Source organism: Erythrobacter oryzae (genome assembly GCF_030271515.1).
Classification (GTDB): domain Bacteria; phylum Pseudomonadota; class Alphaproteobacteria; order Sphingomonadales; family Sphingomonadaceae; genus Erythrobacter; species Erythrobacter oryzae.
On record NZ_JASCXI010000002.1, the window covers coordinates 221355 to 277953 of the forward strand.

Annotated in this window: 50 protein-coding genes, 1 tRNA gene and 2 riboswitches (2 of these 53 only partly in view); of the genes, 37 read left to right on the forward strand and 14 right to left on the reverse strand. The window is 68.5% G+C overall.

Translation table 11 applies throughout. The features are described from left to right. The 5 genes from PFX90_RS05845 to PFX90_RS05865 all read left to right on the forward strand — a co-directional run. Positions 1-364: the 3' portion of a glycosyltransferase family 2 protein gene (locus PFX90_RS05845; protein WP_285711442.1), read on the forward strand. It extends 680 nt beyond the left edge of the window; only the last 364 of its 1044 coding nucleotides appear in the window; its start codon lies off the left edge, out of view; its stop codon occupies positions 362-364. Next, complete coding sequence (locus PFX90_RS05850) at positions 351-1040, forward strand: class I SAM-dependent methyltransferase (protein WP_285711443.1); 690 nt, start codon at positions 351-353, stop codon at positions 1038-1040. The genes PFX90_RS05845 and PFX90_RS05850 overlap by 14 nt, the downstream gene beginning before the upstream one ends. 14 nt (positions 1041-1054) lie before the next feature. Next, positions 1055-1438, forward strand: coding sequence for a GtrA family protein (locus tag PFX90_RS05855; protein ID WP_285711444.1), 384 nt, complete (start codon positions 1055-1057; stop codon positions 1436-1438). Further along, positions 1435-3042 carry a hypothetical protein gene (locus PFX90_RS05860; RefSeq protein WP_285711445.1) on the forward strand — a complete coding sequence of 536 codons (1608 nt, stop codon included), beginning with the start codon at positions 1435-1437 and terminating at the stop codon, positions 3040-3042. Before PFX90_RS05855 ends, PFX90_RS05860 begins: the two co-directional genes overlap by 4 nt. Positions 3043-3110: 68 nt before the next feature. Next, on the forward strand, positions 3111-3899 hold the full coding sequence (locus PFX90_RS05865) for an SDR family oxidoreductase (protein ID WP_285711446.1): 789 nt from the start codon (positions 3111-3113) through the stop codon (positions 3897-3899). Here the strand turns inward: PFX90_RS05865 and PFX90_RS05870 are convergent. Continuing rightward, positions 3896-5617 carry an N-acyl-D-amino-acid deacylase family protein gene (locus tag PFX90_RS05870; RefSeq protein WP_285711447.1) on the reverse strand — a complete coding sequence of 574 codons (1722 nt, stop codon included), beginning with the start codon at positions 5615-5617 and terminating at the stop codon, positions 3896-3898. The genes PFX90_RS05865 and PFX90_RS05870 overlap by 4 nt on opposite strands. Positions 5618-5620: 3 nt before the next feature. Next, complete coding sequence (locus PFX90_RS05875; protein WP_285711448.1) at positions 5621-6028, reverse strand: MAPEG family protein; 408 nt, start codon at positions 6026-6028, stop codon at positions 5621-5623. A gap of 104 nt (positions 6029-6132) precedes the next feature. Between PFX90_RS05875 and PFX90_RS05880 the strand changes: the two genes are divergently transcribed. Next, on the forward strand, positions 6133-7029 hold the full coding sequence (locus PFX90_RS05880; RefSeq protein WP_285711449.1) for an NAD(P)H-binding protein: 897 nt from the start codon (positions 6133-6135) through the stop codon (positions 7027-7029). Here PFX90_RS05880 and PFX90_RS05885 read toward each other — a convergent pair. Both PFX90_RS05885 and PFX90_RS05890 read right to left on the reverse strand, forming a co-directional pair. Continuing rightward, a complete protein-coding gene (locus tag PFX90_RS05885) occupies positions 7026-8927 on the reverse strand; it encodes a beta-galactosidase (RefSeq protein ID WP_285711450.1) in 1902 nt (633 codons plus the stop codon). The two genes, PFX90_RS05880 and PFX90_RS05885, sit on opposite strands and share 4 nt — an antisense overlap. Continuing rightward, complete coding sequence (locus PFX90_RS05890; protein ID WP_285711451.1) at positions 8924-11047, reverse strand: alpha-galactosidase; 2124 nt, start codon at positions 11045-11047, stop codon at positions 8924-8926. Before PFX90_RS05890 ends, PFX90_RS05885 begins: the two co-directional genes overlap by 4 nt. A 109-nt stretch (positions 11048-11156) precedes the next feature. Here PFX90_RS05890 and PFX90_RS05895 point away from each other — a divergent pair, with 109 nt between their 5' ends. The 8 genes from PFX90_RS05895 (at position 11157) to PFX90_RS05930 (ending at position 21807) form a co-directional block, all read left to right on the forward strand. Then, positions 11157-12650: a sodium:solute symporter family transporter gene (locus tag PFX90_RS05895; RefSeq protein WP_285711452.1), complete on the forward strand. Its 1494-nt coding sequence runs from the start codon at positions 11157-11159 to the stop codon at positions 12648-12650. After that, positions 12647-13681 (forward strand): UDP-glucose--hexose-1-phosphate uridylyltransferase, encoded by a 1035-nt coding sequence (locus tag PFX90_RS05900; RefSeq protein ID WP_285711453.1) that lies wholly within the window; start codon positions 12647-12649, stop codon positions 13679-13681. The genes PFX90_RS05895 and PFX90_RS05900 overlap by 4 nt, the downstream gene beginning before the upstream one ends. Before the next feature lie 19 nt (positions 13682-13700). Further along, on the forward strand, positions 13701-14885 hold the full coding sequence (gene galK / locus PFX90_RS05905) for a galactokinase (protein ID WP_285711454.1): 1185 nt from the start codon (positions 13701-13703) through the stop codon (positions 14883-14885). A gap of 82 nt (positions 14886-14967) precedes the next feature. Continuing rightward, the gene (locus tag PFX90_RS05910) at positions 14968-15951 is read left to right on the forward strand and encodes an ArsR/SmtB family transcription factor (protein WP_285712042.1); all 984 of its coding nucleotides are present in this window, start codon (positions 14968-14970) and stop codon (positions 15949-15951) included. Beyond that, a complete protein-coding gene (gene metF / locus PFX90_RS05915; protein WP_285711455.1) occupies positions 15948-16880 on the forward strand; it encodes a methylenetetrahydrofolate reductase [NAD(P)H] in 933 nt (310 codons plus the stop codon). Before PFX90_RS05910 ends, metF begins: the two co-directional genes overlap by 4 nt. Beyond that, complete coding sequence (locus tag PFX90_RS05920) at positions 16877-17920, forward strand: homocysteine S-methyltransferase family protein (protein ID WP_285711456.1); 1044 nt, start codon at positions 16877-16879, stop codon at positions 17918-17920. Before metF ends, PFX90_RS05920 begins: the two co-directional genes overlap by 4 nt. 22 nt (positions 17921-17942) lie before the next feature. Beyond that, positions 17943-20558: a methionine synthase gene (gene metH, locus PFX90_RS05925; protein ID WP_285711457.1), complete on the forward strand. Its 2616-nt coding sequence runs from the start codon at positions 17943-17945 to the stop codon at positions 20556-20558. A 31-nt stretch (positions 20559-20589) separates the two neighbouring features. Next, complete coding sequence (locus tag PFX90_RS05930) at positions 20590-21807, forward strand: serine hydrolase domain-containing protein (protein ID WP_285711458.1); 1218 nt, start codon at positions 20590-20592, stop codon at positions 21805-21807. 350 nt (positions 21808-22157) lie between these two features. Here PFX90_RS05930 and PFX90_RS05935 read toward each other — a convergent pair whose 3' ends face one another. Beyond that, positions 22158-23357, reverse strand: a complete 1200-nt coding sequence (locus PFX90_RS05935) for a cation:proton antiporter (protein ID WP_285711459.1) — start codon at positions 23355-23357, stop codon at positions 22158-22160. Between the two features lie 140 nt (positions 23358-23497). Beyond that, positions 23498-23599: riboswitch (glycine riboswitch) on the forward strand. Continuing rightward, a riboswitch (glycine riboswitch) is annotated at positions 23600-23705 on the forward strand. A gap of 54 nt (positions 23706-23759) precedes the next feature. On the opposite strand from PFX90_RS05935, the gene gcvT reads away from it, so the two are divergent. The 5 genes from gcvT to gcvPB are packed head-to-tail and all read left to right on the forward strand — an operon-like array spanning position 23760 to position 29022. Next, on the forward strand, positions 23760-24899 hold the full coding sequence (gene gcvT, locus PFX90_RS05940; RefSeq protein ID WP_285711460.1) for a glycine cleavage system aminomethyltransferase GcvT: 1140 nt from the start codon (positions 23760-23762) through the stop codon (positions 24897-24899). Between the two features lie 3 nt (positions 24900-24902). Next, a complete protein-coding gene (gcvH, locus tag PFX90_RS05945; protein ID WP_285711461.1) occupies positions 24903-25274 on the forward strand; it encodes a glycine cleavage system protein GcvH in 372 nt (123 codons plus the stop codon). Continuing rightward, the gene (locus PFX90_RS05950) at positions 25271-26059 is read left to right on the forward strand and encodes a hypothetical protein (protein WP_285711462.1); all 789 of its coding nucleotides are present in this window, start codon (positions 25271-25273) and stop codon (positions 26057-26059) included. Before gcvH ends, PFX90_RS05950 begins: the two co-directional genes overlap by 4 nt. Before the next feature lie 33 nt (positions 26060-26092). After that, on the forward strand, positions 26093-27466 hold the full coding sequence (gene gcvPA / locus PFX90_RS05955) for an aminomethyl-transferring glycine dehydrogenase subunit GcvPA (RefSeq protein ID WP_285711463.1): 1374 nt from the start codon (positions 26093-26095) through the stop codon (positions 27464-27466). Beyond that, entirely contained in the window at positions 27466-29022 is a 1557-nt protein-coding gene (gene gcvPB / locus PFX90_RS05960) for an aminomethyl-transferring glycine dehydrogenase subunit GcvPB (protein WP_285711464.1), read from the forward strand. Before gcvPA ends, gcvPB begins: the two co-directional genes overlap by 1 nt. Positions 29023-29321: 299 nt before the next feature. Here gcvPB and PFX90_RS05965 read toward each other — a convergent pair whose 3' ends face one another. From PFX90_RS05965 to PFX90_RS05980, 4 genes are all read right to left on the reverse strand, one after another. Further along, positions 29322-30629, reverse strand: coding sequence for a lipopolysaccharide biosynthesis protein (locus PFX90_RS05965; RefSeq protein ID WP_285711465.1), 1308 nt, complete (start codon positions 30627-30629; stop codon positions 29322-29324). A 118-nt stretch (positions 30630-30747) separates the two neighbouring features. Continuing rightward, positions 30748-31227, reverse strand: coding sequence for a hypothetical protein (locus tag PFX90_RS05970; RefSeq protein ID WP_285711466.1), 480 nt, complete (start codon positions 31225-31227; stop codon positions 30748-30750). Continuing rightward, the gene (locus PFX90_RS05975) at positions 31224-32168 is read right to left on the reverse strand and encodes a polysaccharide deacetylase family protein (protein WP_285711467.1); all 945 of its coding nucleotides are present in this window, start codon (positions 32166-32168) and stop codon (positions 31224-31226) included. The genes PFX90_RS05970 and PFX90_RS05975 overlap by 4 nt, the downstream gene beginning before the upstream one ends. Then, positions 32168-33661 (reverse strand): CoA-acylating methylmalonate-semialdehyde dehydrogenase, encoded by a 1494-nt coding sequence (locus PFX90_RS05980; RefSeq protein WP_285711468.1) that lies wholly within the window; start codon positions 33659-33661, stop codon positions 32168-32170. The genes PFX90_RS05975 and PFX90_RS05980 overlap by 1 nt, the downstream gene beginning before the upstream one ends. 141 nt (positions 33662-33802) lie before the next feature. Between PFX90_RS05980 and PFX90_RS05985 the strand changes: the two genes are divergently transcribed. Beyond that, positions 33803-34768, forward strand: a complete 966-nt coding sequence (locus PFX90_RS05985) for an SMP-30/gluconolactonase/LRE family protein (protein ID WP_285711469.1) — start codon at positions 33803-33805, stop codon at positions 34766-34768. Here PFX90_RS05985 and PFX90_RS05990 read toward each other — a convergent pair. Further along, positions 34765-36117, reverse strand: coding sequence for a M24 family metallopeptidase (locus PFX90_RS05990; protein ID WP_285711470.1), 1353 nt, complete (start codon positions 36115-36117; stop codon positions 34765-34767). The two genes, PFX90_RS05985 and PFX90_RS05990, sit on opposite strands and share 4 nt — an antisense overlap. A gap of 46 nt (positions 36118-36163) precedes the next feature. Further along, a complete protein-coding gene (locus PFX90_RS05995) occupies positions 36164-36958 on the reverse strand; it encodes a citryl-CoA lyase (protein WP_285711471.1) in 795 nt (264 codons plus the stop codon). A gap of 93 nt (positions 36959-37051) precedes the next feature. Between PFX90_RS05995 and PFX90_RS06000 the strand changes: the two genes are divergently transcribed. From PFX90_RS06000 to PFX90_RS06035, 8 genes are all read left to right on the forward strand, one after another. After that, a complete protein-coding gene (locus tag PFX90_RS06000; RefSeq protein WP_285711472.1) occupies positions 37052-38212 on the forward strand; it encodes a CaiB/BaiF CoA transferase family protein in 1161 nt (386 codons plus the stop codon). Further along, positions 38193-39017, forward strand: coding sequence for an IclR family transcriptional regulator domain-containing protein (locus PFX90_RS06005; RefSeq protein ID WP_285711473.1), 825 nt, complete (start codon positions 38193-38195; stop codon positions 39015-39017). The genes PFX90_RS06000 and PFX90_RS06005 overlap by 20 nt, the downstream gene beginning before the upstream one ends. A gap of 254 nt (positions 39018-39271) precedes the next feature. Next, positions 39272-41494: a TonB-dependent receptor gene (locus tag PFX90_RS06010; protein ID WP_285711474.1), complete on the forward strand. Its 2223-nt coding sequence runs from the start codon at positions 39272-39274 to the stop codon at positions 41492-41494. Between the two features lie 12 nt (positions 41495-41506). Further along, positions 41507-42109, forward strand: a complete 603-nt coding sequence (gene wrbA, locus PFX90_RS06015) for an NAD(P)H:quinone oxidoreductase (protein WP_285711475.1) — start codon at positions 41507-41509, stop codon at positions 42107-42109. Between the two features lie 21 nt (positions 42110-42130). Continuing rightward, positions 42131-42679 carry a VOC family protein gene (locus PFX90_RS06020; protein WP_285711476.1) on the forward strand — a complete coding sequence of 183 codons (549 nt, stop codon included), beginning with the start codon at positions 42131-42133 and terminating at the stop codon, positions 42677-42679. A 24-nt stretch (positions 42680-42703) separates the two neighbouring features. Beyond that, complete coding sequence (locus PFX90_RS06025; protein ID WP_285711477.1) at positions 42704-43525, forward strand: alpha/beta fold hydrolase; 822 nt, start codon at positions 42704-42706, stop codon at positions 43523-43525. Continuing rightward, positions 43522-44649 (forward strand): cobalamin-independent methionine synthase II family protein, encoded by a 1128-nt coding sequence (locus tag PFX90_RS06030; RefSeq protein ID WP_285711478.1) that lies wholly within the window; start codon positions 43522-43524, stop codon positions 44647-44649. The genes PFX90_RS06025 and PFX90_RS06030 overlap by 4 nt, the downstream gene beginning before the upstream one ends. Before the next feature lie 46 nt (positions 44650-44695). Continuing rightward, a complete protein-coding gene (locus PFX90_RS06035; protein WP_285711479.1) occupies positions 44696-45676 on the forward strand; it encodes a zinc transporter ZntB in 981 nt (326 codons plus the stop codon). A gap of 9 nt (positions 45677-45685) precedes the next feature. Here the strand turns inward: PFX90_RS06035 and PFX90_RS06040 are convergent, their stop codons facing one another. Next, a complete protein-coding gene (locus PFX90_RS06040) occupies positions 45686-46138 on the reverse strand; it encodes an ester cyclase (RefSeq protein ID WP_285711480.1) in 453 nt (150 codons plus the stop codon). A 172-nt stretch (positions 46139-46310) separates the two neighbouring features. Here PFX90_RS06040 and PFX90_RS06045 point away from each other — a divergent pair. After that, positions 46311-46384: transfer RNA gene (locus tag PFX90_RS06045), tRNA-Gly, on the forward strand. Between the two features lie 148 nt (positions 46385-46532). Here the strand turns inward: PFX90_RS06045 and PFX90_RS06050 are convergent. Continuing rightward, positions 46533-47933 (reverse strand): mannitol dehydrogenase family protein, encoded by a 1401-nt coding sequence (locus PFX90_RS06050; RefSeq protein ID WP_285711481.1) that lies wholly within the window; start codon positions 47931-47933, stop codon positions 46533-46535. After that, entirely contained in the window at positions 47930-49348 is a 1419-nt protein-coding gene (gene uxaC, locus PFX90_RS06055; protein WP_285712043.1) for a glucuronate isomerase, read from the reverse strand. The genes PFX90_RS06050 and uxaC overlap by 4 nt, the downstream gene beginning before the upstream one ends. A 131-nt stretch (positions 49349-49479) precedes the next feature. On the opposite strand from uxaC, the gene manD reads away from it, so the two are divergent. From manD to PFX90_RS06095, 8 genes are all read left to right on the forward strand, one after another. After that, a complete protein-coding gene (gene manD, locus PFX90_RS06060; RefSeq protein ID WP_285711482.1) occupies positions 49480-50688 on the forward strand; it encodes a D-mannonate dehydratase ManD in 1209 nt (402 codons plus the stop codon). A gap of 157 nt (positions 50689-50845) precedes the next feature. Further along, entirely contained in the window at positions 50846-51895 is a 1050-nt protein-coding gene (locus tag PFX90_RS06065; RefSeq protein ID WP_285711483.1) for a fatty acid desaturase, read from the forward strand. A 55-nt stretch (positions 51896-51950) separates the two neighbouring features. After that, a complete protein-coding gene (locus tag PFX90_RS06070) occupies positions 51951-53807 on the forward strand; it encodes an ABC-F family ATP-binding cassette domain-containing protein (protein ID WP_285711484.1) in 1857 nt (618 codons plus the stop codon). 238 nt (positions 53808-54045) lie between these two features. Beyond that, entirely contained in the window at positions 54046-55104 is a 1059-nt protein-coding gene (locus PFX90_RS06075) for a BLUF domain-containing protein (protein WP_285711485.1), read from the forward strand. A gap of 232 nt (positions 55105-55336) precedes the next feature. Then, the gene (locus PFX90_RS06080) at positions 55337-55489 is read left to right on the forward strand and encodes a hypothetical protein (RefSeq protein ID WP_285711486.1); all 153 of its coding nucleotides are present in this window, start codon (positions 55337-55339) and stop codon (positions 55487-55489) included. A gap of 53 nt (positions 55490-55542) precedes the next feature. Further along, positions 55543-55740: a hypothetical protein gene (locus PFX90_RS06085; RefSeq protein ID WP_285711487.1), complete on the forward strand. Its 198-nt coding sequence runs from the start codon at positions 55543-55545 to the stop codon at positions 55738-55740. Between the two features lie 27 nt (positions 55741-55767). Then, positions 55768-56097 carry a DUF6481 family protein gene (locus PFX90_RS06090; RefSeq protein WP_285711488.1) on the forward strand — a complete coding sequence of 110 codons (330 nt, stop codon included), beginning with the start codon at positions 55768-55770 and terminating at the stop codon, positions 56095-56097. Positions 56098-56167: 70 nt separating this feature from the next. Further along, positions 56168-56599 carry the start of a UxaA family hydrolase gene (locus PFX90_RS06095; RefSeq protein WP_285711489.1) on the forward strand. It continues 1068 nt past the right edge of the window, so 432 of the gene's 1500 nt are visible here — the first part of the coding sequence; its start codon is at positions 56168-56170; its stop codon lies beyond the right edge, outside the window.

Here is a 56599-nt window from a genome sequence, read left to right on the forward strand (position 1 = left end):
TGCGGTGACCAGCTTCTCGGTCGTCCCGCTGCGCTTCGCCTCGCATCTGGGGATGCTGTTCGGCATTGCGGGCCTCGTCTCGCTGGTCGGCATCCTGTGGTCGTGGCTCGCGGGCGGGACGGTGCAGGGCTGGGCGAGCCTCGCCGCGCTGACGCTCATCATGGGCTCGGTGCAGCTGCTGGTGCTCGGCGTCTTCGGCGAATATCTCGGCCGCATGTACATGGAGGGCAAGAGCCGTCCGCTGTTCATCATTTCCGAAGTGCGCCGCCATCCGATCGCCGCCAACGAGGAGCCCGTCGAAGTGGCCGCCGAGGGCGGCACGATCGACACCAAGCGCAGCGAGGGCATCCGTGTCGCAGGCTGAATTCGACGCCTATGTTGACGAATACGACGCCCAGCACGCCCAGTCGGTCAAGCTGAGCGGGGAAGACCCGGAATTTTTCGCCGAATACAAGGCGAAGGAGGCCGCGCGCGCGATGGCCGCAGCGGGTATCGCGCCGCAGCGGATCATGGATTTCGGCGCCGGGCGTGGCAATTGCATCGCCCACTTGCAGCGCGAATTTCCGGACGCGGCGCTGACTGCGCTCGACGTCTCGGCGCGCTCGCTCACGCATTGCGCCGCGCGCGCGATCCGTCCGCTCGAGACGGTGTGCTACGATGGGCAGACCCTGCCGTTCGAGGACGGAAGCTTCGACCTCGTCTTCACAGCCTGCGTGTTCCACCACATCCCGGCCGAGGATCACATCCGCCTCCTTTCCGAAATCCGCCGGGTGCTGACCCCCAAGGGGCGGTTCATGCTGTTCGAGCACAACCCGTGGAACCCGCTCACCCGCCATGCGGTGGCGACGTGCCCGTTCGATGTGAATGCGGTGCTGATCAGCGCTCCCGAGATGCGCCGCCGGTTCCGCGCGGCGGGGTTCACCGACGTCGACCTCAAGTGGACGCTGTTCTTCCCGGCCTTCGCCGCTCCGCTGCGCCCGCTCGAGGCGGGGCTCGGCTGGCTGCCGCTGGGCGCGCAATACCGCCTTCTCGCGCGCTGAGGGGCCCTGACACCATGCTTGCCCGCCTGCTGCGTTTCGGGCTGACCGGCCTTGCCAATTCGGCTGTGGGCTGGGCGGTGATCTTCGGCGGATTGTGGGCGGGCCTTAGCGGGCTGGCCGCCAATGCGGCGGGCTACGGCGTCGGGCTGATGCTGTCATTCACCTTGAACCGCCGTTTCGTCTTCGGCGTGACGGGCAAGGTCCGGGCACCCGAGGTGCTGCGCTTCCTTGCCGCCTTCGCCATCGCCTACGGGGTCAACGTGGCGGTGCTGCTGGCCGCGCAAGGCGTGCTCGGGCGGGACAGCGCGCTGGCGCAGCTTCCCGCCATCGGGGCCTATATCGTGATCTTCTTCCTCCTTTCGCAATTCGTCGTGTTCCGGCAGGCCCCGTCCGAATGAGCCCCGCCAAGCCCCTGCCGATCGAGCCGCTGGGCGGCGCGCGCAAGCCGCTGTCCGGCCTGCTCGACAGCTGGTGGGCAATCGCGCTCGTCTGCCTGATCGCGCTCGCGCCGCTGCTGGTGGTGGAGGGGATCGCCCCGCTGACCGACCTCTACGGCCACCTCGGGCGCCATGCCGTCCAGACCGGGCTGTCCGAGCGGCCGGGCCTGCAACCCTATTTCACCTACGAATGGCAGCTGCTGGGCAACCTCGGCGGCGACATCCTCGTCGAGCTGTTCTACCCGCTGTTCGGGGTCGAGGGCGCGGTGCGGGCGACCGTGATGGTGACGCAGGCCCTCGGCGCGCTGGGCCTCGTGCTGGTGAGCCGCGAGGTGCACGGCCGCGTCACGCCCTTCGCGCTCGCGGCGATCCCGCTGATCTACGGCTTTCCCTTCAACTATGGCTTCATCAACTACACCCTGAGCATGGCGCTGGCGCTGCTGGCCTATGTGCTGTGGCTGCGCCTGCGCCGAGCCGAGCGCGAGGGGCTGGCGGCGGTCTGGCTGGGCGTGGCAGGCGTGGCGATCTGGGTCGCGCATACCTATGGCTGGGCCTTCCTCGGGCTGCTGGCGGGATCGACCATGCTGGCCGAGGTGTGGGCGGCACGCGCGCCGCTGCACCGTGCCGTCATCCGCATCCTCGCCGCTTGCTGGCCGCTGCTGCTGCCGATCGTGCCGATGGTGATCTGGCGCGCGGGCAGTTCGGGCGCGGCGGTTTCGGGCTGGGCGCTGGGGTTCAAATATGTCTGGCTGCTCTCGCCGCTGCGCACCTATTGGCGCGATTTCGACATGGCCTCGCTCGCTGCGCTGGTGATGCTGCTCGGCTGGGCGGTGGCCTCGCGCGCGGTGAAGTTCGACCGCGGCGTCGGGATCGCGGCGCTGCTGTGCCTCGTGTTCTTCATGGCCCTGCCGTTCCGGGTTTTCGGATCGGCCTTCGCCGACATGCGGCTGCTGCCCTATGCGCTGGCGCTGGCGCTGGTGGCGATCGGGGCGGGCGAGCAGAGCGCGAGAGCAGCGCGCGCGCTGCTGATCGCAGGCGCGCTGGCGCTCGCCTTCTTCGGGGTGCGCATGGCGAGCACGACCCTCGCCTTCGCGCGCCTCGATGCGCAGGTGCAGGCCGCGCTCCCGGCGCTCGAGAAGATGCCCAAGGGCGCGCGGGTCGCGTTCTTCTCGGTCAAGCCTTGCCGCACGCGCTGGGCGCTGGCCCCGCTCGATCACCTCTCGGGCGCGGCGATGGCGCGGCGCGACGCCTTCGTGAACGACCAGTGGCAGGCTCCGGGGGTGAACCCGCTGAAGGTGCGCTACCCCGCGGCCGAGCCCTTCGTGCGCGATCCCTCGCATCTCGTCGTGCGCGAGGAGTGCAAGGAGACCCGCACGCGCCTGCGGCTCTCGACCGCGCTCGCCCGCCTGCCGCGCGGGGCCTTCACCCACATTTGGATCGTCGGCCAATACGACCCCAAGCTGAAGACGCCCGAGGGCTTCGTCCCCGTGCCCGATGCGGGGAGCGGGCTGCTGTTCGCGGCGACCGACCCCGCGCCCCCGCCGCCGCCCCTGCCGCAGCGCTGAGCGCCAGCAAGTTCGCCAGTTTACCCCGCCCCGGCGCGCGCGCACCACGGGCGCGAGGAGACGAGGCGATGGATCTGGGAATTCGGGGGCGGCGCGCGCTCGTCAACGGCGGCAGCGCAGGGATGGGCCGCGGCGCGGCGCTGGCACTGGCGCGCGAGGGCTGCGAGGTGTTCATCTCGGCGAGGGGCGCCGAGCGGCTCGAGGCGACCTGCCGCGCCATCGCTGCCGAGACCGGCGTGCGGGTGCATCCCGTCATCGCCGACCACGCGAGCGAGGAAGGCCGCAAGACGATCCTTGCCGCGATCCCCGATCCCGACATTCTCGTCGCCACCTGCGCCCCGCCGCCCTTCACCGGCGACTTCCGCACCGTGTCGCGCGAGGATTTCGAGAAGGCGGTGGCAACCGCGTTGCTGAGCCCGATCGACTACATCAAGGCAGTCAGCGGCCCGATGGTCGAACGGCGCTGGGGCCGGATCGTCAATATCTCGACCGGCGCGGCCAAGTATCCCGCGGCGATGCGCGTGCTCTCGGGCCCGCCGCGCGCGGCGCTGGCGAATTACTGCCACGCGATCTCCAAGGAGCTCGCCGCGCACAATGTCACGATCAACTCGGTGCTGCCGGGGATGCATCACACGCCGGGGGCCGAGGAAGCGCTCGCCCCGCGCGCGGCGGCGAACGGGCGCAGCTATGCCGAGGAGGCCGAGGCCTTCGTCAAGGCGGTGCGCATCCCCGCCGGGCGCTTCGGCGACGCCGAGGATCTGGGCGCGCTGGTGGCGATGTTCTGCTCAGCGCAGGCGAGCTACGTCACGGGGCAGTCGCTGGTGGTCGACGGCGGGATCGGGACGTCGACCTTCTAGGCGGCGGCGCGATATCCGCTCCCGCGCACCAGCTGGCCGGGACGCGCGCCGGTGCTCTCGTCGAAGCGGCGGATTACCTCGCCCGCGACGATGGTCGCCTCGTAGCCGGTCGCGCGCTGGTGCAACCGGCGGCCGCCGGCGGGCAGATCGCGCACCACTTCGGGCAGGTGCAGGGTGAGGCCGTCGAGGTCGATGACGTTGAGGTCGGCGCGCCCGCCCAAAGCGAGCGTCCCCCGGTCGGCGAAGCCCACCGCGCGCGCGGCCTTCTGGCCCAGCATGTGCACCGCCTCGGCGAGGCCCAGCTTCAGCGGCCCGTCCTTCTGGACGAATTCGGTCAGCAGATAGGTCGAATAGCTCGCATCGCAGATCGCCCCGTAATGCGCCCCGCCATCGCCGAGGCCGGGGACGCAATGCGGGTGGCGCAGCATCTCGTGCGCGCTGGCGAGGCTGGCGTTCTCGTAATTGCCGAGCGCGGCGAGGAACAGGCCCCGCCCCTCGGTGGCGAGCAGGCGGTCATAGGCGACCTCCTGCGGAGTGCAGCCGCGCGCCTCGGCCTGGCCTGCCATGCTCATGTGCGCAGGCGGGGCGTAGTCGGGCGGGTTGTCGAGCGGAAACAGCCAGCGCCAGTTGCGGGCGAGCTCGTTGAAGGGGTGGCCGGGGGTGAAGTCCTCGGAGATCAGCGCGGCGCGCAGGGCGGGGTCGCGCATTGCCGCCACCTGTTCCGGGATGGAGAGGTGCGCGATCTTGGCCCATGACGGGCACAGCACGAAGGGATGCACCGTCAGCTCGAGCCCCGCGATCAGCCCGATCGGGCGCGGCATCACCTGCGCGTTCGCCACGCCGCCGCTGGCATTGGTGCGCTCGAGCATTTCGAGCACCCGCCGCCAGCGCGGGGGCGCGTCATTGCCCGAGGCGAGGGTGAAGGTTGCAGGACGGCCGCTCGCCGCGATCATCCGCTCGATCACCGGATATTCCCTGTCCCACCCCACAAAGGCGTCGAGCACCACCTGGAACGTCCCCGCGCCCGCATCCGCCATGCCGCGCCCGATGGCTTCGAGTTCGGCGATGTCGGTATCGAAGGTCGGGATCGCCTCCCCGTCGGCGGTCTTGTGGATGGAGAGCCGCGAGGTCGCAAAGCCGAGCGCGCCCGCGCGCATCGCCTCGGCGGTGAGGCGGCGCATCAGGGCGAGGTCATCCTCGGTCGCCACCTCGCGCGCCGCGCCGCGTGCGCCCATCGCGTAGACCCGCAAGGGCGAGTGCGGGAGATAGGCCGCCACATCAATATCGCGCCGCCCCGCCGCCACCTTGTCGAGATACTCCGGAAAGGTCTCCCAGTCCCAGTCGAGCCCCTCGGTCATCACCACGCCGGGGATGTCCTCGACCCCTTCCATGACGTTGATGAGCATATCGTGATCGCTCTTGCGGCAGGGCGCGAAGCCGACGCCGCAATTGCCCATGACGGCTGTGGTGACGCCGTGCGAGGAGGAGGGGGAGAGTTCCTCGGCCCAGATGCACTGGCCGTCATAATGGGTGTGGACGTCGATGAAGCCGGGGGTGACGATCTTGCCGCGTGCGTCGATTTCGTCCGCCCCGCGCCCGAGGCGCTTGCCAATGGCGGCAACCCGCCCCCCGCTGATGGCGACGTCGCCCTCGATCGGATCGCCGCCCGTCCCGTCGGCGATGGTGCCGCCGCGGATCACCAGATCATAGTCTGCCATGGCTCAGGCCTCTCCTCCCGCCAGTTTCACGATCCCGCCGATGAGCGAGCCGAGCACGAAGATATAGATCGGCGGCATCGAGATGTAGAGCGGGATCAGCCGCTTTTCGGGCGCCTTGTGATAGCCCAGCGCGTAGAGCACCCGCATCGGCGGCCAGACGATCCCGATGGCGGCGGCCCAGAGCGGGCTCACGGCATAGGCGAAGAGCCACATGCCGGGCAGGAACAGCACCAGATGCTCGAGCGTGTTGTGATGCGCGCGGACGTGGCGGACATATTCCTCCGGCCCCTCGTGCGAGGGCGCGGGCACCTTGAACTTGACCCGCGCGAGCCCCGCTTTCAGCAGCGTGAAGTAATAGGCGAGCAGCGCAAGCGCGCTGACGATCACGACATAGATATACGGGTCGGTCATTGTCCTGCGCCTCTCCCCGAGCGCTCGGGCAGAGGCTGGCGGGGGGAGGGGCGGGCGGCAACTCGCACTTTTGCGCTTGGGGACGGGGCGGGTTAGGAGGGGGCATGACCGAGCTTGCCGACCGTCCGCGCCGCATCGCCCTTGCCGGGGCTTCGGGCACGATCGGGGCGGCGGTGCTCAAGCGGCTGGTGGCGGAGGGGCACGACGTGACCGTCGTGCCGCGCGGCACGCTGGCGGAGGCGGCCGCATTGGCGGCGCTGTGCGCCGCCTCGCGGCCGCAGGTGGTGATAAGCTGCATCGCCTCGCGCACGGGCGCGCCGAGGGATGCCGAGGCGGTCGACTACGCCGCCAACGCCCGGCTGCTGGCGGCGGCGCGGGACGCTGGGGCTGAGCAGCTCATTCTGCTCTCGGCAATCTGCGTGCAGAAGCCCTTGCTCGCCTTCCAGCACGCCAAGCTGCGGTTCGAGGCGGAGCTGGCGGCGAGCGGGATCGGTTACACCATCATCCGGCCCACCGCCTTCTTCAAGTCGCTCTCGGGGCAGGTTGCGCGGGTGAAGGCGGGCAAGCCCTTCCTGATCTTCGGCGACGGCAACCTCACCCGCTGCAAGCCGATCAGCGACGATGACCTCGCGCGGTTCATCGCGGGGTGCATCGGCAACCCCGAGGCGCTCGGCAAGGTGCTCCCCATCGGCGGACCCGGCCCGGCATTATCCTTGCGCGATGCGGGCGAGCTGCTGTTCGCGGCGGCAAGCAAGGCGCCGCGCTTCCGCTCGGTCTCGCCCGCCATGTTCACCTTCGCCGGCAAGCTGCTGAGCCTCGGCGCGCCCCTTTCGGGGTGGTTCGCCGAGAAGGCCGAATATGCCCGCATCGCGCATTACTACGCGACCGAGAGCATGCTGGTGCTCGACCCGGCGAGCGGCGAATATTCCGCCGAACTCACCCCCGAATTCGGGAGCGAGACGCTGGAGAGCCACTATCGGCGATTGCTGGCAGAAGCCTAGCGCGGGGCGATGTGCCAGCTGGCGGGGGCGAGCGTCTCGCCGAGGTGGGGGACGAGCACCGGCCCGGCAGCATAGTTGAAGGTGAAGGCGTGGCTGGCGCTGCGGCGCACACGGATGCCTTCGGGCAGGTCGAGAAGCGCCACCCCCGCTTCCTTCGCCATACGCTCGACCAGCAGACGCAGCAGCGCGCGGTCGGGCCAGATCGCGCAGTAGCGGACGTGGCCGTGGCGATAGACCACCCCGCGCCCTGCACTGTCCGAGAATTCGGGGGCGAGGTCCGACGCCACATCCTCGCGCCAGCGGGTGACGGCGAAGCCATCTGCGGGCTCGGCAATGCCATCGCGCAGGGACTCGACGCGGGTCACGGTGAGGGGGATCGCTGCCTTGAGGTCGCCCGGAGCGAGGCCTTCGGGAATGCAGAAGCTCTCGGTCTTGCTGCCTGATCGCGGGCCGAGGAGCACGGGGCAATCGAGCGCCGCCAGTTTCTCGGCAAAGCCTTCGGGCACGATCGGCAGGGTCGGCACCAGCACCATGCGGTAGCCCGACAGGTCGGCGTTCGGCGACACGATATCGACGTCCAGCCCGCGCTGGCGGAGCGCCGCGTAGGTCTCGAACACCAGCTCGAGATAGCGGAACGAGCGGCCCTGCGGCTGGATGCCGACGACCCATGCCGCCTCGTAGGAGAACACCAGCGCAACGGGCGCCTTCGCGGTCGTTTGCGGGCCGATCTCACCCAAGACCGCCGCTGCCGCGCGCGCCTCGCCTGCGGCTTCGGCGTCGGTGCTGTCGGGGCGCAGCAGGCCGGCGTGCATCTGCTCCTGCGCGAAGGGCGCCTGCCGCCAGCGGAAGTAGCTCGTCAGCTCCGCCCCGTGCGCACAGGCTTCGAGCGTCCACAGGGCGACCATCCCCGGCAGCGGCGCAGGGTTGAAGTGCGCCCAGTTCACCGGGCCCGGCTGTTGCTCCATCACCCCCCAGCGTCCGCCTGAACACCCGCGATAGAGATCATGGTGGAAGGCGGCGATATCGGGGTGGCCCTGCCTGAGGTAGGCGGCCTTCTCCTCCGATGAGAACCAGAACTGCTCCAGAAACCCGAGCGGATAGGAATCCCAAGTCGCCACGTCGATATCGCGGCCCACGGCGTGGTGGTCGAACTCGGTGAAGAAGCCCATGAAGTTGTGGGTGATGTCCACGCCCGGCGAAAGGCGGCGCAGGATCTCCACCTGCTCGCGGTTGAAACTCGCCACCTGGTCCGAGGCGAAGCGGCGGTAGTCGAGCCAGTGCGCGGGGTTCGCCTCCGTGACGGTGAGGTGCGGCGGGTCGACCTCGGCGAAGCTGCGGTATTCCATGCTCCAGAAGACGTTGCCCCATGCTTCGTTGAGGGCAGCAGGGGTGCCGTAGCGCGCCGCCAGCCAGCCACGGAAGGCGCTGGCGGCGGCATCCGAGAAACTCACCACGGTGTCGTGACAGCCATATTCGTTGTCGGTCTGCCACATCGCGAGCGCCGGGTGCTTCCCGTATCGCTCCGCCAGCGCGGTGACGATCCGGCGGCACTCTGCGCGGTAACCTTCGTGGCTGAAGCAGTAGTGGCGGCGCGAGCCGAAGCCCCTCGGGCGGCCCTGTTCGTCGATGGCGACCATGTCGGGCATCCGGTCGACCAGCCACTTGGGCGGGGTCGCGGTCGGGGTGCCGAGGATCACCTTGAGGCCCGCCGCGTGCAGGGTGTCGATCGCGCGGTCGAGCCAGCCCCAGTCGTAATGGCCGGGCTCGGGTTCGAGGCGGCTCCACGCGAACTCGCCGATCCGCACGAGCGAGAGGCCCATTGCGCGCATCCGCCGCGCGTCCTCGGCCCACCAGCTTTCCGGCCAATGTTCGGGATAGTAGCAGCAGCCGAGTTTCACGAGAGCTTCTCCAGCGCGATCAGCCACGCGGTTTCGGGATGGGTAAGGGGGAGGGCAAGGCCCTGGCCCATCAGCGCGGTGCCGGAGAGGACCAGCCCGTCGCGCCACCGCTCCGGCACCGCGAGGTAGTGCCGCGCGCGTGGCGGCCACGGCTCGGGCAGGGTGACGCGGTAGCGCGCCTCCGGATCAAGGCCTGCGAGCCGCACCGGCGCGGCGTCGAACACCGGGGAGAAGGCGGTCTGCGCGACCAGCGCCAGCGCCTTGTCGCCGTGCGTCACCATCATCCCGGTGACATCCGGATCGGGGTGGTCAAGGCGGTGGAGTGCGCCCGCGTGCAGCACCCCGCGCCACTCTTTGTAGAGCGCGATGTGGGCGGCAAGGCACGCGCGCTCCTTGTCTGTCATTCGGGCGGGATCGGCCTCCACGCCCATGTGGCCGAACACCGCCACCTTGGCGCGGAAGTCCATCGCGAGGCGCCGCCCCGTGATCGGATTGGGCGAGGGGCTGACATGGCTGCCGAGCACTTCCAAGGGCAGGAACTGGCTCCAGGCGGGGATGATCCTGAGACGCTCGATCGCGTCGTTGTTGTCTGACGGCCAGACCCGGTGGACCCGTGAAAGGACGCCGTAATCGATCCGCCCCCCGCCGCTCGCACAGCTTTCGATCTCCACCTTGGGATGGGCGGCGCGAAGGCGGTCGAGGAGGTCGTAGAACCCCTCCGTCTGGCTGTTCCTTACCGAGCCGACCCGCGCCTTGGCGGGGAAGAGGTCGCGGTTGTGGTCCCACTTGAGGTAGGCGATGTCATATTCGCGCAGCAGTGCGTCGATCTGCCGGAACACGGCGTCGCTCACCGCCGGATGCGCGAGGTGGAGCACCAGCTGGCCGCGCATCGTCGGCCGCTCGCGGTCCCTTGCATGGAGGGCGCCGGAGCGGTGCTGGCGGTAGAAGTCGCTCTCGGGCGAGACCATTTCGGGCTCGACCCACAGGCCGAAATCCATGCCGAGCGACTTCACGTGCGCGATCAGCGGGCCGAGGCCGTTCGGGAAGATATCGGGCGAGACGAACCAGTCGCCGAGGCTGGTCTGGTCGTTCCTGCGCCCGCCGAACCAGCCATCGTCCAGCACGAAACGTTCGATGCCGAGGGCGGCGGCGTCGTCGGCGAGGCGCATCAGCCCCTCCTCGGAGAGATTGAACCCCAGCGCCTCCCACGAATTGAGGTGCACCTTGCGCGGGGCCCACGCGTCGCGGTGCGGGAGAATGGCGCGGGCGTGGGCGTGGAACACCTGCGCAAGGGTGGAGCGATCCGGGGCCAGCGCGAACATCGCCACCGGCGTGCGGTAGCTGACGTCATGCTCCAGATCGACCTCGCCTCCGTCCCAGCTCGCGCCCATCTGGAGCACCGCGCGGCCATCGGCGCTGCCCACCATGTCGGGGTCGATCCGGGTGTCGTGATCGCCGCTCCATGCGAGGTGCGCGCCCAGCACTTCGCCTGATGCAGGATCTTCGAGGATCAGCCAGTTGCCGCCCGCGAACCCCGGCTTGCCCGCGACTGAAGTGCGCGCGAAGCCCTCGGGCGCGATCGGGCGGGTGTGCTCGCGCATCTCGCCGGCCCAGCGTCCGGTGAAGCTGGTGAGGTGGGTGAATCGGCGCGGCACGGGCAAGGCGAGTGCGCTGAACCGGTCGAGCACCAGCTTGCGCCCGCCTCCATTGGTGATCGACGCCTCGGTGCAGACCATGCCGGAAGCGCCGATCCACCAGCGGTGCTCGATATCGACCCCGAGCAGGTCGTCCACGAAGGTGAGGGTCAATTCGGTGAGGTACTGTTCCCAGGCCGAGAGGCGGAAATCGGTGGCGCACTGGACGCAGCTATCCTCGCGCCTTTCGCTGAGCCGCACCGCCGGCGTCCCGCTCCATCCGGCCTTGCCCTCGGGCAGCAGGCCCGGGACCGGGGGGACATCGGGCTGGCTTTCGTGCCGTCCCCTCGCACCCGAGGCGGCCAGCGTGCCCAGATCCTCGCCTTCGGGCAGGCGCGCGCCAAGGTACACGAGGTCCGCCCCGCCGCCCACCTCGAGCGCGAACACCAGCGTCAGCCGCTCGCCGTCGAGCCTCACGAATTCCACTGGCTAACCTCTCCCGTCACCCGAGCACCGGTGATGATCCGGCCTGCGGGCTTGCCGCTGGCCCGCCATTGCGCTGTAACCGCGCCGAGAGAGAGGGGAAAGCGCGCAAATGCCACAAGCCGCCGGAGGGGGAGACCCGACGCAGATCGCCGTGTGCCTCGGCCTGACGCTCGCGATTGCGCTGGCGACGTGGCTGACGCTCAGGCGCGAGCGCCATGACGGGTCGAAGAAGGACGTCTATCTCGCGGGCGGCAAGCTCTCGTGGCTGTTCGTCGCGGGGGCGATCACGCTCACCAACCTCTCGACCGACCAGCTCGTCGGCATGAACGGCAACCAGATGCTGCTGCTCGCCTGGTGGGAGATCAGCGGCTTCGTGGGCCTGCTGATCCTCGCCTATGTGTTTGTGCCGATCTATTACCGGGCGAGAGTCACGACCGTGACCGAACTTCTGGAACAGCGTTATGGCGGCGGGGGAATCCGCACGCTGGTGTCGGCGCTGTTCCTGTTCGGGATGGTGCTGATCTACCTCCCCGCCGGGCTCTATTCGGGGGCGCTGTTCCTGAAGACTGCCGGGATCGACTTTCCGCTGCTGGTGCTGGCGGGGCTGCTGGGGGTGATCGCGGCGGCCTATACCATGACGGGCGGCCTCAGAGCGGTGGCGGTGATGGAGACCTATTCGGGCATCGGCGTCCTCGCCATCGCCGTGCTGGTGGTGGTGCTGGCTCTGAACGCGGTCGACTGGGACATTGCCCGCGGCGTTCCCCCTGAGCGCCTCACCATGATCGGCGCGGCCGACAGCCCGATCCCGTTCCACACCCTGTTCACCGGCATGATCTTCATCCAGATCTACTACTGGTCGACCAACCAGCCGATCACCCAGAAGGCGATGGCCGCGCCCAATGTGCGCGAGGCGCAGAAGGGCGTGCTTGCCGCCGCGGTGGTGCGCATCCTCATCATCCCCGCGATCGTGGTGATCCCCGGCGTGGTCGCCTTCCAGCTGTTCGGCGACATCGACGATGCGGCTTACGGCAGGCTGGTGGGCGAGGTGCTGCCGCCGTGGCTCTCGGGCGTCTTCGCCGCCGCCATCGCCGCTGCCGTGATCGCCCACACCGCCGCGGTGATGAACGCCGCCGTCGGCCTCTACGCGGTCGACTTCCACGAGAAATTCGTCGGCAAGGTCGCAAACCACTGGCGGCTGTCGGGGATCGTCACCGTGGTGCTGACGGTAGCCTCGGTGGCGCTGGTGCCGGTGTTCGACAACGCCAAGAGCATCATCAACCTGCTCCAGCAGTTGAACGGCCTGAGCTCGATGCCGATCCTCTCGGCCTTCATCGTCGGGCTGCTGTTCACCGGGGTCGAGAGCCGCGCGGCGATCGTGGGCGTGGTGTGGGGCTTTGTGCTCTATGCGCTCTTCAGCTTCGTCGCCGAACCGGCGGGCGCGATCGGGCTCCACTACATCGACTTCATGGTGGTGACGCTGGCGACGAGCGTGATCGCGGCGCTCGCCTTCAACCGCTTCGCGCTGGGCGGGCGGGCGCGCTTCGCCCCGCGCGAGGTGTTCGCGCAGCTGGCGAAGCGGCCCGAGGAAGAGGTCTTCGGATGAACCTCGACCAGCCCCACCGCCGGTTCAATCCGCTCAACCGTAGCTGGGTGCAGGTCTCGCCCCAGCGCATGGGGCGGCCGTGGCAGGGCGAGGTGAGCGAGCCCGATCCGCCGCCGCCCGCCTATGATCCGGCCTGCTACCTGTGCCCCGGCAACGCGCGGGTCGGCGGCGAGGCGAACCCGGATTACGCGGGCGTCCACGTCTTCGACAACGACTTCCCCGCGCTGCTCGCCGAAGCCGAAGGCCCTTTCGGACAGTGGGCGCTCTCGGAAGATCCCTTGCTGCGTGCCGAGCCCTCGACCGGGGTGTGCCGGGTGATCTGCTTCTCGCCCGATCACGGCAAGTCGCTCCCGCTGCTGACGCCGCAGCAGCTGCGCGCCGTGATCGACTGCTGGGCCGACCAAACCGCCGAGCTCGGCGCGCGCTTTGCCCACGTGCAGGTGTTCGAGAACAAGGGGGCGATGATGGGCTGCTCCAACCCGCACCCCCACGGGCAGCTCTGGGCGACGTCGCACCTGCCACAGGAAACCGCGACCGAGGACAGGGCCCAGCGCGAATACCTCGCCGCGCACGGCAGGCCCATGCTGCTCGATCTGGCCGAGCGCGAAGCGGCGAGCGAGCGCGTGATCGAAAGCAACGACGACTGGCTCGCCATCATCCCCTTCTGGGCGGCCTGGCCGTTCGAGACACTGCTGCTGCCGCGCTTTGCCGTCCAGCGGATGCCGCAGCTGACGGGCGGCCAGCGCGACAGCCTTGCAGCGATCCTCAAGGCGCTCACCACCCGCTACGACAACCTGTTCCGGACGTCCTTCCCCTATTCGATGGGCTGGCATCAGGCCCCCTTCACGCAAGGCTCGCAGGAGCACTGGCAGCTCCACGCCCATTTCTACCCGCCGCTGCTGCGCTCGGCCTCGGTGCGCAAGTTCATGGTCGGCTACGAGATGCTCGCCGAACCGCAGCGCGATCTCACCCCCGAGCGCGCGGCAGAGATGTTGCGTTCCGCCAACGGCTTGGTGCATTACCGCGGGTAACGAAAGACAGGCTCGAACGATGGATCGCCGCGAAAGACTGATTGCCCGCGCCCGGCAGGGCTACCGGCTGGCCTACGGGGTCGAGCCCGCGCGCTTCTACGCCGCGCCCGGCCGCGTCAACCTGATCGGCGAGCATGTCGATTACAACGACGGTTTCGTGCTCCCCTGCGCGATCGACCGCGAGACGATCGTCGCCGCCGGGCCCTTGGGGCCGCAGACCAAGGACAAGCTGTTCGAGGCGGTCGCGCTCGACATGGGCGACATGGCGAGCGCGCGCGACAGCTTCGATCTGCTCGCGCCGATCCGGCCGGGCGACAACAACTGGCAGAACCATGTGCGCGGGGTGGTGCAGGCGCTGGGGCGCTATGGCCACAAGGTGCGCCCGATGCGGATCGCGATTGCGGGCGACGTGCCGATCGGGGCGGGGCTGTCCTCCTCGGCGGCCTTCGGCGTCGCGGTGGCGCTCGCGTGCTCGGACTATTCGGGCCTCCCGCTGTCCCCCGAGATGCTCGCCAAGGTCGCGCAGCTGGCCGAGAACGATTTCGTCGGCTGCGCCTGCGGGATCATGGACCAGATGGCCGCCGCCGCCAGCATCGCGGGCCATGCGCTGCTGCTCGATTGCCGCAGCCTCGACTTCATGCCGGTGCCGGTGCACAAGAGCCTAGCGATCACCGTCATCGACACCGGCCTCCGCCGCAGCCTCACCGAAAGCGCCTTCAACCAGCGCCGCGCGGAATGCGAGGCGGTGGCGCAGCATTTCGGGGTCAAGGCGCTGCGCGATCTCGATTACGGCACCTTGCTGCGCGCCGAGGTCGATATCGACCACACGCTCTACCGCCGCGCCCGCCACGTGGTGAGCGAGCTCGACCGGGTCGAGCCGGTCGGCGTCGCGCTCGCCCGCGGGGATGCGGCCACGCTCGCGCAGGTCATGCGCGAGGCGCACCTGTCGCTATCGGAGGACTTCGAGGTCTCGCTCCCGCCGATCGACCGGCTGGCGCAGATGGTGTCCGAGACGCTGGGCGATACGGGCGGGGTGAGGCTGACGGGCGCGGGCTTCGGCGGGTGCCTTGTCGCGGTGGCCAAGCATGAATCGGGCGAGGCGATCGACGAGGCGATCGGGCGCTACAACGACGAGGCCGATCTGCCCGCGCGGGCCGAGGTGTTCCGGCCGATCAGCGGCGCGGCGGAGATCGTGCTGGAATAGGCGGACGCGCGGGATTTTTGCGGCGCCGCATCTCGCGGGTGATTTACAGATATAAAAATATCTTTATATGCTCTCCGTCACGATGGTGATCGAGGACATCTTCAAGGCGCTGGGCGATCCGACCCGGCTGCGTATCGCCCGCCTCTTGGGCGCGATGGAACTGGCCGTGGGCGAACTCGCGCAGGTGCTCGGCCAGAGCCAGCCGCGCGTCTCGCGCCATGTCGGCATCCTGTGCGACGCGGGCCTCGCCGAACGCCGCCGCGAAGGCTCGTGGGTGTTCCTGCGCCAGAGCGAATCGGCTGGCCCCGTGGTCGATGCGGTGCAGGCGCTGCTCGCGCTCGCCGAAGAACAGGAACCCGCCTTCGCCGCCCTGTGCGAGGCCGACCGCAAGAAACTCGCCGCGATCCGGCAGGCGCGCGAGGCGGCGGCGGAGACCTATTTCGCCCGCCACGCCGGCGAGTGGGACGAGCTGCGCGCGCTCCACAGCGCCGATGCCGAGGTCGAGACCCGCCTCGCCGAGGCGCTGGCCGATGCCCCGCTGGGCGCGCTGCTCGACATCGGCACCGGCACGGGCCGCATCGCCGAGCTCTTCGCCGATCACGCCGAACGCATCGTCGCGCTCGACAAGAACCTCGAAATGCTGCGCGTCGCCCGCGCCAAGCTCCAGCACCTGCCCGCGCACCGCGTCGAGCTGGTGCAGGGCGATTTTGCCGATCTGCCCTTCCCCGATGCCAGCTTCGACACGGTGATCCTCCACCAGGTGCTGCACTTCGCCCCCGATCCCGCCCCGGCGCTGGCCGAAGCCGCGCGGGTGCTGCGCGGCGGGGGACGGATCGCAATCGTCGACTTCGCCAGCCACGATCACGAGGAGCTGCGCACCCGCCACCAGCACGTGCGCCTCGGCTTCTCGGACCGCCAGATGGCCGAGCTGCTGAAGGGCGCAGGCTTCACCGCCAGTCCGCCCACCGCGCTCGAGGGTGGCGCGCTGGTGGTCAAGATCTGGACCGCCACCCGCCGCAGCCCCGCCGCTCCCAAGAAATCCCCCGCTCTGGAATCTGCCAAATGACCCCGACCCTCAACCAGCTCCACGAATACCGCACCGCCACCGACACGCCGCTGTTCTCCGGCCTGCCGGGCGATGTCGCGGTGAGCTTCGAATTCTTCCCGCCCAAGAGCGAGAAGATGGAAGAGCAGCTGTGGGATGCGGTCACGCAGCTGAAGCCGCTGGGGCCGAGCTTCGTCTCGGTCACCTACGGCGCGGGCGGATCGACCCGCGAGCGGACGCACGCCACGGTCGCGCGGATCATCGGCGAGGCGAAGCTCCCCGCCGCCGCGCACCTCACCTGCGTCGCGGCGAGCAAGGCGGAAATCCGCGAGGTCGCCGAGCAATATTGGGAAGCGGGCGTGCGCCATATCGTGGCGTTGCGCGGCGATGCCGGGGAGCCGGGCGCGCCCTTCACCCCGCACCCCGAGGGCTATACCGGCGCGGCCGACCTTGTAGCGGGCCTCAAGGCCATCGCTCCGTTCGAAATCAGCGTTGCCGCCTATCCCGAGACGCACCCTGACGCGCGCTCGCCGCAGGACGATATCGACAACCTCAAGCGCAAGCTCGATGCCGGGGCCACGCGGGCGATCAGCCAGTTCTTCTTCTCGGCCGAAACCTTCTTCCGCTTCCGCGACAAGTGCGCCGCTGCGGGGATCGACGCCCCGATCCTGCCGGGCATTCTGCCGGTCACGAACGTGGCGCAGGCGCGCAAGTTCGCCGCCGCCTGCGGGGCCGAGTTCCCGGTGTGGATGGACGGCCTCTTCGAAGGCCTCGACGAAAAGCCCGCCGCGCGCCAGCTCGTCGCCGCCACGGTCGCCGCCGAGCTGTGCCGCCGCCTCTATGCGGGCGGGGTGCGCGATTTCCACTTCTACACCTTGAACCGCCCCGAGCTCGCCTATGCGATCTGCCACATGCTCGGGAAGCGGCCCGTTTCGGAGAACGCCGCATGAGCAAGCGCGAACAACTCCTCGCCGCCGCAAAGGACCGCGTGCTGATCTTCGACGGCGCCTTCGGGACGCAGATCCAGCTGCGGAAGCTGTCCGAGGAAGACTACGCCGGCGACCTCGGCCTGCCCGCCGACCAGAAGGGCAACAACGACATTCTCGCCCTCACGCGCCCCGACGTGCTGAGCGACATCACCCGCGCCTACTTCGAGGCGGGTTCGGACATCGTCTCGACCAACACCTTCTCGGCCAACCGCATCTCGCAGGCCGATTACGCCGCCGAAGGGCTGGTGCGCGAGATCAACGTCGCGAGCGGCAAGCTCGCGCGCGCGCTGGCGGATGAATATCAGGCCAAGGATGGTCGCGCCCGCTTCGTCGCAGGCGCGATCGGGCCAACCAACAAGACGCTCTCGCTGAGCCCCGACGTCGAAGACCCGGGCTTCCGCGAAATCACCTTCGACTATCTGGTCGACGTCTATCTCGAACAGGCGCGCGCGCTGGTCGAGGGCGGGGTGGACTTCATCCTGATCGAGACCGTGTTCGACACCCTCAACGCCAAGGCCGGGGTGATGGCGGTGAAGAAGCTCGAGCGCGAGCTGGGCCGCGAGGTGCCGGTGATGATCTCGATGACGCTCACCGACCTGTCGGGCCGCAACCTCTCGGGCCACACGGTCGAGGCCTTCTGGTATGCGGTGCGCCACGCCAAGCCCGTCACCATCGGCCTGAATTGCAGCTTCGGAGCGGAGCAATTGCGCCCGCATGTGAAGGTCTTGTCGCAGATCGCCGACACGCTGCTGATGATCTACCCCAATGCGGGGCTGCCCAACGAGCTGGGCGAATATGACGAGCTGCCCGACACCACCGCGGGGCTGGTCAAGGACTGGGCCGATCACGGCCAGGTCAACATCCTTGGCGGGTGCTGCGGCTCCTCGCCCGCCCACATTGCCGCCATCGCCAAGGCGGTGGCGAACAGCGAACCGCGCGTCGTGCCGCAGCCCGAACCGGCGATGAAGCTGGCGGGCCTTGAGGCCTTCATCGCCGCCTGATTACCTTTCCGAGAGAACATAAGTGACCCAACCCTCCTCTTCCCGCTTCATCAATATCGGCGAGCGTACCAACGTCACCGGCTCGGCGGCGTTCAAGAAGCTCATCATGGCGGGCGACTATGCCGCCGCCGTGGAGGTCGCGCGCCAGCAGGTCGAGAACGGCGCGCAGGTGATCGACGTCAACATGGACGAGGGCCTGCTCGACGCGGTCCACGCGATGACGACCTTCCTCAAGCTGATCGCCGCCGAGCCCGACATCGCCCGGGTTCCGGTGATGATCGACAGTTCGAAGTTCGAGGTGATCGAGGCGGGGCTGAAGTGCGTCAGCGGCAAGCCGATCGTGAACTCGATCAGCATGAAGGAGGGCGAGGAGGCCTTCCTCCACCACGCGCGCATCTGCATGGATTACGGCGCGGCGGTGGTTGTCATGGCCTTCGACGAGACGGGCCAGGCCGACACGAAGCAGCGCAAGGTCGAAATCTGCAAACGCGCCTATGACTTGCTCGTCAAAGAGGGCTTCCCCCCCGAGGACATCATCTTCGACCCCAACATCTTCGCGGTCGCGACGGGGATCGAGGAGCACAACAATTACGGCGTCGACTTCATCGAGGCGGTGAAGGAGCTGCGCGAACTGTGCCCCCACGCGCACTATTCGGGCGGCCTGTCCAACCTCAGCTTCTCCTTCCGCGGCAACGAGCCGGTGCGCCGCGCGATGCACTCGGTGTTCCTCTACCACGCCATCCCCGCCGGGCTCGACATGGCGATCGTCAACGCGGGGCAATTGGACGTCTACGACCAGATAGACCCGGCCTTGCGCGAGGCCTGCGAGGACGTGATCCTCAACCGCGACCCAGACGCAACGGAACGCCTCATCACGCTGGCCGAAAGCTTCAAGGGCAAGAACGTCGCCGACGAAAAGGCCGCCGAGGAATGGCGCGGCTGGGCGGTCGAAAAGCGATTGGAACACGCGCTGGTCAAGGGCATCGACGCCTATGTCGTCGAGGACACCGAGGAAGCGCGCCAGCTGGCCAATCGCCCTATCGAAGTCATCGAAGGCCCGCTGATGGACGGCATGAACGTCGTCGGCGACCTGTTCGGATCGGGCAAGATGTTCCTGCCGCAGGTGGTGAAGTCCGCCCGCGTGATGAAGAAGGCCGTCGCCCACCTCATCCCCTTCATCGAGGCCGAGAAGGACCTGCTCCCCGAAGAGGAGCGCAAGGCCAAGGGCAAGATCATCATGGCCACCGTCAAGGGCGACGTTCACGACATCGGCAAGAACATCGTCGGCGTCGTGCTCCAGTGCAACGGCTACGAGGTGATCGACCTCGGCGTCATGGTGCCCTGGCCGACGATCCTCCAGAGCGCCAACGACAACAAGGCGGACATGATCGGCCTCTCGGGCCTCATCACGCCTTCGCTCGACGAGATGGTGACGGTCGCCGAGGAGATGCAGCGCGCAGGGATGACCATGCCGCTGCTGATCGGCGGGGCGACCACATCGAAGGTCCATACCGCCTTGAAGATCGACCCGGCTTATGACGGCCCCGTGATCCACGTGCTCGACGCGAGCCGCGCGGTGGGGGTGGCCTCCAAACTCCTCTCGGACACCCAGCGCGACGACTACGTCGCCGAGGTCGCCGACGAATACACCCACGTCCGCGATGCGCGCGCGGGCAAGTCGGCCAGCGTGCTGCTCAGCATCGAGGAGGCGCGCGCCAACTTCTACGACGCCTTCCTCTCCGACAAGCCCGCCCCGCCCGAGCAGCCGGGCCTTCACGTCTTCCCCGACTGGGACCTCGCGCACCTCAGGGACTTCATCGACTGGACCCCGTTCTTCCGCGCGTGGGAGCTCCACGGCAACTACCCCGCGATCCTCACCGACGAGGTGGTGGGCGAGACCGCGACCCAGCTCTTCGCCGATGCCAATGCGATGCTCGACCGGCTGATCGCCGAGAAATGGCTCACCGCGCGCGGCGTCGCCGGGCTGTGGCCCTGCGCGCGTGACGGCGATGATGTCACGATCCACCTGCCCGAAACCGAAGAGCACGTCCGCCTCCCCTTCCTGCGCCAGCAGGTCAAGAAGAGCCGCGACCGGGCCAACATGTGCCTTGCCGACTTCATCGACCCGGCGGGCGACTGGATCGGCGGCTTTGCGGTCGGCATCCACGGAATCGACAGCCACTCGGCGCGCTTCCAGGCCGACAAGGACGACTATTCGGACATCCTCCTGAAGGCTCTGGCCGATCGCTTCGCCGAGGCCTTTGCCGAGGCGCTCCACCAGCACGTGCGCACCACGCTGTGGGGCTATGCCCCGAACGAACAGCTCACGAACGAGGCGCTGATCAAGGAGGAATATCGCGGCATCCGCCCCGCGCCGGGCTATCCGGCCTGCCCCGATCACTCGCTGAAGCCGATCCTGTTCGACCTGCTCGACGCGCCCGCGAACGCCGGGCTGACGCTGACCGAAAGCTTCGCCATGTGGCCGACCGCCGCCGTCAGCGGCTTCTATTTCGGCCACCCCGAAGCTGAATATTTCGGCGTCGCCCGCGTCGGCCGCGACCAGCTCGAAGACTACGCCGCGCGGCGCGGGGTGAGCGTCGAGCAGGCCGAGCGCTGGCTCAGGCCGAATCTCGATTGACGCGAAGGGCGGCGCGGCGATGATGCGCGGCATGATCCGCCGCCTCGCCGCCGCCCTCGCGTTGATCGCCGCGCCTGCCGCTGCCGAGGTCGCCTCGCCGCCGCCTGCAACCGTGGTGGTGGCCTTCGACCGGGAGACGATTCGCCCGCTGATTGTCGAAGGGCTGGCGGACAAGGCGACGGGCCGCGCGGTCGAGGCCAATGATCCGGTGCGGATCGCGAGCATCTCCAAGCTGATCATGGCGCTCACCGCGCTCAGGCTGGTGGACGAGGGCAAGGTCGATCTCGACCGCGATGTCTCGGAATATCTCGGCTGGAAGCTGCGCTCGCCCAATTTCCCTGATGTGCCCGTGACGCTCGCGCAGCTGATGTCGCACCGCGCGGGGCTTTCGGGTTCGGCGGACTACATCATTCCGCTGGGTGAGAGCCTTGAAGCGAAGTTCGCGGACCCTGCCTCATGGCGCGAAGCTGTGCGGCCGGGCGGGAGCGACGCGCACGCCTTCCTCTATTCCAACCTCGGCGCGCCGCTGGTGGCGACCGTGCTCGAAGCCGCGAGCGGCGAGCGCTTCGACCGGCTGGCCGAGCGGCTGGTGTTTGCGCCGCTGGGGGTGAAGGCCTGCTTCAACTGGGTAGGCTGTGAGCCCGACATGGCGGAGCGTGCGGTGACGCTCTATCGCCACACGGGCGAGGTGGCGAAGGACGGCGCGGGCGAAATGCCGCCCTTCTGCACGATTCCCGTGGCCGAGGGGCAGGCGTGCGATCTGGAAAGCTATGTGCCGGGCACCAACGCCTCGATCTTCTCGCCGCAGGGCGGGGTGCGGATCGGGATGGTCGACCTCGCGAAGATCGGGCAGGCCTTCGATGCAAGGCGCGGGTTCTTCTCGGATCGTGCGAGGCAGGGCTTCGAGCGCGGGTGGGACACGAGTTTCCACCCCGAGCAGGAATTCTTCTGCATCTATGGGCTGCACCTGCAAATCATCGATCCGCCTCAAGCGCTGTGGGATATTGCGGGGCAGACCAGACCGGCCACGTGCAAGGACGAGCTGTTCGCCGACGGCGTGGCCCGGGTGGGCCAATCGGGCGAGGCCTATGGCTTGCAATCGGGCCTGTGGTTCGACCTCGGCACGGGCCGAGGCTTCGTCTATTTCACCACGCAGGTCTCGCCCCCGGAAGGCGGCGAGGACACCGACGGCTTCACCGCTCGCGAAAAAGCGCTGATGGCCCGCGCGCTGGAACTGGCGGGGAAGTAGCGGGCGAAAAGTCCCTCCCCGTTCCAACGGAATAGGGAGGTGGCAGCCCGCAGGGCTGACGGAGGGGTGATACAGCGCCGGAGGATTACCCCTCCGTCACCGCTTCGCGATGCCACCTCCCCATCCTTGCAGGACGGGGAGGGACCGGGGGCGAAACGTAGGCAATTCGCTCGCGCCAAGACGGCGCGGGAGGGGGGCTTTCCTACTCGCTGTCAAGGGCGCAGGATCGCGTCCATGACCCCGCTCGCCCCCCTCTTTGAGACCATGCCGCAGACGGGGCGCGCGGGGGCCGGTTTTCCCGCTCTGGACAGTGTCTCATGTGTCTCCAACAGGCTCCGGCCTGAACGGCCTCACGCCTCGGCCTTCACCCGCCCGCCGAGCTTGGCGATCAGCGGGGTGGCGAAGGGCTTGGTCAGCATCGTGCTCCCGACCGCCATCAGCAGCAGCGCGGTGAAGGTGGTGGAGGTGATCACCTGCTTGTCGAGCAGGATGTTCGCGAAGATGATCATGATCAGCGCCTTGGTCTGGAGCAGCCAGCCGATCAGGCTCGCCTCGGTGCGGCTCCAGCCGAGCAGGCGTCCGGCGATGTGGACGCCGATGAGCTTGCCGCCCACCGCCGCCACCAGCAGCAGCGCCGCGACGCCGAAGACCGCGAGCCCGCCGCCCTCCCACTGCGTGCGCAGGCCGGTCGAGAGGAAGAACACCGGCATGATGGTGAGCAGCACCACGTCGCGAAACCGGTCCATCGCCTCGTGGCCGAACCACTTGGCATCGAGCACCACGCCCGCGAGGAAGGCCCCGACCATGAAGTGGAGCCCCGACCAGTCGCCCGCAAAGCCGCACACCGCGAGCCAGATGAGGCCGACGGGCCAGCGGTCGCTCTCGGACAGGCGCGCCATCAACCGGCGCATGGCCCACGCCGCCAGCGTGAAGCCGGCGAGGAACAGGCCCTGCCGCCCGATCCGCTCCCAGTCGAGCAGGATCAGCGCCAGCACGCCCCAGATCGCGATGTCGTCGAGGCTGGCGTATCGCAGGATGCGCTGGCCCAGCGCCTCGCGCAGGATGCCGAGCTTCTCCATCAGCAGCACGAGGATCGGGAGCGCGGTCACCGCGCAGGCCATGCCGATGCCGAGCAGCGCCTGCCAATACGCGCCATTGGGTCCGCGCCAGCCGGGGAATTGCAGGATCACCGCCGCCGCCGCCGTCCCCGCCAGCAGGGGCATGCCGAGCGCAAGGCCGGCGGTGAGGCCCGTCTCGCCGCGATGCTTCCATGCCTGGCTGAGGTCGAGCTCGATCCCGGCGATCCACACGAACATCATCACCGCCCACCACGCGACGCCGTTCAATGCGGTGATGACGTCGGGGCGGAAGACGAATGCGTAGTAGTCGGGGAACACCGCGCCCAGCACCCCGGGGCCGAGCAGGATCCCGCCGACGATCTGGACCACGACCAGCGGCGCCCAGTGATCGGTGCGGAACACGCGCCACACGAGCCAAGGCACGGCGAAGATGATCGTGAGGGCGATGAGGTAGATTTCGGTGAGGTTCATGGCGAAGGAGTGTCTATTGGGCCGCGCAAGGCCAAGCAATTGCGTTTTCCACACGGCAAAGGGGTGTGTGGCCGATTGACGCGGTGCAGCAAATCAAGCATCGCCGCGTGGTCTTCCGGCGCAGAAGCGATTCTGCATCGGGCAGGCGAGCGGGAGAGCCCGATGCCTCGGTGAAACGGGGCAAAGGCGCCGAAGGAGCAACCGCCCCGGAAACTCTCAGGCCACCGGACCGCTCGGCTGCGTGACACTCTGGAAAGCGTCTCTGGCACAGCGTCAGGGGCCACCGAAGGGGAGGCTGGCCGCCCGCGGCCCGCCGAAGCTCTCAGGTCACCCGACAGAGGGGGCAGTTGAAGGGCGGCGCTTGCGCTGCCGGACTGCCGTATTCTGCCGGGGATAGCCCAAGTGAGCGACCACGATACCGAAGACCATCTCGAAGACATCGCGCTGGAGCCGCTGCCGCTCGACGCATGGCACCGGGCGCGGGGTGCGCGGATGGTGCCCTTCGCGGGCTACGAGATGCCGATCCAGTACGAAGGCATCGTCGCCGAGCACAATTGGACGCGCGAAAGTGCGGGGCTGTTCGACGTCAGCCACATGGGGCAGCTGGTGCTCTCGGGGCCGGGTCTGGACGCGGCGGTCGAAGCGGTGCTGCCGATTGACCTGTCGACGCTGAAGCTCGGCCAGCAGCGCTATTCGCTGCTGCTCGACGAGAACGGGGGGGTGCTCGATGACCTGATGGTCTCGCGCTGGCCCGAGGCGCTTTACCTGGTGGTCAACGGCGCGACCAAGTGGGACGACATGGGCACGCTGCGCGAGGCGCTGCCCGACGACATCACCATGAACTACCTCGACGAGCGCGCGCTGCTCGCGCTTCAGGGCCCCAAGGCCGCCGACGCGCTGGCCCGCCATGCGACCGGCGAGTATCCGCTCTCGGCGCTGACCTTCATGAAGTTCGGGCAGTTCAAGCTGGCCGGCCACGAGGTCACCATTGCGCGGGCTGGCTACACCGGCGAGGACGGGTTCGAGATCTCGCTCCCTGCCGAAGCCGCCGCCGAAGTGGCCGACCTGCTTTGCGCCGAGCCCGAGGTGAAGCCCATCGGGCTCGGAGCGCGGGACTCGCTGCGGCTCGAGGCGGGCCTGCCGCTCTACGGCCACGACCTCTCGCCCGAGACCTCGCCGATCGAGGCGGGCCTCACCTTCGGCATCAACAAGCGCCGCCGCACGGAAGGCGGCTACCCGGGGGCCGAGCGGATCAACCGCGAGATCGTGGAAGGCACCACCCGCAAGTGGGTCGGCCTCAAGCTCGAAGGCCGTCTGCCTGCCCGCGAAGGCGCGGAGGTGTTCGCCGGGGCCGAAAAGATCGGCACCGTCACCTCCGGCGGCTTCTCGCCCACGCTGCAAGCGCCCATCGCCATGGCCTATGTCGCGAGCGACCACGCCGCCATCGGCACCCAGATCGAGGTGGAGGTACGCGGCAAGCGCCTCGCCGCCACCGTTTCGCCCACGCCTTTCGTCCCCCACCGCTACTACCGAGGGAGCTGACCCATGCCGCGCTACTACACTGACGAACACGAATGGATCGACGTCGAGGATGACGTCGCGACCGTCGGCATCACCGAATATGCCCAGAGCCAGCTCGGCGACATCGTCTTCGTCGAACTGCCCGAAGTCGGCGCGATGATCGAGCAGGGCAAGGACGCCGCCGTGGTCGAAAGCGTCAAGGCGGCCTCGGACGTCTACGCCCCGATCACCGGCGAGGTCACCGAGACCAACGGCGCGCTCGAGGAAGACCCCTCGCTGGTCAACTCCTCGCCCGAGGATGCCGGCTGGTTCTTCAAGATGACCATCGCCGCCCCGGCCGAGCTCGACAAGCTCATGGACGAGGACGGCTACAAGGCCTTCGTCGAGGACCTGTGAGCCAAGCGCCCGCCTCTCCGCGCCTGCTGGTCGCCACCCCGCTCTATGGCGGGGCCGAGGGCGACTATCTGCGCAGCATCGTGGAGCTGGCGGGCGCGGCCGAGCGGGCGGGGGTGCAGTGCTCCTTCGCCTGGCTCAGCAACAATCCGGTGATCGACCGCGCGAGGAACGTCCTCGCCGCCGCCTTCCTGCAATCGGAGGCGACGCACCTCGTCTTCATCGACGGCGACATCGGCTTCGTGCCCGACCAGCTGCTCGCGCTCGTCCGGCAGATGGCGGGCGACGAGCAGCTGGCGATGGTCGGCGCGCCGTGCCCCAAGCGGCGGATCAACTGGAACCTCGTCGCGCAGGCCGCCGCCAAGGGTCTGGCCGAGGCCAATCCGGCGGCGCTGGAGAAGTTCTCGGGCCTCTTCCCGCTCGAGCCTCTGGAGCCTGCCGCCCGCTTCGCGCTCGACCGGCCGATGGAGCTGAAGCACATTGGCACGGGCCTGGTGGTGATCCGCCGCGACGTGATCGAGACCGTCGCCGCGCGCCACCCGGAGCTGACCTACGCCGCTGACACCATCGACCGCGAGAGCGGGCTGGTGGGCGAGACATTGAGCGCGCTGTTCCATCCGATGATCGATCCCGAAAGCGGACAGATGCTGTCCGACGACTACGCCTTCTGCCGCCGCGTGCGCGCCGCCGGTTTCCGCATCTGGCTCGCGCCGTGGATGCGCACCTCGCACACCGGCCCGGCGCGCTTTGCCGGCGTTCTGGCCGACCTTGCCGCTCTCAACACCTGACCCTTCCACCCCCAGCCACGGAACACCTCTCCCATGCGCTACCTTCCCCTCACCGATACCGACCGGCAGGCAATGCTGGCGAAAATCGGCGCTTCGAGCGTGGACGACCTGTTCGTCGACGTGCCCGAGGTCGCCCGGCTCGACGGCCCGATCCACGGGCTGCCGATGCACGCGAGCGAGATGGCGGTCGAACGCCACATGAAGGCGCTTGCCGCGAAGAACCTGGTGGCGGGCGAGGTGCCGTTCTTCCTCGGTGCGGGGGCCTATCGCCATCACGTTCCTGCCAGCGTCGACACCATCATCCAGCGCGGCGAGTTCCTGACGGCCTATACGCCCTACCAGCCGGAAATCGCGCAGGGCACGCTCCAGATGCTGTTCGAGTTCCAGACGCAGGTCGCGCGGCTCTATGGCTGCGCGGTGGCCAATGCCTCGCTCTATGACGGCTCGACCGCGTGCTGGGAGGCGGTCGCGATGGCGACCCGCGTCACCAAGAGGAAGCGCGCGGTGCTCTCGGGCGCGCTGCATCCCCATTACGCGCAGGTGGTCAAGACCATGGCGCACTTCACCGGCGACGAGATCGCCGACGCGCTGCCCTCGATCACCTCCGACCCCGAGCTCACCGGCCTGATCGGGCGGATCGACGAGGAGACCGCCTGCGTCGTGGTGCAATATCCCGACATCCTCGGCCGCATCGCCGACCTCACCCCGATCGCCGAGGCCGCCCATGCCAAGGGCGCGCTGCTGGTGGTGGTGAACACCGAGCCGGTGGCGCTCGGCGCAATCAAGAGCCCCGGCGAGATGGGCGCGGATATCGTGGTGGGCGAGGGCCAGTCCTTGGGCGTTGGCCTGCAATTCGGCGGGCCCTACCTCGGGCTGTTTGCCGTGCGCGATCCCAAGCACGTGCGCCAGATGCCGGGCCGTCTGTGCGGCGAGACGACGGACGCCGAGGGCAAGCGCGGCTTCGTGCTCACCCTCTCGACCCGCGAGCAGCACATCCGCCGCGAGAAGGCGACGAGCAACATCTGCACCAACTCGGGGCTCTGCGCGCTCGCCTTCACCGTGCACATGACGCTGCTGGGAGAGACGGGCCTCAGGCAGCTGGCGGCCGAGAACCACCGCCTCGCCTGCCTTGCAGCCGACCGGCTGGCCAAGGTGCCGGGCGTCGAAGTGCTCAACAATGGCTTCTTCAACGAGTTCACCCTGATGCTCGGCGGCAAGCCCGCGCGCGAGATCATCCGTGACCTCGCGGATCGCGGCGTGCTCGGCGGCGTGTCGCTCGGACGGCTCTATCCGGGTGTCGCGGCGCTCGAACACGCGCTGCTCGTCGCCGTGACCGAGACCACCACCGAAGAAGATATCGAGCGACTCGCCACAGAGCTTGAAGCCGCCATCAAGGAGACCGTGTGATGAACGCCCCCAACAAGAGCGGCTGGAAGCCCGAGATGCAGATCGCCGAAAGCGGCTTCCTCGGCGGCCCCGTCACCAGCACCGGCAACCGCGGGCTGATGCTCGAAGAGCCGCTGCTGTTCGAGATCGGCCGTGCGGATGTGACCGGCGTCGATCTGCCCGAAATCGACCCCGCCGCTCCGACCCGCCTCGGCGGGCTGGAGCGCAAGGACGCGATCGGCCTCGTCGGCCTGACCGAGCCCGAGACGGTGCGCCACTACACCCGCCTCAGCCGCCAGAACTACGGGATCGACCTTGGCTTCTTCCCGCTCGGCAGCTGCACCATGAAGCACAACCCGCGCCTCAACGAGAAGATGGCGCGGCTGCCGGGCTTTGCCGATATCCACCCGCTCGCGCCGCAATCCTCCGTGCAGGGCGCGCTCGAAGTGATCCACCAGCTCGGCCACTGGCTGTGCACGCTGACCGGCATGCCCGCCGTCGCGATGAGCCCCAAGGCGGGCGCACACGGCGAGCTGTGCGGCATCCTCGCGATCCGCGCCGCGCACGAGGCCCGCGGGGACGCGCGCGAGGTGGTGCTGGTGCCCGAGAGCGCCCACGGCACCAACCCCGCCACCGCCGCCTTCGCGGGCTACCGGGTGGAGGACATTCCCGCGACCCCCGAAGGCCGCGTGGACGTTGCGGCATTGAAGGCCCGCCTCGGGCCGGACGTTGCGGGGGTGATGATCACCAACCCCAACACCTGCGGCCTGTTCGAGAAAGACTTCCGCGAGATCGCCGACGCCGTCCACGCAGCGGGCGGCTATGTCTATTGCGACGGGGCCAACTTCAACGCCATCGTCGGCAAGGTGCGCCCCGGCGACCTCGGGGTCGATGCGATGCACATCAACCTGCACAAGACCTTCTCGACCCCGCACGGCGGCGGCGGGCCGGGTTCGGGGCCGGTGGTGCTGTCGGAAGCGCTCGCGCCCTTCGCCCCGCTGCCCTTCATCCGCCAGACCGATGGGGGCGAGTTCTACCTCGTCGAGGAAGAGAACCGCGAGGAACGCGGCCCGAGCTTCGGCCGCATGACCGCCTTCCACGGCCAGATGGGCATGTTCACCCGCGCGCTGACCTATATCCTCAGCCACGGGGCCGACGGCCTCAAGCAGGTCGCCGAGGACGCGGTGCTCAACGCCAACTACATCCTGCGCAGCATGGAGGACATCCTCCACGCACCCTTCGGCGCCAGCGGGCCGTGCATGCACGAGGCGCTGTTCGGCGACAAGGACTTCACCAATGGGCTCTCGACGCTGGACGTCGCCAAGGGTCTGATCGACGAGGGCTATCACCCGATGACGGTCTACTTCCCGCTGGTGGTCCACGGCGCAATGCTGGTCGAGCCGACCGAGACGGAGAGCAAGGCCGCGATCGACCAGTTCATCACCGCCTTCCGCGGCGTGGTCGAACGCGCGCTGGAAGGCGACGAGGCGCTGAAGCAGGCGCCCTACTACTCGCCGCGGCGCCGGCTCGACGAGACCGGCGCGGCGCGGAAGCCCAAGCTGGCGTACGAGGGCTGACCCATGTCTCCCCCTCCCCTCGGGGAGGGGGCGGGGGGTGGGGCCCGAAGGCGCAGCCGAGGGCCTTCGCCAGCGGCCACGCAGCGCGCGGGCATCAGGCCGCGCGCTCTTGGTTCATATGCGCAGGGTCCCATCGCGCACAGCCTTGCGGCCAGCAGCCGCGACCAGCGGCAGGCGGGGAGAGTGCTGAAGGGGGCTCGGCCAGAGGCCTCGCTTGCGTGGCCGCTGGCGAAAGGCTCCTCGGCTGCGCCATCGGAGCCCCCACCCCCTACCCCCTCCCCAGGGGGAGGGGAGCCGGGTCAGCGCTCGGGCGAAACCTTGTCCGCCCCTTCTTCGTCGGGCTCCTCGACCACCAGCCGGAACTGCTTGAGGTTCACGATCGCCACGTAAAAGCCGACCACCGCGAGCAGGCTCGACCCCAGCACCGCGAAGCCCGCTCCCTGCGCACCCTTCCAGTCGATCGCCGCTTCCAGAAATAGCAGCGCGAGGATCGTCGGCACCAGACGCACGAGGAAGGCGACATGCGCCTTGCCGGCCGAGATCAGCAGCGATTCCAGGCTCGCCCCCACCAGCTCGACCGCGCCCGCGATGCTGAGGATGATCATCGCCCAGTAGAAGCCGGTGAACTGCTCGCCCGCGATCAGCGCGAGGCCGGGGCGGCCGAACAGGATCGCTGTGACGACCGCCGTCACCCCGGCAATCGCGGCGATGTTCGCCATCCGCCGCGCGATCTCGACCGCGGAATCGCGCGATTGCACCAGCTCGGGCAGGATCGCCTTGGAGATGGTTTGGGCGAGCGCGATCAGCGCCACGCCCAGCTGGTTGGCGATGCGGAAGCCGCCCGCGAGATAAGCCCCGCCAAAGGTGCCGACCAGGAGGATCATCACCTGCTTGCCCGCGACCGCGAGGCTGCTCGACAGGTTGGTCGAGACCACGAAACGCCACACGCCCTTGTGGCGCGCGGGGATTGCCTTGAGGCTCACCGAGGCGAGGCTCACCGGCTGCACCCTTGCGGCGACCACCCACAGCGCCAGCGCCGTGCCGATCTCGGAGGCGGCGAAGGCGAGGATGAAGCCGGTCACATTGGGCATCAGCCACCACGCCAGCCCTGCTCCCCCAGCGCGGATCACCGGCTGCACCGCCTCGGCCCAGGTCGCGCGGCCATATTCATTGTGGAGCCGCAGCATCCCTGTGGGCGTGGTGCGGATCGTCGCGACGGAGATCACACAATACCAGAAGGTCAGCCACATGAGGTCAGGCGGCACGTCGAGCCACAGCGGCGCGGTCAGCACCAGCACCGCCGCAGCGACGGTTCCGCCCGCGAAGGAGAGCAGATCGAGTGCGACCGCAAAGCCCGTCGCCTCGCGCGCGCGCTCGATATCGACGCCGGGGTTCTCGGGATCGGCGCCCCAGCGGACGATGAACTGCCAAGTCTGGAAGCTCGAAAAGCCGGTGACCGCCTGCCCCAGCGCGATGATCAGCGCGAAATAGCCGAAGCCGTCGGTCCCCAGTGTGCGCGCGGCGATGGCGAGGTAGAGCAGGCTCAGCACGGCGTTGAACCCGCGCCCGCCGAGCAGCCAGCCCATGTTGGCAAAGACCTGCTTCATGGCTCTAACGCGCAAAAGCGGTGCGCGCGGCGGGCAGGAGCAGGCTGGGCATGGGCGCGGCCTTAGCCGCAAAGCGCAGGCTTAGCCAAGTGCGGATTGCGAGGGGTTCGCGGCAGACTCAGGCGGGGCAGCGCTTGAGGGTGAGCGGCTCGGGCACGGGCCGGCCGGGCTCGCCCTTGTGCTGCACGACGAGCCTTTCGGCCGCGCCTGCGCCGCGCAGGCCGATTGTCATGGTCATGACCCAGGTCTCGCCCTCGCCCTCCATCGCCAGCTCCACGACGGTCAGTCCGTCCAATGTTTCGGCGATGCGGGTAAGGGTGCCGTGGCTTTCGTAAAAGCCGATCGCTTGCGGCGTGATGTCGAGCCTCAGATCGGAGGCCGGATCGCAGGTGCCGGTCTCGGCGTCCCACACGCCGAGGAAGCGCGCGGGGATCGCGTCGGCAGCGGCCGGCGAGGTGGCAGGCGCCGGGCTCTCGGAGCGCAGGGCGGCGGTCGCATCGGGCCCGGGCGCGGCCGGCTCGTCCTGCCGCGGCTCGCTCCCGCAGGCCGCAAGCGCCATCGCGAGGCCGACCGCGCGCGCTGCCTTACCTGCGCTCATTCCGCCTGTCCCAGCACGTTGCGTTCGAACAGCAAGCTCATCACCTCGGTCCCCATCCACAGCGGCGCGTAGGGCGGCTGCACCCCGCGCTCCCACGCGATCATGCCGGTGAGCGTGCCCGAGGTGTGGGGCACCATCGGCATGGCGGCGGCGAGTTCGGTGTCGGCAAAGGCCTCGTCGGCGGTGATGATCGTCCAGCCGTCCTTGCGCAGTTCGGCGACCAGATCGGCGATGAACAGCGCGGCGAGATCGGTCTCGTGGAGCAGCATCACGTGCGGCGGGGAACGGCCCAGGGTGCGCTGCGCGAGCACCTCGTGATAGGCGATGCCGCCAAGCTGCGATTGCAGGTAGAGCTTCTTCAGCGCGGCCATGTCCATGATCTGCCCGGCCCGCGCGGCGTCGATGGTCAGCTGTTCGAGGTGCCAGTCCGATCCGTCGGCGGTGACATAGCCGTTCCGGAGGCCCCGCGCCGCGAGCCCGCTGCGCAAGGCATCGCGCCTCTCCGCATCGCGCCCGCCCTCGTCGAGGAAGGGGTAGCGGAACCACGGGCGGAAGCCGGGGCGGCCCTTCAGCCACGCCGCGGCGCGGTCGAGGTCGGCGAGGTAGGCCTCGGCCGAGGTGGCATCGAGGTGCCAGTGCGCATGGCTGTGGTTGGCGATGACGTGCCCGGCGGCGACATAGGCGGCAATGCGCGCCTCGCCCCCCGCGCCGTCGGGGGTGTCGAGCCCCGAGGTGGTCACGAAGAAGGCGGCCTGCGCGACGCCCGCCTCGCGCAGCGCCGCGATCAGCCGCTTCGAGCGTTCCTCGGGAGTGAAGAACGCGCCCGCGCCGCGCGGGACATCATCGAAGGTGAGCGCGATCCGCTTGTCCTGCGCGAGCGCCGGGGCGGCCAGCGCCAGCGCCGCCGCCCACAGCATCAGCAGGATCGTGCGCAACCGCATCACCCCATCGTCGGGATGACGAAGGCGTTGGAGCCGTCGCCGCCGCCATCGGGCCAGCGCTGGGTGATCTTCTTGTTCTTGGTCCAGAACCGGAGGCCCTCGACGCCATACTGGTCGATGTCGCCAAAGCCTGAACGCTTCCACCCGCCGAAGCTATGGTAGGCGACCGGCACCGGGATCGGCACGTTGATGCCGACCATCCCGACATTGACCCGCGCGGCGAATTCGCGTGCGGCGTGGCCGTTGCGGGTGAAGATCGCGACGCCGTTGCCATACTGGTGCTCGCTGGGCAGGCGCACCGCTTCCTCGAAGTCCTTGGCGCGCACGATCTGGAGCACGGGGCCGAAGATTTCCTCCTGATAGGACTTCATCTGCGGGGTGACGTGATCGATCAGCGTCGGGCCGACGAAGAAGCCCTTCTCGTGGCCCTGCAAGGTATACCCGCGCCCGTCGACGACGATCTCCGCGCCTTCCTGCTCGGCGGTGGTGATCCACTGTTCGATGCGCGCCTTGTGCTCGGGCGTGACCACGGGTCCGTAATCGGCGTCGGGATCGTTGGAGACCCCGATGCGCAGGCCCGCGATCGACTTGAGCAGCTTTTCCTTGAGACGCTCGGCGGTTTCCTCGCCCACCGGAACCACCACAGGCAGCGCCATGCAGCGCTCGCCCGCCGAACCGAAGGCCGCGCCGGTCAGATCGGTGACGACCTGGTCCAAGTCGGCATCGGGCAGCACGATCCCGTGGTTCTTCGCGCCGCCGAAGGCTTGGACGCGCTTGTTGTTGGCCGAGCCGCGCGCGTAGATATACTGCGCGATGTCGGAGCTGCCGACGAAGCTGATCGCGGCGATATCGGGGTGGTCGATGATCGCGTCGACCATTTCCTTGTCGCCGTGGACCACCTGAAGCAGGCCTTCCGGAGCGCCCGCTTCGAGGAACAGTTCGGCGAGGCGCACCGGCACGGAGGGGTCACGCTCGGAGGGCTTGAGGATGAAGGCATTGCCCGCCGCGCAGGCCATGCCGAACATCCACATCGGGATCATCGCCGGGAAGTTGAACGGGGTGATGCCTGCGCCAATGCCGAGCGGTTGGCGCATCGAATAGACATCGATCCCCGGCCCGGCGCCGTGGGTATATTCGCCCTTCATGATCTGCGGCAGGCCGCAGGCATATTCGATCACTTCGAGCCCGCGCTGCACGTCGCCGCGCGCGTCGGGGACGGTCTTGCCGTGTTCGCTGGAGAGCATCTCGGCCAGCGACTGCATGTTAGCCTCGACCAGTTCCTTGAAGGCGAACATCACCCGCGCGCGGCGCTGCGGGTTGGTCGCCGCCCAGCCGAGCTGGACGCGCTTGGCGGTTTCAACTGCGCGGGCGAGCAGGGCGGCATCGCCCAGCGCAACCTCGGCCTGGACCTCGCCGGTCGAGGGGTTCCAGACGGCGTGCTTGCGAGCGGGGGCGGGGGTGTCGCCGACGATGAAGTGGTCGATCTGACGCATTGCGGGGGTCTCCTGTCTGCCGCTCCCAATGCCCCCCGCGCGCGTCCCATGCAACCCTTGCACCTCCCCTCAAAAGTGCTGGCATCGGCCCGTGCGGCAGGGCACTGTCGGGGCGAGATGAAACGAGCGAAGGGGTGCGCAATGGGCAGGATCTGGACAGGCATCGGCATCGCGGCAGCGGCCTTTCTGGCGAGCGCCGCGCCCGCGCAGGACAATGCCGAGGCCAGCGCTACGGCCACGCTGGTGGTCGCCGAGCCGCGTCTGATCGAAGGCACGATGGAGCTGGTCGCGACCGGCTACACCTTCACCGAAGGCCCCGCTTGGGACGGGGCGCGGCTGATCTTCAGCGACATTCCGGGAAACACGGTCTACGTCCATACGCCGGGCGAAGGCGCGCCGACGGTGCTCTACGCGCCCAGCATGAACGCCAACGGCCATACCTTCGACCTTGCGGGCCGCCTGCTCAATGCCGAGCACGGCAGCGGCGCGCTCACCCGCTGGACGCCGGAGGGCGGGCGGCAGGTGGTCGTGGAAGCCTTCGAGGGCAAGCACCTCAACAGCCCCAACGATGTGGTGGTGCGGCAAGCGGACGGCATGATCTTCTTCACCGACCCGCCCTACGGCCTCGGCCAGCGCGCAAGCGAGGTGGGCTTCTCGGGCGTCTTCGCGCTCGACGAGGCGAGCGGGCGGATGGTGCTGATCGACGATGGCCTTGCGCGCCCCAACGGCCTCGCCTTCTCGCCCGATGAAAATACGCTCTACGTCGGCGATACCGCGACCCAGCGGCTGTGGGCCTACGAGATCAGCGCCGATGGCTATGCGAGCGATATGCGGCTGGTGATCGACCTCAAGGTCGAGGGGCTGTCCGGCAATGTCGATGGTGTGCGGGTGGACCGCGAGGGGCTGGTCTACCTGACCTGCCCGGGCGGGATCTGCGTGGTCGATCCGGTCAAGGGCGTGCTGCTGGAACGGATGGCAGTGCCCAAGCGCGCGACCAACCTCGCATGGGGCGGGGCGGAGCTGTCGGACCTCTACATCACCGCGCAGTCGGATGTGTACCGGGTGAAGACCCGCGCGCGCGGGATCGGATCGTCGAGCCGGCGCTAATCGGACGGGATCAGCGTGATCGCGGTCTGCCGCCCGTCGATGAAGCGCACGGTCTCGCCGTCGAAGAAGGCGTCCTCCTCGGTGCGGAAGTCGACGCGCTGGCCGCCCCATTCGGGCACATTGGCGTAGGTGGTGAGCTCGATCGACCAGGCGGTGTTCGGCCGGATCGGGCCTGCCCCGCGCGGGTCGGCCTTCTGGTTGTCCCAGAAGCCGATCGACGGCCCCGCGCCGTGGCCGTGGTGGCCGATGGGGTGCGAATAGATCGAGGGCTCGATCCCCGCTGCAATCGCCTGCGCCCGCGCCTCGGCCAGCGCCTCGTTGCCACTGCGTCCGGGCTTGAAGGCCGCGCGCAGGAAGTCCTGCACCTTGTTGCTGCCCGCGAGCCCCGCGCTGAGGCCGGTAGGCGCGTCGGTCTCGCCGGGTTTCAGCACATAGGCGAGGTGCTGGGTGTCGGTGTTGAGCCGCAGGTAGGTGATGCCGAAATCGGTCCAGAGCAGGTCGCCCGGCTGGATCACCGCGTCGCCCTCGATCATCCCCTTCACACCCTCGCGCTGGATCGCGACCGAGGGATGGAACCACGGCGTCAGGCCCAATTGCATCAGCCGGTCGCGATACCACCATTGCACTTGCTCGGCCGTTGTCACGCCGGGGGTGATGACCTTGCGCGAGAAGGCCTCGCCGATCACCGCGTGGGCGATGCGGACGACGTTGGGGTAGAGATCCATCTCGGCCGGCGTGCGGGTTTCGAGCCAGCGGATCGCCAGCCCCTCGCCGCTGGTGACCCGCTCGTGGAGCGCGGGGGGCAGGGCGGACATGAACTTGTCGTACTGGCTCAGCGTCATTCCGTCGGCGAACTGGTAGAGGTCGCTGGAGTTGATCGCGATCTTTGCGGGATCGCGCGCCGCGATGATCTCCGCGACGGCGGCCCACTGGTCGGGCTGCTTGTCCGGATCCCACGCTGGCGCGAACAGCCCGCCGAGGCCGTAGCGGCTGACGGTCAGTCGCTCGACCGGCTTGCCGTTTCCGGGATCGTGGAAGATGAGGATCGTCCGCCGCCGCGCGTGCATGTTCTCGGCGTCGAGCATGGTGGCGACCACCGGCTCCTCGAAATATTCGCGCGCGACCAGCAGCCACAGGTCGATCCCCTCGGCGCGCATGATCTGCGGGATGAGGGTGTCGAGCCGCTCGGCGAGGATGCGGTTCTCGAGCGCCGCACGCTCGCGGGGAGCGAGGATGGCGGGGAGGGCAGGGGCGGCCTGTTCGGTCTCGCTGAGTGGCAGAGGCGCGTCGGCAAGGGCCGGGGTCGCGGCCAGCAAGGCTGCCAGTGTGATGAAATGCCGTCCGCTCATGCCCGTCCCCTTTGCCTACCCAGAGTGGCGCGCGGGGGGCGCGGGATCAAGCCTCGGCGGACTCGCTGCCGTCGTCGAAGCCGATCCGCTCGGCCGCCGCGCCGCTCATGATAAAGCCGATCGGCCTCTCGGTCTCTTCCTGGAGGTGGGCGATCAGGCTCGCCGTGCGGGCGAGGAGCGAGATGCCCTTCAGCGCCGCGAGCGGGAAGCCCGCATCGAGCATCACCGCGGGAATCGCGCCGTTGACGTTGATCGGCAGGCTGCGGCCGATGGCCTCGGGCAGCACCGCCTCGATCGTGCGCAGCATGGCGATGTGCCTGCCCTCCATGCCGTGCTCCTTCGCCAGCGCCAGCAGGCGGTGCGCGCGCGGGTCGCCGCCCGAGTGCTGGGGGTGGCCGAAGCCGGGGATCGCCTTCTTCTCGGCGCGCAGGGCCTTGAGCGCGGCGATAGCGGTGGCGGCTGCGTCGCGCCCTTCGGCGTCGGCGACGACCTGCGCGTAGAACTTGCCCGCGACCTCGGCGCTGCCCAACACCACGCTGCCGCAGCCCAGCAGCCCCGCGGCGACCGCGCCGTGGAAGGCCTCGGGCGCGGCGGCGTAGGTCATGCGGGTGGCGACGACGCTCGGCACCAGCCCGTGCTCGGCAATCGCGCACAGCACCGCATCGGCCAGCGCCTTCTGCTCACGGGAAGGCATGGTCCCAGTCACCAGCAGCCAGAAATAGGAGGTGAAGTCGACATGGCCGATCACCTCGCTACACAGGTCGAGCCCCCGCACCGTGATGCTCGTCGCATCCGAGGTGCAGATCGAGGTCACCGCGTTATCCTGCTTGCCGATGCGCATGGGTTCCAGCCTTTTCGTTATTCGAAGTTGATTTCGGTATGCGAAGAATATAGTGTCACATCCACATCAAGGCAAGCAAATGGGATGTGTAGGATGACCGCTCGGCCCCTCGCAGGCGTTACCGTGCTCGAAATGGGCACCTTCATCACCGGCCCCGCCGCCGGGATGCTGCTCGCCGACATGGGCGCGGATGTCATCAAGGTCGAGCAGCCGGGGACGGGCGATCCGTTCCGCAGCTTCAAGGGCGAACTCTACTCGCCGCATTTCCAGACCTACAACCGGAACAAGCGCTCGGTCACCATCGATCCCAAGAACCCCGAGGACTTGGCCGTGCTCGACCGGCTGGTCGAGGACGCGGACGTGTTCATCCAGAACTTCCGTCCGGGCGTGGCGGGGCGGCTGAAGGTCGATGCCGCGCGCCTGCAGGCGATCAACCCGCGGCTGGTCTATGCCTCGATTTCGGGCTTCGGCAGCGAGGGACCGGAGCGCGATCGCCCCGCCTTCGATACCGTCGCACAGGCCGCGAGCGGGTTCCTCAGGCTGCTGGTCAATCCCGAGCACCCCCGCGTCGTCGGCCCCGCCATCGCCGATGCCATGACCGGGTTCTACACCGCATTGGGCATCCTCGCCGCGCTCAACGAGCGGCACGTGACGGGCAAGGGCCGGGTGGTCGAAACCTCGATGTTCGAGGCGATGTGCCACTTCAACCTCGATGATTTCACCCACCTGCTCTCCGCCGACCAGGTGATGGGGCCCTATTCGCGCCCGCACGTGTCGCAGAGCTATGTCTTCCAGTGTTCGGACGGCAAGTGGCTGGCGCTGCACATGTCCTCGCCGCCCAAGTTCTGGGAGAACCTTGCGACCGCCGTCGGTGTCCCCGACATGCTGGAGCGCCCCGAATTCGCCAGCCGCGACGCGCGGATTGCGCATTACGAGGATGTGGTCGCCTTCCTCGCGCCCATCTTCGCCGGACAGCCCCGCGATCACTGGACGGCGGAGCTCACCCGCCTCGAAGTGCCCAATTCGCCCGTCTACGACACCACCGAAGTCCTCGCGACCGAGCAGGCCAAGGTGCTGGGGCTGGAGGTCGCCGACCCCGACGGGCCCAAGGGCGAGTTCCGCACCATACGCTTCCCTGTGTCCTTCGACGGCGCGCGGATGGACTCTGTCACCGCGCCGCCCCTATTGGGGGCCGACGACGCGGCGATCCGCCGCTCCATCGAAAGGCCGGTGCATGGGATCCGCAGGGGCTGAAGCCGAAGACCGGGGAGGCAAGGACCCCGAATTCCTCTCGACGCTCGAGCGCGGCCTGCGCGTCCTGAAGGCGTTCGACGAGGATCACCCCGAGATGACCCTCTCCGAAGTCGCCGCCAAGACCGCGCTCCCCCCGGCGGTGGCGCGGCGCTGCCTGATCACGCTGGTGGAGCTGGGCTATGTCGGCCAGCACGAGCGCAAGTTCCTGCTGCGTCCGGCGGTGCTGACGATCGGCTCGGCCTTCAGCGCCTCGATGCAGATCGAGCAGGTGGTGCTGCCGCCCTTGCAGGCGCTGCGCGACCAAACCGGGGACAGCGCCAGCCTCGCCGTGATGTCGGGCGCCAACATCCTCTACGTCGCTCACGTCTCGACCGACCGGCGCTTTCGCGTGGCGGCGGGGGTGGGCACGCGCTTCCCTTTCCACGCGACCTCCCTGGGCAAGGCGCTCGCGGCCAATCTGCCCGAGGACGAGCGCGCCGCGCTGCTCGCCCGCGCGCCGTTCCAGCGCTTCACCGAGCGCACCGTCACCGAGGGCGCGGCGCTCGCGGAGCGCCTGACGCTGATCGCCGAGCGCGGCTACGATTCGGCGCTGGACGAACTCGATTACGGCATCGTCTCGGTCGCGGTGCCGATCTTCGGGAAGGGCAAGCGGGTGATCGCGAGCATCAACTGCTCGACCTCCACCACCCGCATCTCGCAGGACGAACTGGTCCGCACCCGCTTGCCGCTGCTGCGCCAGGCGGCGGGCGAGATCGAGGCTGCGCTCAAGCGCTGGCCGGTGCTGGAGGCGTCACTGCGGCCCTAGGCCGAACCTTGGAACAGGCCCACACCTGACCCCTCCCGCGAGCGGGAGGGTGATTGTTGGCGCAAAAGGCTCCCCTCCCGCTTGCGGGAGGGGCTGGGGGTGGGCGCGTGCCTGCCACTCTGCGTGTCCCCGCCGCCACACTCCCAAAGTTTCGCATATCGAAGTTGACTTCGCATTGCGAATTCCATAACCAGCCATCAGGGAGGGGTCGCCAGAAAAGCGGCGCGTTTCGCGCGCCCACAGGGGAGAGACGTATGAAGTTTTCGGGCAAGGGCCGCGCTGCAAGCAGGCTTCTCGGGACCACCGCCATCGCGCTCGCCGCGATCGCTGCCGCGCCCGCTTGGGCCGCGCAGGACACCGCCGCCGAGCCGGCTGCGGAGGAAAGCGGCGAGATCGTCGTCACCTCGCTGCGCCGCTCGGAAACGCTGCAGGATACCCCCGCCGCGGTCACCGCCTTCGATTCGCAGGCGATCCAGAACGCCGGGATCGAGCGCCCGGCCGACTTCATCTCGTTGACCCCCAACGTCAACCTGATCGAGACCCAGAACGCGGGCAACGCCTTCGTCATCATTCGCGGCATCACCCAGAACCGCAACTCCGAGCCGAGCGTCGCGGTGATCGTCGACGGCGTGCAGCAGGTGAACCCGGCGCAGTTCAACCAGGACCTGTTCGACATCGCCCAGATCGAAGTCCTGAAGGGCCCGCAGGGCGGCCTCTACGGACGCAACGCGATCGGCGGGGCGATCATCATCACCACCAAGCAGCCGACCGACGAATTCTCGGGCAATGTCACCGCCGGGATCGACAACGGCTTCGGCTATTACCTGCGCGGCGGCGTCAGCGGGCCGCTGGCGGAGAACGTCAAGTTCCGCATCGCCGGATCGTGGTACGACACCGACGGCTTCATCAACAACGCCTTCCTCAATGAAAAGGCCGATCCGGTCGAGGATTTCTCGCTGCGCGGCAACCTCCTGATCGAGGCGACCGACAAGCTGACCTTCGATCTGCGCGCCAGCGTCAACCAGCTGCGCACCCAGGGGCTCTATTACAACATCGTGGGTGACGTGAACACGATCGCCCCGGTGCTGGTCAACAACCCCGGCCAGAACGACCGCGACATCTACAACGTCGCGCTCAAGATCGAATATGCGGGCGACAACGCGGTGCTGACCTCGGTCTCGTCCTACGACACCCTGAAGGAAGTGCTGACCGGCGACGCCTTCGACTTCAAGCCGATCCCGGACAGCTTCTTCTTCAACCTGTTCGAGACGATCTTCGGCCCCGGCAACGGCTTCGACCTCAACCAGAGCCAGTACCTCAACGTCAAGGCGTTCAGCCAGGAAGTCCGCCTCGCCTCGCCCGAGGATGGCCGCGCCTTCAACTGGATGGTCGGCGGCTACCTGATCGACACCACCCGCTTCATCTCGACCGGCAACATGATCGACACCGGGCAGGGCGTCTTCCCGGTGTTCCGCTCGCCCTCGACCAATCCGCTGAACCCGCAATTCTCCTATCTGGCCGACGGGCAGGAGAACTTCGCCTGGGCGCTGTTCGCCAATGCGGGTTACGAATTCTCGCCGGAGTTCCGGGTCGACGCGTCCTTGCGCTATGACCATGACCGCCGCCGCCAGACCACGCTGACGCCGCAGGCTTTCCTGCCCAACGTGCCCGGCGTGCCGCAGGCGCAGAGCGGCGAGGTGCGCACGGTCTCTTTCGACGACTGGCAGCCCAAGATCACGCTGACCTACGAACCGAGCCCCGATCTCACGATCTACGGCGGCTATTCACGCGGCTTCCGTTCGGGCGGCTTCAACCAGACCGGCGTCGGCGCGGAATCGGTCAATGCCGGGATCGTCGGCGTGGGCGACATCTTCCAGGCCGAAACCGCCGACACCTTCGAGATCGGCGCCAAGGCGCAGGTCGGCCCGGTGCGCCTCGGCGCGGCGGCCTACACCACCAAGTCGGAGAACTCCTACTTCTTCGTCTTCCTCGCCCAGTCCTCGACCCAGAACCTCGGCAACATCCCCGAGACCCGGATCAACGGCTTCGAGCTAGAGGCGACCGCGGAAGTTCTCCCCAATCTCGATATCAACGCCGCGCTCGGCTACACCGACAGCGAGATCAAGGCCTTCCCCGACGCGACCGTGGTCGGCAACGAGGCGCCGCAGATCTCGCGCTACACGCTGAACCTGGGCGCGCAATATGCCGGGCCGATTTCGGACAGCGTCGACGGCCTGCTCCGCGTCGACTATCGCCGCACGGGGCGGACCTGGTGGGAGCCGTTCAACACCACCTCGCGCGATCCGGTCGACATCGTCGATGCCCGCGCCGGGTTCACGCTGGCGAATGGCGTGTCGGTCACGGCCTTCGCGCAGAACCTGTTCGACGAGATCTACAACGCCGAATTCTCCCCCGGCGGCTTCGTCTTCCGTGCCCGCCCGCGGCGCTACGGGATCGAAGTGGGCTACAAGTTCTAAGGAAGCGAAACGATGACCAAGGTGCTGGTGCTCTACTATTCGAGCTATGGCCATATCGAGGCGATGGCCGCTGCCGTGGCCGAAGGGGCGGCGAGCGTCCCCGGCACCGAAGTCAGCGTCAAGCGTGTTCCCGAACTGGTGCCGGAGGCGGTGGCGGCGGCTTCGGGAATGAAGACCGACCAGAGCGCTCCGATTGCGACCCCGGACGAGCTGGCCGGTTACGACGCCATCATCTTCGGCACCCCCACCCGCTTCGGCAACATGGCGGCGCAGATGAGGAACTTCCTCGATCAGACCGGCGGGCTGTGGTTCACCAAGGCGCTGGTGGGGAAGGTGGGCAGCGTGTTCGTCTCCACCGCCAGCCAGCACGGCGGGCAGGAGACCACCATCACCTCGTTCCACACCACGCTGTTGCACCACGGCATGGTGATCGTCGGCCTGCCCTACACCTTCGAAGGCAATGCCGAGATGGGCGAGATCAGCGGCGGCACGCCCTATGGCGCGAGCACCTTGGCGGGGAACGACGGCAGCCGCATGCCGTCCGAAAACGAGCTTGCCGGTGCCCGCTTCCAAGGGGCACATGTCGCCGCAATCGCCGCGAAGCTCGCGGCCTGATTCAGACAGGGAGAGAGCACGATGACGCAGAAGATCCTCGCCAACCGCCTGCACCACACCGCCTACGTCACCAAGGACCTCGAAGCGACCCGAGCCTTCTACGAAGACGTGCTCGGCTTCCCGCTGATGGCGACCTATTGCGAGAAGGACGAGCTGTTCGGCAAGGAGCGCACCTATTGCCACGTGTTCTTCGAGCTGGCCGACGGCTCGGCGCTCGCCTTCTTCCAGTTTGCCGATCCCGAGGATCAGGCCGAGTTCGGTCCGGATATCCCCTCGAGCCCATTCATCCACATCGCGCTGCACGTCGATGCCGAAGGCCAGGCCGCGCTCGCCAAGCGGATCGCCGCTGCCGGGATCGTCGAGCCGCAGACCTATGTGCTCGAGCATGGCTATTGCCGCTCGCTCTATGTCACCGATCCCAACGGCATGATCCTCGAATTCACCCATGACGACGAGCGCGCCGCGCCGCTCGATGCCGAGCGCCGCGCCAATGCGCATGCCGAACTGAAGCGCTGGCTGGCGGGCGATCACCACAACAACAACCCGTTCCGCGCCGCCGAAGCGGCGTGAGGCACGCAGGGGACGCAGCCGCATATGCTTGCCGCGCGCGTCCCCTCTCCGGCTGACATGTGGCAGGGCGAGGTCGCCGTTGAGGGCGGCACCCTGCCCATCTGCATGGCAGGCGAGGGCACCCCGCTGATCCTCCTCCACGGCTGGACGCTCGATCACCGCATGTGGGCCCCGCAGGCGGCGGGACGTCTGGCGCGCGAGCACTTCCTCGTCATGCCCGACCGCCGCGGCTGCGGGCGCGCGAGCGCGCCGCCCGATCTGGCGCGCGAGGCGGAGGACGTGATCGCCATCGCCGACTTCCTAGGGTTCGACCGGTTCGCGCTTCTCGGCCTGTCGCGCGGGGCGGTCGTGGCGCTCGATGTGGCGCGGCGTTACGGATCGCGGCTTACCGCGCTGGTGGTCTCGGGCGCGCCGCTCCCCGCGCTGGTGCCGCGCGCGGAGGTGATCGACCTTGATCGCTACCGCGCGCTCGTGCGGGGCGGAGACATAGCGGGCTTTCGCGAGGAATGGGCGCACCATCCGCTGATGCGCACCCACAGCCCCGAGGCCGCCGCGCTCGCCGCTTCGATGCTCGCCAACTACGACGGGCGCGACCTGCTGCTGGGGCAGGGCGAGGCGCCGGGCCTGCCGCGCGAGGCCCTGTCGATGCTCCCCATGCCGGTGCTGAGCATGACCGGCGCGCACGACACCCCCTGGCGGCGCGCCTGTGCGCGCGCGCTCGGTGCTGTCGCACCTCGCGCGCGGGCGATCGAGATCCCGCAAGCGGGCCACCTCGCCAATGCCGACAACCCGGCGGCCTTTGACGCTGCCGTCGCCGCCTTCCTCAATCCAAAGGCCCTTACATGACCGAAAAGCGCTTCCTCACCACGCACGTCGGCAGCCTCCCGCGCCCCGAGGCGCTGCTCGACCTCGTCTTCGCGCGCGAGGGGGGCGAGCACGTCTCCGAGGAAGCCTTCGACGCGGCGGTCGAGGACGCCACCGCCTATGTCATCCGTCGCCAGATCGAGGCGGGCGTCTCCATCGTCAACGACGGCGAGCAGTCCAAGCCCTCCTACGCCACCTACATCAAGCACCGCCTGTCGGGCTTTGGCGGCGAGGCGGGGCAGTACGAATTCGCCGACCTCGAGGCCTTCCCCGGCGCCAAGGCGCAGGTGTTCGGCAACAAGGGCCGCGCCAAGCGCTCCGCCCCCGCCTGCACCGCGCCGATCGAAGTGATCGACATGGAAGCCCCCCGGATCGACGCCGAGCGGCTCGTCCGGCTCGCGGGTGGCCACGCCACCTTCATGTCCGCCGCCAGCCCCGGCGTCACCGCGCTGTTCTTCCCCAACCAGTACTATGCCACCGACGAGGAATATGTCTTCGCCCTCGCCGAAGGGCTGCGCCACGAATACGAGACCATCGCGGCCGCCGGGATCACGCTGCAAGTCGATTGCCCCGACCTCGCGATGGGCCGCCACGTGCAGTTCACCCACCTCTCCACCGAGGAGTTCCGCAAGCGCATCGGCATGAACATCGCCGCATTGAACCACGCGGTGCAGAACATCCCTGCCGAACAGCTGCGCATGCATCTGTGCTGGGGCAATTATCCTGGCCCGCACCACTGCGACGTCGCCTTGGACGAGATCGCCGATATCGTCTGGAGCGCCAAGCCGCAGACCGTGCTGCTCGAAGGCGCCAACCCGCGCCACGCGCACGAATTCGCCTTCTTCGAGAAGCACCCCCTGCCCGAGGGCAAGATCCTGTGTCCCGGCATGGTCGAGCCGCAATCGCCCTATATCGAGCACCCCGAACTCATCGCCCAGCGCATCGGCCGCTATGCCGATCTGCTGGGGGCGGACCGCGTGATGCTCGGCGTCGATTGCGGCTTCTCGGTCCACGCGGGCAGCAATGCGCTCGACCCCGAGATCGTCTGGGCCAAGCTCGCCGCGCTGTCGGAAGGCGCCGCCATCGCCAGCGACCGGTATTTCTGACAAGCCGCCGCTTGCCGCAGGCGGCAGGGCGAGGCAAACGGGGGCCATGAACGGCCACTCGCATCCTGCCCCTCCCGCGCTCGCGGCGCAGGCGCTGGTCGTCGAGAACGGCAAGGTCGCCCCGATCGATCCCCACGCGGTCGCCAGCTACGACGGCGAGGGCTTTGTCTGGCTCCACGCCGACGGCATGGGCGAGCTCGATGCGATGGCGCTGCCCGGCTATGTCCCGCAGATGGCGGCCAATGCGCTGGTCGCGCACGAGACCCGCCCCCGCTGCGACGAGATCGACGATGCGGTGCTGATCAACCTGCGCGGCACCGCCAAGGAGGCATCGCACGGCAGCGACGGCCTCGTCTCGATCCGCGTCTGGGTGGAGGAGCGGCGCGTCACCTCGGTCAGCCGCTACCCGCTCGCCGCACTCGCCAAGGTCGAGGCGCTGATGCAGGCCGGCAAGATCACCGACGGCGGCGATTTCGTCTCGCTGCTCGCGCAGGCGATCAGCAAGGAGCTCGACCCGCAGGTCGCCGACCTCGGCGACAGCCTCGACGATTGCGAGGGGATGCTCGACGGCGACATCTATGCCCTGCGCCGCATGATCGCCCGCATCCGCAGCCAGGCGATCGTGCTCCGCCGCTTCGTCGCCCCTGACCGCGATGCGCTCGCCGCAATGGCGCAGCTCGAATTCGACTGGATCAGCAAGGACGACCGCCTGCACCTGCGCGAGGCGGCGGACCGCTTCGCCCGCATGGCCGAGGAACTGGAAGCCGTGCGCGAGCGCGCGGCGCTGCTCCACGAACAGCTCACCGACCTGCGCGCCGAGATGATCGACCAGCGCAGTCTGGCGATCGCCGTCACGGCCTTCATCTTCCTGCCGCTGACCTTCGTCACCGGCCTGCTCGGCATGAACGTCGAGGGCATCCCCGGCGCGAAGGAGCCCTGGGCCTTCTGGGGCGTGGTCGCCTTCTGCGTGGTGATCGGCGCGGGCGTGATGGGGTGGTTCGCGTGGAAGCAGTGGCTCGACGACTGACCCGCCCGCCTATTTGAGGATCAGGGGGGCGAGCACCGGGGCCATCAGCATCTCGAATTCGAGATTGGTGGCCGAAACGATATTCTCGATGATGCGGCCGTCCCTGAGCCGCGCGACGTGCGTCTCGTCGAACAGGATCACGCGGCCCGTCGGCTCGATCCCGAAATAGCTGCCGGAGTGGCGCTGGCGCGAATGGAAGCGGGTGACGACCCGGTCGCCGGCGGCGAACTGGTCGATGATCTCGACCGGGCTTTCGGCCGGAAAGGCGGCGACGAAGCCGGTGATGGTGGCCTTGTATTCCTCCGCCCCGTCGATCGGCCCGGTGGGCTTGAGACCGGTTATGCCCTGCACGTCGGGCGCCAGAGTCGCGTCGGCCGCAGCCAGATCGGCGGTGCCGAGGAAGTCGATGATGAAGTGGGTGACGACGGCGAGATTGGCGGTCTCGGTGGACGTTTCGGGCATCGGGGGGCTCCTTGCTTGTGCCCCGCCGGTAGGGTGCGGAGGGGTAACACGCCAAGCTAGCGCGCGATTATGACCGCTATGCGTCGGCACCATGGGCAGCGGGACGGGCATGAGAGCGGCAATCGGATATTGACCGCCCGCCCGGAATCGTGGCAAGCGCCCCGCGGCCCGAGCGGGTGTAGCTCAATGGTAGAGCAGAAGCTTCCCAAGCTTACGACGAGGGTTCGATTCCCTTCACCCGCTCCACAAGACTGACTGATCGCTAGCACAATGTGGCGGCGACAATCGGCTTCTCTTCATTGCAGGGTGCCGATCGCCTGGCAAAGGCCGTGATCGGGTTGCAGAGCCCCAGCGACATCTGGCGAGCCAGCGTCTTCGTGAACGACCCGTTCCATCAGACAAGGTGCTGTTCGAGAAACGCGAGTGCCGCTGGCGAGGCGGTCCATGTGGCGGCGAACATCCCGCCCGCGCCGAACAGGGCCCCCGCGATTCCCGCTGCGCCATGGGCCTGCCACAGGGCCGCAAGCAAGGCAGCCTGCGGATCGTCGACCGGTCGGGTCTGGCCCCGCACATGGCGGCACCACGCCGCGAGCGCTTCGAGCGTTGCCGGGCACATCCGCCCGGCGCTCTGGTTGATCGCCAGCGGCTCCAGCCAGCGCTGCGGGATCTTCTGCGACCCGTCCATCGCGATCTGCATCAGCCGGTGATCGAGCGCGCTGTTGGCGAAGCGTTCGAGCAGCTGGTCCGCATAGGCCGCGGCATCGATCCCGCCTGCCGGGTCCAGAGTAGCCGCAGCCTCCACCCGCATGATCCGCTCGGCGAGGGGCCGGATCACCGGATCGGCCACGGCCTGATGCACGAAGTCATGCCCGCGCTCGAGCCCGAAATAGGCGAGCGCCGAATGCGTGCCGTTGAGCATCCGCAGCTTGGCAGACTCATGTGCGCGCACATCGGCGACGAACGTCGCGCCCGCCGCTTCCCAGCGCGGGCGCGGGCCGGCGAAGGAGTCCTCGATCACCCACTGGGTGAAGGCCTCGGTCAGGATTGCGCCCTCGTCCGCCATGCCAATCTGGTCGGCAACCCAGCTGCGGTCGGCATCGGTCATGGCGGGCACGATGCGGTCGATCATGGTCGACGGGCAGCGGCACTTCTGCGCGAACCAGCCTGCGAGGGCCGGGTCGGTGCGCTCCAGATAGGCGGTCATAAGCGCGGCGAACTGGCGGCCGTTGTCGGCAAGGTTGTCGCACGAAAGCAGGGTGAGGCCCGGCAGCCCCGCCGCGCGCCGCCGCGCGAGGCCCGCGGCCAGAAAGCCGTAGATCGTGCGCGGCGCGCTCTCGCCAGTGAGGTCAGCCGCCAGGGCAGGGTTGGCAAGGTCGAGCGTCCCATCGGGGCTGCGGACATAGCCCTTCTCGGTCACGGTGAAGCTGACGATGCGGGTGTCGGGATGGGCGAGGGCGGCGATCACGCCTTCGGGGTCTTCGGGCGCGACGATCACGCGCGCGACCGCCCCGATCAGCCGGGTGCGCGCTGCATCGCCCGAGCGTTCGGTGAGGGTGTAGAGCCCGTCTTGCGGGTTCAGCTGCGCCGCCACATCGCCCGATCGCAGCGAGACGCCGATAATCCGCCAGTCGCGGTCGCCCGCCGCCATCGCCGCGTCGGTATAGGCAGCCTGATGGGCGCGGGTGAAAGCGCCGATGCCGAAATGGACGATCCCCGCCCGCTGCGCCTGCCAGTCGTAGTCCGGGCGCGCGACGTGGTCCGCCAGCGCGCCATGCGTTGCCTGCGACAGCCTCACAGCCGGTAGGCCGCCTTGGCGAGGTTGTAGGTGAGGTCCTGCGCCAGCTCGGCCGCCTCCCATTCCTCCATCCGGTGCTCGGCGACCAGCTGCGCGAGGAAGCCGCAGTCGATCCGCCGCGCGACATCGTGGCGCGCCGGGATCGAGAGGAAGGCGCGGGTGTCGTCGTTGAAACCGACGGTGTTGTAGAAGCCCGCAGTCTCGGTCGTCGCGTGGCGGAAGCGGCGCATGCCTTCGGGACTGTCGTGGAACCACCACGCCGGGCCGAGCTTCAATGCGGGATAATGCCCGGCGAGCGGGGCGAGCTCGCGGGCATAGACGCTCTCGTCCAGCGTGAAGACGATGATCGTCAGCGCGGGGTTGTTGCCGTGCTTCGCCAGCAGCGGGCGCAGGGCGTGGACGTAGTCGGTGCGGCTCGGCATGTCGGCGCCCTTGTCGCGCCCGAAGCGCGCGAAGATCGCGGGGTTGTGGTTGCGGAACGCGCCCGGGTGGATCTGCATGACGAGGCCGTCCTCGGCGCTCATCCCTGCCATCTCGGTGAGCATCTGGGCACGGAACAACTCGGTATCCGCAGGCGAGACATCGGGGCGGATGACCCGCGCGAACAGCGCCTCGGCCTCGTGCGGGGCGAGGTCGGCGGTGAGCGCGGTGGGGTGGCCGTGATCGGTCGAGGTCGCGCCGTGGGCGGCGAAGAAGGCGCGGCGCTGGCGGTGCGCGGCGAGGTAGCCGGCCCAGCTGTAGGTGTCCTCCCCCGTCAGCGCGGCAAAGGCGGCGAGGTTGTCGCGAAAACCTTCGTATTCGGGGTCGATCACCGCATCGGGGCGATAGGCGGTCAGCACGCGTCCCTGCCAGCCCGAGGCGGCGATCGCCTGATGGTGCTCCAGCGTGTCGAGCGGGCTTTCGGTGGTGGTGAGCACCTCGATCCCGTAGCGCTCGAACAGCGCACGGGGCCGGAAGGCGGGGGTGGCGAGCGCGGCGGTGATGTGGTCGTAGTAATGATCGGCTGTGTCGGCGCACAGCTGCACCTCCAGCCCGAAAGCCTCGGCGAACACCCAGTCGAGCCACATGCGCGAGGGCGTTCCCCTGAACAGGTGGTAGTGGGAGGCAAGGATGCGCCACGCCGCGCGCGGGTCGACCTCGGGGGCGCTCGCGCCGTCCTGCGGCACGATCCCCAGCGCCTCGAGCGCGATGCCCTGGCTGTAGAGCATCCGGAACACGTAGTGATCGGGCTGGAGCAGCAGCGCGGTGGCGTTCTCGAAGGGGGCGTCGGTGGCGAACCAGGCCGGGTCGGTGTGCCCGTGGGGGCTGATGATCGGCAATTCGCGCACGCTCTCGTAGAGCCGCCGCGCGATGTCGCGGGTCGCCGGGCCGACCGGCAGCAAGCGGTCCGGGTGGAGGGTGAGGGCACGAGTCATCATCGGCTCCGGAATTGATTCGCGCGGCTTCTTTGCCACGCACGCACCGGCGATGACACCGGTTTCTGTATTGGCATCGCCCGCGCATCGGCTATCACCGCCCGGCGTCGGGACAGCAGGGAGATACGCCGGTGAAGATCGAAGCGGCCAAAGTTATCGTGACCTGTCCGGGGCGCAATTTCGTGACGCTCAAGATCGTGACCGACCAGGGCATCTACGGGATCGGCGATGCGACGCTCAACGGGCGGGAGCTTTCGGTCGTCTCCTATCTGGAGGACCATGTGATCCCCTGCGTGATCGGCATGGACCCGCGCCGGATCGAGGATATCTGGCAATACCTCTACAAGGGCGCCTACTGGCGGCGCGGGCCGGTGACGATGCGGGCGATCGCGGCGGTCGACATGGCGCTGTGGGACATCAAGGCCAAGATGGCCGGGATGCCGCTCTACCAGCTGCTCGGCGGGCGCAGCCGCGACGGGGTGATGGTCTATGGCCACGCCAATGGCGGCGACATCGTCGCGACGGTCGAGGCGGTCGGCCACTATATCGACATGGGCTACAAGGCGATCCGCGCCCAGACCGGGGTGCCCGGGATCAAGGACGCCTACGGGGTCGGGCGCGGCACGTTTTCCTACGAACCGGCCGACGCCAGCCTGCCGTCGGAGACCGGGTGGGACACGAGGAAGGCTCTCAATTACGTGCCCAAGCTGTTCGAGGAACTGCGCAAGACCTACGGTTTCGATCACCATCTGCTGCGTGACGGCCACCACCGCTACACCCCGCAGGAGGCGGCGAACCTCGGCAAGATGCTCGAACCCTACCAGCTGTTCTGGCTGGAGGATGTGACTCCGGCGGAGAACCAGGAAGCGTTCAAACTGGTGCGCCAGCACACCGTCACCCCGCTGGCGGTGGGCGAGATCTTCAACACCATCTGGGATGCCAAGGACCTGATCCAGAACCAGCTGATCGACTACATCCGCTGCACCGTGGTGGGAGCAGGGGGGATCACGCACCTGCGCCGCATCGCCGATCTCGCCAGCCTCTACCAGGTGCGCACCGGCTGCCACGGGGCGACCGACCTGTCGCCGGTGACGATGGGCTGCGCGCTCCACTTCGACACCTGGGTGCCCAATTTCGGCATTCAGGAATACATGCGTCACACCGAGGAGACTGACGCGGTCTTCCCCCACGACTACCGCTTCGAGGCGGGGCTCATGTATTGCGGCGAGACCCCCGGCCACGGCGTCGACATCGACGAGGCGCTGGCGGCGAAGTATCCCTACAAGCCCGCCTACCTGCCGGTCGCCCGGCTCGAGGACGGGACGATGTGGAGCTGGTAGGCCCCTTGCGGATCGTCCGGGTCGGATGGAGCTTTGATCCCGCCCGGTCGGCGCACGCGGGGACCCTTGTGGATAATGCCGTAGCGGCACGAGAAAGCTTGCACTTTGCTCCCGCAGCTTGGATGGGAGGCAGACTGCAAACCGGAATTACACCACCTTGAACATCCAATCGACGATCGAGCGGCGGCCTGCCGGTGCACAGGCAGCCGCGCCCGGACCCCGCCAGCTTGCCTCCCAGCTCAGGCCCTTCATGAAAGCGCAGGCCGCGCGCAGCGTCTGGGAGCTGGCCGTCACGCTCGTCCCGTTCTTCGGGGTGCTGGTGGCGACGCTGTGGACGGTGAGTGCGGGCTACTGGATCGCGCTCGCGCTGGTGCCGGTCGCGGGGCTGCTCTTGCTGCGGACCTTCATCATCCAGCACGATTGTGGCCACGGTGCCTTCCTCAACAAGCGCACCAGCAACGACCGGCTCGGCCGGGCGCTCGGCATCCTGACCTTCACGCCCTATGATTGCTGGCGCCGCGCGCACACGCTGCATCATGGCTCGACCGGCAATCTCGATGCGCGCGGGTTCGGGGATGTCGACACGCTGACGGTGCGCGAGTTCCGTGCGCGCGGCTGGTTCGGGCGCCTGCTCTACCGCGCCTACCGCCACCCGGTGGTGATGCTCGGCGTGGGGCCCGCCTACCTGTTCCTGCTGCGCCACCGCCTCCCGATCGGGCTGATGAAGGAGGGCGCGCAATACTGGGTCAGCGCGCTCGCCACCAATCTCGCGACCGCCGGTTTCCTCGCCGCGCTGATGGCCTTCTTCGGGATCGGCACCACCTTGCTGGTGGTGATCCCGACCGTGCTGGTCGCGGCGACGGCGGGCGTCTGGCTGTTCTACGTGCAGCACCAGTTCGAAGCGGCCCACTGGGACCGGCGCAAGGACTGGGAGTTCCACGAGGCGGCGCTGCGCGGCAGCTCGCACCTCGATCTGCCGCAGCCGCTGCGCTGGTTCACCGGCAATATCGGCATCCACCACGTGCATCACCTCGCCAGTCGCATCCCCTTCTACCGCCTGCCGAGCGTGCTCAAGGCCTTCCCACAGCTGCGCGAGATCAACCGCATGACCATGCCGCAGACCTTCCGTCCGCTGGTGCTGGCGCTGTGGGACGAGGATCAGCGCCGCCTCGTCTCCTTCCGCGAGGCTGCGCGGGCGCGGCGGTAACGACCTGCGGGGATTTCCTTTGGGGTGCGCGCGATAGGGTGATAGGGGCGCGCCCATGCTCACCATCGACAACATCACCGTCCGGCTTGGCGGCCGGGCCATCCTCGAGCGCGCCAGCGCCACCATTCCGGTGGGCGCGCGCGTCGGGTTGATCGGCCGCAACGGTGCGGGCAAGTCGACGCTGATGAAGGCGCTGATCGGCGAGATCGAGCCCGACGACGGCGAGATATCCAAGCCCGCCCGCGCGCGGATCGGCTACATCGCGCAGGAAGCCCCGCACGGCAACATGACCCCCGAGGAGGTTGTGCTCGCCTCGGCCACCGAGCGCGCCGCGCTGCTGGCCGAGCTCGAGACTTGCACCGACATGGACCGCATGGGCGACGTTCACGAACGCCTGCTCGCGATCGACGCCTATTCCGCCCCGGCGCGCGCGGCGAAGATCCTCAACGGCCTCGGCTTCGACGAGGAGATGCAGCAGCGCCCGGTCGACAGCTTCTCGGGCGGGTGGAAGATGCGCATTGCCCTGGGCGCGCTGCTGTTCTCCGAGCCCGACATCCTGCTGCTCGACGAGCCATCGAACCACCTCGACCTCGAAGCGACGCTGTGGCTGGAGAACTTCCTCAAGTCCTATCCCGCCACGCTGGTGGTGATCAGCCACGAGCGCGACCTGCTCAACAAGGTGGTCGACCACATCCTGCACCTGCAAGGCGGGCAGCTGACGCTCTATCCCGGCGGCTATGACGCCTTCGAGAAGCAGCGGGCCGAGCGCGCCGCGCAGCTTGCCGCCGCCAAGGCCTCGCAGGAGGCCCAGGCCGCGAGGCTCAGGGATTACGTCGCCCGCAACTCCGCGCGCGCCTCGACCGCCAAGCAGGCGCAGTCGCGCGCCAAGATGCTCGCCAAGATGCAGCCCATCGCGGCGCTGATGGAAGACCCGAGCCTGAGCTTCGATTTCCCCGATCCGGCCGAGATGAAATCGCCGATGATCACGCTGGAAGCGGCGGCGGTAGGCTATGGCGAAGCGCCGCCGATCCTCAAGCGGCTCAATTTCCGGATCGAGGCCGACGACCGCATCGCCCTGCTGGGCCGCAACGGCAACGGCAAGACCACGCTCGCGCGGCTGCTGGCGGCGCAGCTTGCGCCTGCCGAGGGCGCAGTCAATGCGCCGGGCAAGCTGAAGGTCGGCTACTTCACCCAGTATCAGGTCGAGGAGCTGGCGGGCGAGGATAGCCCGCTCGATCTGATGAACCGCGCGATGGAGGGCCAGTCCCCTGCCGCGGTGCGCGCGCAGCTGGGGCGGTTCGGCTTCTCCGGCCCGCGCGCGACCCAGCGGGTCGACAAGCTTTCGGGCGGCGAGCGCGCGCGCCTCGCGCTGGCGCTGATCACCCGCGATGCGCCGCATCTGTTGATCCTCGACGAGCCGACCAACCACCTCGATGTCGACGCGCGCGAGGCGCTGGTGCAGGCCTTGAACGACTATTCGGGCGCGGTGATCCTCATCAGCCATGACCGCCACATGGTCGAACTGACCGCGGACAGGCTGTTCCTCGTCGATGGCGGGACGGCGCGCGAATATGACGGCAGCATGGATGACTACATCGACTTCATCCTTGGCCGGAAACCGAAGGGCGAGGGGGTGAAGGGCGCCCCCACGAAACCCGCCGCCCCCAAGGCGATGGCCGAGACGCGCTACGCCCGCTCGCAGCTCGAAAAGGCGGAAAAGGCGCTGGCCCGCGCCGCATCCGAAGTGGAGCGCCTCGACGCGCAGATCGTCGCCGCGAGCAGCGGCGGGCAGGGCGGCGCGGCGCTGCAAGACCTGCTGACCGCGCGGGCCAAGGCGGGCGATGCGCTCGCCGCGGCGGAAGAGGCGTGGCTCGCCGCGGGCGACCTGCTGGAAGCCGCCGCGGCAGCCTGAGCGGGCGCGGGGCCATTCCTGCTTGACGATACCAACCTTGAGGAGGATGCTGCACCTCTGTCAGGGCCGATTGACACAATCGGGAGTCGGCCTGAAGCGGACAGTTCGGCGCGGGGCCACAAGGCCTGCCGGAGGCAAGATTTGAGGCGGATGGGGATCGTCTGCCGGACTGCTTGGTGCGTGGCACAGCCGCGTCTCGATCTTCCGCATATCCTCGTCCCCCGGATGGGAGAGGGAAATGCTGGTTCAGGAAACGCGGGAGCCGCAAGGCGAGGGCGAGAGCGAGTGGGTCGCCTGCCTCACCTACAAGAGCATCGCCACCGCCACACCCCGCGCGCAGGACATCGACGCGCTGGCCGAGAGGGCGCGGGCGCGCAACCGCAGCCTCGATGTGACCGGGATGCTGCTGTTCGAGAACGGCAGCTTCCTCCAGACCCTCGAAGGCCCGCCGGGGGCGGTGGCGCAGCTGTGGTCCTCGATCCAGCGCGACCAGCGCCACGAGCATATCGAGGTGCTGAGCGAGCATATGGCCGCAAGCCGGCTGTTTTCGGACTGGGACCTGCTGCTCGAAGGGCGCTTCGGCGATGCTTCCGCCACGAGGGCAAGGCCCGCCGCCGCGCCGCCTGCCGTGGCCGAGCATGTGGCGCGCCTGGTCGAACTGGCGCTCAATGCCGATGATCTGGCGCTCAACACCATGATGGCGGGCTTTGCCGAGCAGGGGTGGACGAGCGATGCGATCCTCACCCTGCTGATCGAACCCGCGGCCCGCGCGCTCGGGGATGCGTGGCTCGACGATCAGTGCAGCGAGCTCGATCTGACCATCGCTCTCAGCATGTTGCAGCTGGCGGGGCACGCGGTGCGCTACATCCCCTCGGCGCAGTCGATCCGCAACAGCCGCTACCGCGTGCTGCTGGCGACCGCGCCGGGCGAGAAGCACATGCTCGGCACCACGCTGCTCGCCGACCAGTTCCTTGCGGGCGGGTGGCAGGTCGAGATGGCCTTCCCCGAAAGCGAGGAGGCGCTCACCAACCAGCTGAACGCGCAGCACCCCGATGCGGTCGATATCGGGCTGTCGGATGCAATGCCGCGCCAGCACGCGCTCGACCAGTTGCGCAGCACGATCGCGCACAGCCGCCAGATCGTCTCCGAGTATCCGACGGTGGTCTCGGTCGGCGGCAGGCTGTTTGCCGAGGCGGCGGCGAGCGCGCTGTCGGTGGGGGCCGATCATGCGCGCAAGAGCCTTGCCGGAATCAGCGTGCGCCTCGCCGAACTGGTGCGCCAGAGCCGCAAGGGGTGAGTCGCGCGGGCGAATTAACTTGAAATTTTAGAATAATGGTCTAAATCAAAATTGCTTCACGTCGCTTGCGACGGAATTTGATCGGCGCCCTTTGCGGCGTTCTTGCGCCCGGCGGAAAAGTCCGGGCAGCGATGAAACCGCGACCTGCGGCCACATTTTCCCTTTCATGCAGCATGGCCTCGCACCGGGATTGGCCCGGCTGCGACACTCATTCTATTTTGCGAAAGACTTCATGAATTTCATCACGACCGGCGCCTTCTTCGACCGCGCCAAGGCGATCCGCCCTGCCACGCCGCAGGCACGCCGCCACGATACGCCGCAACAACCCTACGCCTTCCTGACCGCCAGCGATCTGCGCTTCATGGTCGCGGCGATGGTCGATTGATGCGGGCACAGCACGAACACGCGGGACATCGTCCCCCAGCAGGGAGTCCGGACATGGACATCAACCACGAATACGCCGCGCACCAATCCGCGCTGATGCGGGCGAGCAGCGCCGGGTCGGCCGAGCAGCGGCGCGACCAGCTGGCCAAGGCCTCGCGCATTGCCGGGCGGATCGGCGCGTTCCAGCGCGAGCTGGGCGCGGCGGCCGCCTGCGCTTGGAACGCGGCGCACCTCGCCGCACCCGCCCGATAGACCGACCGATTGTCAGGAGACTTCACGATGAACGGATACAATGCCCCCAGCTTCCAGGATCGCGCCGCCGCCTCGCAGCGCGCCAAGCAGAAGGCGCTGGCGGCGCTGAAGGCCGCGCCCCGTCCGGATGCCGCCGACCTCGCCGAACGTGCGGCCCGCGCCGCCGAACGCGACGAGCGCGCCGCCGCCAAGGCCGCCGCCGCGCGTCAGGCGCGCGAGGACAAGCAGCGGCTCGCTGACGAGCAGAAAGCGGCTGCCAAGGCCGAGACGCTCAAGGCCGAACAGCCCGCCAGAACCGAAGCCGAACTGAAAGCGGCGCGCGACGCGCGCTACGCCGCGCGCAAGGCCCGCAAGTAGACACCTCCAAGGCTTGCCGCGGGCACGTCTGGCGGCTTGTCCGGCGCGGCGCGATTTGGTAACCGGTGTCATGGACGCCGCCCATATCAGCCCCCGCGCGATCCGCTGCCATCGGGCGGACGGCGTGGGCATCGCGCTCGCCGAGCTTGTGGCCGGAGAGGTGATTGTGCTGGGTGAGGCCCGGGTGGCCTTGCGCGATGCCATCCCGCGAGGCCACAAGTTCGCCCTGCACCCCCACGCGCCTGGCGATGTGGTGCGCCGCTATGGCGAGGCGATCGGCCGCGCGACGGCGGCGATTGCGCCGGGGAATCATGTCCACACCCACAACCTCGCCACCGCATTGTCGGGCGAGCGGCGCTATGTGGGCGGCGGCGCGCATGACGCCGGGCTCACGGCTGCCCCCCTGAGAACATGGCGCGGCTACCTTCGCGCCGACGGGCGCTATGCCACCCGTAACGAAATCTGGCTGCTGCCCACGGTCGGCTGCGTCGCGCCGCTTGCC

What these genes read in the sequence shown, in the direction of transcription:
- PFX90_RS05980 (WP_285711468.1), bottom strand. Translation starts at nt 33,661, where the DNA reads ATGCGTCAGATCGACCACTTCATCGTCGGCGACACCCCCGCCCCCGCT.
- gcvPA (WP_285711463.1), top strand. Translation starts at nt 26,093, where the DNA reads ATGCGCTACCTTCCCCTCACCGATACCGACCGGCAGGCAATGCTGGCG.
- PFX90_RS05975 (WP_285711467.1), bottom strand. Translation starts at nt 32,168, where the DNA reads ATGCGGTTGCGCACGATCCTGCTGATGCTGTGGGCGGCGGCGCTGGCG.
- metF (WP_285711455.1), top strand. Translation starts at nt 15,948, where the DNA reads ATGACCCCGACCCTCAACCAGCTCCACGAATACCGCACCGCCACCGAC.
- PFX90_RS05855 (WP_285711444.1), top strand. Translation starts at nt 1,055, where the DNA reads ATGCTTGCCCGCCTGCTGCGTTTCGGGCTGACCGGCCTTGCCAATTCG.
- PFX90_RS05965 (WP_285711465.1), bottom strand. Translation starts at nt 30,629, where the DNA reads ATGAAGCAGGTCTTTGCCAACATGGGCTGGCTGCTCGGCGGGCGCGGG.
- PFX90_RS06035 (WP_285711479.1), top strand. Translation starts at nt 44,696, where the DNA reads ATGAACGGCCACTCGCATCCTGCCCCTCCCGCGCTCGCGGCGCAGGCG.
- PFX90_RS06030 (WP_285711478.1), top strand. Translation starts at nt 43,522, where the DNA reads ATGACCGAAAAGCGCTTCCTCACCACGCACGTCGGCAGCCTCCCGCGC.
- PFX90_RS06010 (WP_285711474.1), top strand. Translation starts at nt 39,272, where the DNA reads ATGAAGTTTTCGGGCAAGGGCCGCGCTGCAAGCAGGCTTCTCGGGACC.
- PFX90_RS06005 (WP_285711473.1), top strand. Translation starts at nt 38,193, where the DNA reads ATGGGATCCGCAGGGGCTGAAGCCGAAGACCGGGGAGGCAAGGACCCC.
- PFX90_RS05860 (WP_285711445.1), top strand. Translation starts at nt 1,435, where the DNA reads ATGAGCCCCGCCAAGCCCCTGCCGATCGAGCCGCTGGGCGGCGCGCGC.
- PFX90_RS05930 (WP_285711458.1), top strand. Translation starts at nt 20,590, where the DNA reads ATGATCCGCCGCCTCGCCGCCGCCCTCGCGTTGATCGCCGCGCCTGCC.
- galK (WP_285711454.1), top strand. Translation starts at nt 13,701, where the DNA reads ATGGATCGCCGCGAAAGACTGATTGCCCGCGCCCGGCAGGGCTACCGG.
- PFX90_RS05970 (WP_285711466.1), bottom strand. Translation starts at nt 31,227, where the DNA reads ATGAGCGCAGGTAAGGCAGCGCGCGCGGTCGGCCTCGCGATGGCGCTT.
- PFX90_RS05875 (WP_285711448.1), bottom strand. Translation starts at nt 6,028, where the DNA reads ATGACCGACCCGTATATCTATGTCGTGATCGTCAGCGCGCTTGCGCTG.
- PFX90_RS06025 (WP_285711477.1), top strand. Translation starts at nt 42,704, where the DNA reads ATGCTTGCCGCGCGCGTCCCCTCTCCGGCTGACATGTGGCAGGGCGAG.
- PFX90_RS06040 (WP_285711480.1), bottom strand. Translation starts at nt 46,138, where the DNA reads ATGCCCGAAACGTCCACCGAGACCGCCAATCTCGCCGTCGTCACCCAC.
- PFX90_RS05995 (WP_285711471.1), bottom strand. Translation starts at nt 36,958, where the DNA reads ATGCGCATCGGCAAGCAGGATAACGCGGTGACCTCGATCTGCACCTCG.
- gcvH (WP_285711461.1), top strand. Translation starts at nt 24,903, where the DNA reads ATGCCGCGCTACTACACTGACGAACACGAATGGATCGACGTCGAGGAT.
- PFX90_RS06075 (WP_285711485.1), top strand. Translation starts at nt 54,046, where the DNA reads ATGCTGGTTCAGGAAACGCGGGAGCCGCAAGGCGAGGGCGAGAGCGAG.
- PFX90_RS05985 (WP_285711469.1), top strand. Translation starts at nt 33,803, where the DNA reads ATGGGCAGGATCTGGACAGGCATCGGCATCGCGGCAGCGGCCTTTCTG.
- PFX90_RS06090 (WP_285711488.1), top strand. Translation starts at nt 55,768, where the DNA reads ATGAACGGATACAATGCCCCCAGCTTCCAGGATCGCGCCGCCGCCTCG.
- PFX90_RS05920 (WP_285711456.1), top strand. Translation starts at nt 16,877, where the DNA reads ATGAGCAAGCGCGAACAACTCCTCGCCGCCGCAAAGGACCGCGTGCTG.
- gcvPB (WP_285711464.1), top strand. Translation starts at nt 27,466, where the DNA reads ATGAACGCCCCCAACAAGAGCGGCTGGAAGCCCGAGATGCAGATCGCC.
- PFX90_RS06085 (WP_285711487.1), top strand. Translation starts at nt 55,543, where the DNA reads ATGGACATCAACCACGAATACGCCGCGCACCAATCCGCGCTGATGCGG.
- uxaC (WP_285712043.1), bottom strand. Translation starts at nt 49,348, where the DNA reads ATGACTCGTGCCCTCACCCTCCACCCGGACCGCTTGCTGCCGGTCGGC.
- PFX90_RS05910 (WP_285712042.1), top strand. Translation starts at nt 14,968, where the DNA reads ATGGTGATCGAGGACATCTTCAAGGCGCTGGGCGATCCGACCCGGCTG.
- PFX90_RS05880 (WP_285711449.1), top strand. Translation starts at nt 6,133, where the DNA reads ATGACCGAGCTTGCCGACCGTCCGCGCCGCATCGCCCTTGCCGGGGCT.
- PFX90_RS05935 (WP_285711459.1), bottom strand. Translation starts at nt 23,357, where the DNA reads ATGAACCTCACCGAAATCTACCTCATCGCCCTCACGATCATCTTCGCC.
- PFX90_RS06080 (WP_285711486.1), top strand. Translation starts at nt 55,337, where the DNA reads ATGAATTTCATCACGACCGGCGCCTTCTTCGACCGCGCCAAGGCGATC.
- PFX90_RS05870 (WP_285711447.1), bottom strand. Translation starts at nt 5,617, where the DNA reads ATGGCAGACTATGATCTGGTGATCCGCGGCGGCACCATCGCCGACGGG.
- PFX90_RS05900 (WP_285711453.1), top strand. Translation starts at nt 12,647, where the DNA reads ATGAACCTCGACCAGCCCCACCGCCGGTTCAATCCGCTCAACCGTAGC.
- wrbA (WP_285711475.1), top strand. Translation starts at nt 41,507, where the DNA reads ATGACCAAGGTGCTGGTGCTCTACTATTCGAGCTATGGCCATATCGAG.
- PFX90_RS06000 (WP_285711472.1), top strand. Translation starts at nt 37,052, where the DNA reads ATGACCGCTCGGCCCCTCGCAGGCGTTACCGTGCTCGAAATGGGCACC.
- PFX90_RS06070 (WP_285711484.1), top strand. Translation starts at nt 51,951, where the DNA reads ATGCTCACCATCGACAACATCACCGTCCGGCTTGGCGGCCGGGCCATC.
- PFX90_RS05990 (WP_285711470.1), bottom strand. Translation starts at nt 36,117, where the DNA reads ATGAGCGGACGGCATTTCATCACACTGGCAGCCTTGCTGGCCGCGACC.
- PFX90_RS05865 (WP_285711446.1), top strand. Translation starts at nt 3,111, where the DNA reads ATGGATCTGGGAATTCGGGGGCGGCGCGCGCTCGTCAACGGCGGCAGC.
- PFX90_RS06020 (WP_285711476.1), top strand. Translation starts at nt 42,131, where the DNA reads ATGACGCAGAAGATCCTCGCCAACCGCCTGCACCACACCGCCTACGTC.
- PFX90_RS05895 (WP_285711452.1), top strand. Translation starts at nt 11,157, where the DNA reads ATGCCACAAGCCGCCGGAGGGGGAGACCCGACGCAGATCGCCGTGTGC.